Source organism: Fastidiosibacter lacustris (assembly GCF_003428155.1).
In the GTDB taxonomy this organism is placed as follows: domain Bacteria; phylum Pseudomonadota; class Gammaproteobacteria; order Francisellales; family Francisellaceae; genus Caedibacter; species Caedibacter lacustris.
This window is the reverse complement of sequence record NZ_QLIR01000003.1, coordinates 1-57,671: the sequence shown is the minus strand read 5'-3', so window position 1 is coordinate 57,671 and position 57,671 is coordinate 1. Positions and strand designations below refer to the sequence as shown.

Genomic DNA, 57,671 nt, shown 5'->3' with positions numbered 1-57,671 from the left:
CCGAACTATTTCATCTTGAAAACGGTGAGTTCAGATTAATTGAATTAAATCCAAGAATCAGTGGTGCTTCTGGCTTCTTAAATAAGATGACAAAAGCCCAGGGACTAAATACACAAGATATGATGCTTGTGCATTACTTAAGAGGAGATGAACCCAAGACCAGTGACTTGAATCTGTCTTGTCATTATGTACGCACGCTATGCTTATATACTCACAAAACAATAGATTTTTCACAGTTTGCGAGTTACCACAGTCATGTAACGTTCACGCAAGAGCCTCTCGATCTCTCCAGGACCCCTGATTTAACCGACATTCGTTCACTGGTACTTCTGGCACATTCTTCTTTTGATGTGCTAGAACATGAAACTTCAATCTTACTGGATATGGATATCTTATAAAATGAAATATTTTTTTACCATCGCCTTTATTATCATAAACGGCGCCTCAGTAAGCCTGATACACAACGTAGGAAACGAAATTCCAGTGGGCTTAATGATCACTCTAAGCAGTCTATATGCACTTGTCTTTTTTCATTTAGTATCTTATAAAACGCTTGTTTCACTTTACAAAAAACTATGGCAACATAAAAATCTCTACCTGCAAGTAATCTTTATTTTTCTACTCATGTGGTTAATGAGCTTTATAATTCCCGTATATTACAGCCCTGCATTACTTATGTTTTTTGCCACGGCTTTCCCCTCTGTTATCGGTTCTTACATGCTTTGGCGGAAAAAGAAAGACAAAAGCGATTTACTCTTTACACTATTGCTATTTCTGATTATCACCGCGTTTTATGTGACGCTCACCAATGTTTATTCATGGAATGAATTTGCATTTCTTCTGATCGGTACACTTATTGTTGGTGTTACTATGTATCTATATTCACACCTATCTTACCAGATGAATTTATTGTCTTTTTCTGCCAGCGAAATTCTAGCTTCACGCTACATCTTACTGTTTTTAATCCCATTTATTTGGAGTGCAACCCATGGTGAACTGACATTGATTGATGACAAAGTTTTATGGTTAACATTAGCGCTTAGCTTAATTAGTTTAATTATTCCTATTTACTGTTCACAAATATCCATCGCCAAAGTTGGACCAAATATTCATTCTATTGCTATGGGCTTTACACCACTTATGGCATTTATTTTTGAGCTTGTTTTCGCTGGTGATATTAGGGCAATCATGGTCGATGGTATCTTTGCAACTCTATTTGCTCTCATTTTGACACTTTCGATTATCTTTAAGCTTTACCGAAAAAGCATAAATGTATAATCCACAGGGTAACATTCTCTTTCAGCATTTATAACTGTAGATTATAGTATTCTAAAAAATGGACTAGAGGGAGCATTTGAACAAAATGGCTAAAATTGATGTTTGTTGCAAGGGATATCATTCGACTGTAAATGATTTGCAATGGCTCTCTGGATTCTCGCAAACTTTACGTTTACTATGTAACGCGTTTTAGGTATAAAAAAGAACACTGTTTCAATGCCTCATTATTAGGTTAATTTAGGAGTATGTAATACATGTCGAAAAATCATCATAAGCTTATTATTTTAGGTTCAGGTCCCGCAGGTTATACGGCTGCTATTTATGCAGCACGCGCTAATCTTAATCCTGTTATTATTACTGGCATGCAATTAGGTGGACAACTTACAACCACAACAGATGTCGATAACTGGCCAGGTGAAGAACATGGTATCCAAGGACCAGAACTTATGCAGAAATTGCAAACACAAGCAGAACGCTTTAATACACAAATAATTTATGACCACATTAAAGAAGTTGATTTACAAAGACGTCCGTTTACTTTGATCGGAGATAATGATCAATATCAATGTGACGCACTTATTATTGCAACAGGCGCCACTGCTAAATACCTCGGTTTACCCTCTGAGGAAAAATTTATGGGCAAGGGTGTTTCAGCTTGCGCTACCTGTGATGGTTTTTTCTATCGTGGTAAAGATGTCGCTGTAGTTGGTGGTGGAAATACGGCTGTTGAAGAAGCGCTTTACTTATCTAACATTGCTAAAAGTGTTACTTTGATTCATCGACGTGATGAGCTAAAAGCTGAAAAAATCCTAATCAATCAATTAATGAAAAAATCTCAAGACGGTAATATTTCTTTTGAATGGTTCCACACTCTTGAAGAAGTCCTGGGTGACGATATGGGTGTTACGGGCGTTAAGATTAAAGACGTTAAAGCAAATAACACAAAGACACTTAAACTTGATGGTGTATTTATCGCGATTGGGCATACACCCAACACTAGCATCTTCAATGGTCAGCTACAGATGCACAATGGTTATATAAAAGTCAAATCTGGTTTAGATGGTAACGCTACAGAGACTTCTATCGAGGGGGTTTATGCGGCAGGAGATGTGATGGATCATGTTTATAAACAAGCTGTCACTTCTGCTGGCACAGGATGTATGGCTGCATTAGATGCAGAAAAATATCTAGATCAGCTGAAAAAATAAGATCAGACAACTTTATGTCCTAATCTATTGATAAATTGTGGGCTGGTAATAATAACAAAAAATATGATCGCCAAAATAATCGTTAATATTACAGAACTTGCTACTAGCATCAGTAACCATAAAAAGATCACAAATGTTAATCCATACCAGTTAAATCCACCTTGCTTAAATTGCAATATTGCGTAAATCACCATCATCACGGTAATGGCTAGATTACTTAACCAAAAATCTTTTATCGACAAGGTTGTCAACAGTAAAGACAAAACAATAAATACAAATAAAGTCATCAGCCTAGTTGACGTTTTTTTACTTCCCAGTACCGCCAAGGAAATAGGTGCACCCATATAACCTAAGACATTAAAGGCAGTTGTAATCACCATCAGCGATGCCCAACTTGCTGAATTTAATAAAATGATAATCCCAATTATAAAATTGAGTAATAGCGAACGCTTTGATAAATGGTGAACGGGACATAATTTTGCGATCCAGTGTGGCATTTGTCCTTTTTCTGCCATAGCATAAAGCATTCTTGAACAAGAACCTAAGTAAGTTAAACCTGTTATCGATGGACTTACGATTGAATCAGCGATTAACAATACCGTTAAAAAATTTAGCCCTAGCAAAATGGTTAAATTGACAAGAGGGCTTGAGAAATTCAGTGACGTCCAGCCCTTTGCTGCCACATCATGTGGTAACGCTGTCATAAATGTAAATTGTAATAATATATACAACACTAAAGTTGCAGCAACAGAAATAATAATTGCCAATGGAATGTTACGCGTTGGGTTTTTAATTTCACTGGCAAACGATGCTACTACCTGAAAACCGTTAAAAGCATAAACAAGACCAGCTCCGATCAAAGCTGTTTTAATCGAGCTTGCAGCATAATCATTTACTGCTAAGGTTAAATTAGTGCTATCAAAATGAGCAACAAGCAATACAATAATCGTCAACGTCGGAATGCTAATTTTAAAAATAGTTGATACGTTATTTACATATGCTAATAACTTAATCCCAAAATAATTAACAATGAAATATATCCCTAAAATGATTACGGCAAAAATCTTACCTGACCAGGTCAGACTCTCACCTTGATATAAAGTAGTAAACTCAACAAATGGACTTAAATATTGTACAGTGGCTTGTGCTTCGGTTGGAATCATCGCTAACAAACCAAACCAAATTGCAAATGCAAACACCATACCAAAGTCTTTACCATGACTCAATGAAACACACTTAGCATTTAGTCCTCTCTCTGGATAAAGTGCGCATAACTTAGCAAAGCAAAGTCCAACGATAATTGCAATAAAAGCTGCAATTACCCATGCAATAAAAGCATAATTCCCAGCAAGCTGGGCGTTTAATTGTGCGCTAAAGAGCCAACCTGAACCAACCATTGATGTAACAGGAATTGCAATAGCTGAAAATAACCCCACCTTGTGAACTTTCATACATCATCTCCCATTTATTTTATTACTTAACCAAGTAATACTATTACAACTCACTAGCAGATTTCACTAAAAAATTATATTTTCTACAAAAATACCTTATAATTTTAATTTTTCTCCTTCATGCTAAACAGTATTTATATATCCATTACGAACCACTTTATTGTTTTCATTCACTTTCATTTTTTAATAACGTTTCCAGTGCGATAAGCTATTATAATTTGTCTATTGCAGTTGAAAGGATTACAATGGCGTTCATTAATTTACTGTATAGCTAAGGACATAAAATGATTCCAACGCCCCATATTGAAGTCACCGACAAAAACTTATTTGCTAAAACCGTTATCATGCCAGGTGATCCACTTCGAGCAAAACTTATTGCCGAAAACTATTTAGAAGATGCTAAGCTCATTAACACTGTACGCAATATGTTTGCCTATACAGGGACATACAAAGGCAAGAAAGTAAGTGTGATGGCACATGGCATGGGTATCCCTAGTGCCGGCATTTACACTGCTGAGCTGTTCAATCACTATGATGTTGATAATATTATTCGCATTGGTTCTTGCGGCTCATACGTTCCTGAAATTAATGTATATGATGTGGTTTTAGTAACAGAAGCTTATTGCGAATCTGATTATATTGAAATCGTGACAGGTCAAAAAACACGTAATATCAAACCTAATGAAATATTAACCAAACATATTTCAGAAACGGCTAAACAATTACAAATCCCTATCATCTCTGCTAAAGTACACTGTACTGATGTGTTTTATCGAAAAGAATTTAATGAGTATATAAAAATACACGCCGAACAAGGTTGTAAAGCAGTTGAAATGGAATCAGTCGCATTATTTGCTAATGCACAAGCTTATGGTAAAAAGGCTGCATGCTTACTCACGGTTTCAGATTCTTTTATTACAAAAGAAGTAACCACGAGCCAAGAACGTCAAATGGCATTAACCAAAATGATCGAAATTGCACTTGAAAGTAATACATCATTTGAGACTAATAAGTCCTTTGAGTTAATTTAATTTGCATTTTAGTACCATTTATCTTGCTGCACTATCAACAATTTTTTCAACCTTCTTAGAAAATACAAAACCATCGTTTTCGATATTGACCTGAATCGTATCACCTGTAACATATCTTCCTTCTAATAGATAAGTAGCAAGCGGATTCTCAATATAATGTTGAATTGCTCGCTTCAAAGGTCTTGCACCAAATACTGGATCAAAACCATGATCAGCCAACTCATCCATTGCATAAGGTGAAATATCAAGTTTAAGCTCGCGATCTTGCAAACGTTTACGCACACGGTTGATTTGAATTTCAGCAATTTCTTTAATCATTTCTTTATTCAATGGTTCAAACACAACTGTTTCATCAATACGATTGATAAATTCAGGTCTAAAGTGCTGTAAAACAATCTGTATGACTTGCTCTTTGACCTTATCATAACCTTCGATTTGTAGTTTTTCCTGAATCAAATGTGAACCTAAATTAGACGTCATAATAAGTACGGTATTTTTAAAATCAACTGTGCGCCCATGACTATCGGTTAAGCGTCCATCATCTAAAATTTGCAACAAAATATTAAATACATCTGGATGCGCTTTTTCAACCTCATCAAGTAAAATTACCGAATAAGGTTTACGACGAATATGCTCAGTTAAATAACCACCTTGCTCGTAACCCACATATCCTGGGGGTGCTCCAATTAGACGTGCAACCGAATGTTTCTCCATAAACTCTGACATATCGATTCGAAGCATAACATCTTCGCTGTCAAACATAAACTCAGAAAGCGCCTTAGTTAGCTCTGTTTTACCCACACCTGTTGGTCCTAAAAATAAAAATGATCCAGTTGGGCGATTAGGATCAGATAAACCAGAACGTGCACGTCTAATAGCATTAGACACTGCAACAATCGCTTCTTTTTGACCAATCACGCGTTTAGCTAAAAACTCCTCCATATGCAATAACTTTTCGCGCTCCCCTTCCATCATCTTACTCACAGGAATACCTGTTGATTTTGAAACCACTTCTGCAATTTCATTTTCAGTTACTTGAGTACGCACTAACTTCGTTTTAATTGGATCAGAACTGGCAAGGGACTTAATTTGTTCTTCTAACTGTGGAATAAGTCCATATTGCAACTCAGCCATTTTAGACAAATCACCAACACGTTTAGCTGCTTCCAATTCAATTTTAGACTGATCAAGCTGCTCTTTTAATTTTTGTGACCCTTGCATTTGTGCCTTTTCGGATTTCCAAATTTCTTCAAAGCCTGAATATTCTTTCTCTAATGCCTTGATTTCTTCCTCTAATACATCTAAGCGTTTTCTGGTTGCTTCGTCTTTTTCTTTCTTTAATTGCTCACGCTGCATTTTCAGTTGAATAATACGTCGATAGAGTTTTTCCATTTCCTCAGGTCGTGAATCAATCTCCATTCGAATTTGGCTGGCTGCTTCATCCATTAAATCAATTGCTTTATCTGGTAGTTGTCTATCACTAATATAACGATGTGATAAAGTGGCAGCTGCAACAATTGCAGGATCAGTGATATCCACACCATGATGGACTTCGTAACGTTCTTTCAAACCACGCAAAATAGCAATCGTGTCTTCTACCGTCGGTTCATCTACTAACACTTTTTGGAAACGACGCTCCAATGCAGGATCTTTCTCAACATGCTCACGATATTCATCAAGCGTTGTTGCACCCACACACTTTAATTCTCCACGAGCAAGTGCGGGTTTCAACATATTACCGGCATCCATTGAACCTTCTGCTTTACCTGCTCCAACCATAGTGTGTAGTTCATCAATAAACAAAATCACACTACCCTCTTGTTTGGCAAGTTCTTTAAGGACAGCCTTCAAACGCTCTTCAAAATCCCCTCTAAATTTAGCACCTGCTAACAAAGCACCTAAGTCCAAAGATAAAATGCGTTTATTGCGAATACCCTCAGGCACTTCATTGTTCACAATACGTTGCGCTAAGCCTTCTACAATTGCGGTTTTCCCCACACCAGGTCGCCCAATCAAAACCGGATTATTTTTAGTGCGTCGTTGTAATACTTGAATCGTACGCCGAATCTCATCATCTCGCCCAATCACAGGATCAATTTTCCCTTGACGCGCGCGTTCAGTTAAATCGATTGTATATTTTTTTAACGCACCTTGCATATCTTCGGCATTTTGACTTTCAACACGCGCACCACCTCTTACCCTATCAACAGCAGCCTCGATAGCCTCTTTTGTTAAATTAGCTGCCTTGAAAATTTTACTTAGTGTACTATCACTAAAACCTGCGATTAGAAATAAATCACTAGAAATAAATTCATCTTTCTTCTCAAGTGTCATTTTTTCCATTTGTTGTAATATTCTAATAAGGCTATTAGAGGCTCCGATTTGACTTGCGGCACCACTGCTGGCAAGGCTACCTAAGGCATTACGCAACTCACTATTAAGCGCACTTAAATTACCACCTGCTTGAGTAATAATAGAGGGAATCATTTCACCTTCCTGATCAAGCAATGCTTTTAAAACATGCACAGGTTCAAGCATAGTATGACTTTTACTAATCGCTAAACTTTGTGCTTCATTGAGCGCTTCTTGTAACTTATGGGTAAATTTTTCTGCTTTCATTTTTTACTCTCTTTTTTTATTACACTAATCATTTCAAAACATGGGAAGTCAACTTGAGCTATCCTTATTTTACTATAGATAGGCATCATGCTTATCACTTATAGACGTTATGAAATTTCAATGCCTAATCAAGTGTGGATTAGAAAATTTTTTTCAAGAAAATAGTGAATTTGTTTATACCTATTGTAAATTGATTTTTGCAATTTACTCCGAAAAAAGCCTCAATTATAGAAAGTAAATAATGATAAATTTGAATTACTTCTAACTTTATAAGATAAGACTATATTGTCTTATTTTCGAACAAAAATAATGCATAATAAGTTTTATATTTTCGACTCATTTGCTATACTTCGCCCGGATTGTAAATCCCCATAAAAATAGTGATTTTCAATCGTTTAAATATTAATAAATTGTAAACGCAAAGGATAAAACTATGCCTAATAGCAATGTTATTTGGGTTAACGATAAACCTCTTATTCTACCGAAAAATAAAGAGATTTATCTTAATAGTAGAGACCAAAATTCAAGGTATATAAGTTGTTCTGATAGTTTTTTTCAGCTCCTTGGGGTAGATGAATCCATTATTGGACAATCTGATGAGGTTTTACCAAATGGAATAAGCGAATACGGGGATCAATTTGCCTTTTTAGAACGCCTTATTGAAACAACCCAAAAACCGCTTGAAATGTTAGATGTACATTACTTCAACAATAGATTGACCGCAATATATAGCATTAATCTACCAAAATTAGATAATGGTAACGTTATTGGCACTAATTTTTACGGCTGGCAGCCAAACAATAGTCAACAGTTGATTGAACTCTCTATTAGATTATCTTTATTGCCACTTTGTTCACATAAAGGAAATTTGGGTCAAAACTCCCTAGCCATCGTCAACACATTCGATATACTCAGTGCACGTGAATTTGAAATAGTTTATTTATTATCACTTGGCTATACCTCTAAACAAGTCGGATTTTTTCTTCAACTTAGCTCCCGCACAATTGATGATGTTATTTATAATGTTAAAACGAAATACAACTTTCTCGGTAAAAAAAATAAATTACTTGAATATTTAGTTGTCGAAAAGCATATGCACATCTATATACCTAAAGCCTTCTTCAGCTATCTGCAATCGCTATTACAGCTGCTAAAGTAATGCCTTAAGCAATACAAAACAAGAACTTAAGCTCTTAGCTTAATAGAAATAACTGCACTATTTTATTTAAATATACCCACGACCGTCTTAGAAAGTTTTTCTAAAACAAGTTCACACCATTAAACTAGGAAAAGCATCAACTAAATAATCTATTAAAAAAGTTCTTCTCAGCTAGATCATTGCTAGCATAAAGCGCTATATCGGTAATAACGTGATCACCAGCAGTAACGTGGAGACTACCCACTTTTTGATTTTTTTGAATAGGTGCTTTCAATCCAGGTAGCAGAATAATTTTTTTGTTAATATGAGGCACAAATGACTTAGGAATAGTTTTTGTAATGGTTTCTTGCGTTTGAAGCTTTAGAACTTGATTATTTTTGGCATTAATAATATTTTTTGCATCAATTTCCATCGTATCGCCTGAAATAGCAACCGTGTAATTGGTATATTTGCTGAAACCAAAATTTAAAAGTTTTTGTGCTTCAGCTTCACGAATCGATGCACTGGGGGCCCCCATCACTACACCGATAAGTCTTTGTTGATCACGTTTGGCCGATACAACGATATTATAAGCGGCTTTATTGGTATAACCTGTCTTAACTCCATCCGTGCCTTCATAGTTTTTTAACAAACGATTACGGTTTGGTTGAGTGATGTTATTATACGAAAAGGAGGTTTCTGAATACAACTTGTAAATCGCAGGGTAATTATAGATAAATGCTCGAGTCAACACTGCCATATCAAATGCACTACTATGCTCATTTTCAGCCGGCAAACCATCAGGATTAACAAAATTGGTATTTTTCAACCCTAGAGCTTTTGCCACTTTATTCATGATGAAAGCAAAGTTCTCACTCGACCCTGCTACAAACTCGGCTAATGCAACACTGGCATCATTCCCTGACTGAATCATCATTCCACGTAACAAGTTTTCAACCGTAATCTGCTCCCCATCTCTAATAAACATTTTAGAGCCGCCCTTTTGTGAAGCATGTTTGCTGATTATGATTTTTTGATCCAGCTTTAAAGCATCTTGTTGAATTTCACTTGCAATCACATAAGCCGTCATAATTTTAGTTAAGCTTGCTGGAGCACGTTGTTCATTCATATTAAATTCACTGATAATTTCACCTGTTTCAAAGTCCATTAACACCCAACTTTTTGCATTCAGCTGTATCGGTTGAGGTACAACAATAACGGTTGGAATAGCACTCAACGATGCCATGCTGGTATTGAAAGGTAAAATAAGAAAAATACAAAACATCATTTGCATGGTAGTTTTCATTTTTATTTTTAGTTTTGACACTTTTAAAATCTCCTTTCTCTGCTGTTATTATTTTTGTTTTAATCATTCACAAACTTAAATTTGTAGCACTTATAACACACTTTTCCTAAGAAGCCAAAACCTTCATTTTTATACCTTTAATGGGATGTGTAACAATATCTAAAACTTCCAGGGACAGGGATCATATTTAGCATTGGAAACATTACAGGAAGCCATAAGGCAACATTTATATTCTTAAAATAGTCAGCTACTAAATTGCTATTATTAATTAAGTTGTTATCAATCAATAGTTCTAAAGCCTCGAATGGTTTGGTTAGCTTATCCAATGTCATCATATGAAAAACAGTGATTGTATTTGGAAATAGCTCTAATCCAGGCACTGGTGGTACTGGACTTAATACTGCTGGTGATGAATAAGTATTGACAGGCTTTATACTTGTATTTTCTACCATCGATAACGTCGCAGATGCACTAAAAGCCGTAGATAAATGCCGAATCGTACCTGAAAAAACCACAAACACCTTACCATTTGGTCCTGTTGGCAGCAATACTGGTAAAGTAATCGGAAAAGTAGGCATTTCTCTACAAACCGGTGTTGTTCCTTTAAAAAGTGCATGAAGATTCTCTCCTCCCATACTGCCTAGGTTGAGATCATAAACGTGAATATTCGTCTTTTTTTGATTTAAACCACGATGCTGATTGCCTAAATAGATATTATTAGAGGCATTGATTCGCATCGAGTTTTCAAGCGATGTTTTAGTTTTATCCCCGGTATAACCTGAAAAATAGGGTCCAAATTTATCTAATGATTCCTGTATTTTTTTATCAACTTCATTAAAATTTTCTACCCTTGCCACATTAACAATACCTCTTTTACTAAAAGTATGTTCTATTAGAGGATTGGGTTTGTTATAACTGATATCTGCCACCATAGAATTAGAACCATCAATCTGTAACCAAATACCATCAGTATTGGTAACAAGTGCTTCAACGACGATTTTTGCAGTCTCTTTATTATATTTAAAATCTGCAATACCATGATGAGTGGCTACATTTGCCGCAGAACGAATGCTTGGACCTGGGAGATGTGTGTCATTAATATTCGTCATATGGGTGCCAAGTCCATAGCGTGCCTTTGCCGTATTAAACACTACCGCACCCAAATGCGCTGAAAGATCTATACGATTAGTTTCATATATCTGAGGAATACTAATCATAATTTGCCTGCGCGCCGTTGGATTATTATTCAAGTGATCAACAAAATCAGTCAGAGTCACTGTAAAATCTAATTCGCTTTGATCACCTAATAAACGCGAGTTGATCTTATAACCACACGGCAAATAGCCACCATGCGGGTTACCGCTGCCATCGCTATTGCATGTAGCTGCCTTAAGCCAGCCAAACCCTGAATATATGATATTGGTATCAAGATTTCTATCTTGAGAAACACGGGCTATCACGGCAGACACATAATCAGCAATCTGGTTTCCTAACGTATTCGCTTCGATGCCCTTTTGATCATCTTGCACTTTCCAGTAATAGCCAGACAAAAGAATGCCCATAATCAAAACAGTAATAAGAAGTGAAAAGATTGAAAAGCCTTGCTGGCTTAACAAGCTAGTACGGTATCGAACAGTAATAAATATTTCCAATCGCTTTAAGTCCACCAATATGACTTCCCCCAGGAGTAGTAAACGTAATTCGCTCCGTACCTGAGCTATTTGGTATTCTAGTAGTAAAAAGGTCTTTATGATTTATTGTTATTCCTCCTTTATGAAAACCAGTAGGATAATTGATAACTGCTGCAATCACGATAACTCCACCATGCCATTCTGCAGATTCATTTGTTTGGTATGCAGTATAGTTATTAGTTGTTCTAACTTCAAGAAATGCAATATTGTTATAATCACCATCATGTCTTGCAGAGCCAAAAACTTCCACATATGACTTTCCACTAGGTCCAAACTTAACTTCCATATCCATGTAATAACTCGATCCTCTTGTAGTTATCACCTGACCATCGTTTATAAGCGTTTTACAAGTAGGGGCTTGATTTTTAAACATATCCCCTAAAGTTTGATTTTCAGAAATAGCGCCTAAATACATATCATAAATATGCACATTCGTGGTTTTCTCATGAAGCCCCTTTACCTGATTACCAATATAGATTTCTTTAGAAGCATTGATTCGCATTGAATCTTCTAGCTCATCTTTAGTTCCGATATAACCTGATACTGATGGACCTTGCTTATCAAGTGCCTCCTGCTCATTCGCATCCTCCTTATTAAAGTTTTCAATACGTGAAATATTAACAATACCTCGTTTTCTGAAAGTTTGTTCTATGTTACTTGCCGGTTTGTTATAACTAATGTCTGCCACCATAGAGTTGGTACCATCAATTTGCAGCCAAATACCATCTGTATTGGTAACAAAACTTTCGACCTCTATTTGTGCGGTGGCTTTGTTATACTTAAACTCAGCGATACCATGATAAACAGGCATATTCCCAATCGAAGGCTTACTGGCTCCTGGGTGCCCTGTTTCTTCAATATTGGTCATACTTGTTCCCACACCATAACGAGCTCTTGCTGTATTAAAAACAACCGAACCAAGGTAGGGTGAAATGGAAATGCCTCCACCATTTGGCTCGCGTACTGTAGGCAATGTAATAGTAATCTTTCTGCGTGCAGTAGGATTGTTGTTAAGAGATTCAGTGACTGGATCTACTATAACTTGAAAATTATTTTCAGTTTGATTGCCAAGTAATCTTGAATGAATTGAGAAAGTACAGGTCAAGTAGCCAGGAACCGTTGAAGGATCTAAAGGATCATTACAATTTGTTGCCTTAAGCCAATCAAATCCTGTGTAAGTATCATCTGCTAAAGCTCGATCTCCTGAAACTTTACCAATAACAGCCGATATATATTCTGCTATCTGATTACCAAGCATTTGTGCTTCAAATTTTTTATGATCATCTTGTACCTTCCAGTAATACATAATGGAAAGAATACCAACGACAGCCACTGCAATTAAGAGTGGCACAATCACAAAACCACTTTGTTGAGATATACGCTTTTTCATAATATTTTAACTGAATACCAGCACTAAAGTTCCATTACCATTATCATTACCATTACACTTTGCAGTTAACTCTGATACCTTAGTAACTTTTTCAGTCCCAACTAATACCTCATCTGCATAACCACCCAGATAATCTGCACCTATATCACGACACGCTTTAGCAGGGATGTCTGTTAAAGTAATTCCAAATTGGATATTGCTATTATATGGAGCAACCGTTATTTCAGAAGTAGAAATAGTCGATGTCCATGGCGTAATAATCGCTCTATTAGTACCAGTACCCCTTATTAGATTGCTTGGAACAAGGTCAAACGCATCGGCAGTAGAGATACCATCATACCTTCCAGCTGATCCTGGGGTTGTTGCAGCATATATTCCAACTAATTTAGAGGACATGGTACTTACCGCATCCTTAGTTTGTTTAACTTTTACATCTGACCATAGACCTGATGCATAAGTTAAAATCAATACGGCAATAATAGCAATCACCGAGATACCGATTAACAATTCCACCATGGTGATTCCACGCTGCTTTTTAAGATTGATATGCTGAGTTTGTTGTTGATTAATATATTTCATTGTTATTTCCTCCGTGGGTTAATATTTTCGTTTATCTAAATAAGCTGGTAACTGATAACATTGCACTTAAGAACCAGACAATAAAACCGCCTGTCATAAGCAAAAACATAAAATTAATGATACTAAATGATCTTTCAATACTCCCTAGTTGTTGTTCAAAATACTCATTACCCATCATGTGTAGTCCCCGCTCTAACTGATTTGATTTTGCGTACATTTCAATCAAAGTTGCCAACTCACGGTGGAATATATTTGATTTCACCAATATATCCCCTGCACTTAATCCATCGGCAAGATATTGCTTCTGTCTTTCCAGGTAAATGTTGAGATACCTGTTGGCATTGCTTTGAATTTTGCGTAATGCTAAAGATAATGGCTTTGCTTGTGTCCCACCACTTGTACCCAGCAAGCGAGATAAGGAAATCATAAAACGAATGCTGCATATTTTTTTGTATAACGTAAATGGCGGAATATAGTCAAGCACCTTAAAACGTATTAAACCGATTAAATTGGGTAAACTAACAAAAATAGCAACAAACAAAGCCAATAAGGTTGCCACTATCCATAAGAAATAGTTGACAAACCATTCACTTATGATTAATAGTGCTTTTGTCGAGCTACTTATTTTGCTTGCATCCGCAGATTCGATAACCGGAACTAAACCAATCTGAACAATAAACATCATGCCAAATATTCCAAAGATATAAATAATTGGATAGATCATCTTGGACCAAATTTTTTGTGTTAATGTATTTAAACTCTTTGAGATTGCTATCACATTTTGCAATACTTCTGACGTAATCTGGTCACTTGAGCTTAATATAATTTGCTCACTCTTTGGAATATAAAGTGACAAAGCCTCTACCGCACTGAGTCCCAATGAAGCGTGGCGATATTGGACATCTTTTAAAACATCTATAATCACTTGCTTGGGTTCTAGAAATGCTCTGGCATGTTTGGTATAAGAGCTGATAATTTGCTCTAAGGCATTGTTAAAACTACCAACTTTAATCAACATTTCAAGTGTCTGATAAATCTCAATACGCTTAGTTGACGATAGCTGTATTTTTAAGAAATAAACTTTTGTTTTGGGATATAAAGAATCATTACTGACATCTATAGCTTGATATCCCGTTTGAAGCCGTTGAGTTAATTTAGTTATTTTAGACAACATTATATGACTCCTTAATATCAGCATCATATAAAATTGTTTTTATAAACTGACTATCTAATAAATCAAGCATTTGCGTATCATCTATAGCACCTAGTCTTTGTTCCAAAGAAGTCGGACACACAAGACCCTTCAACACTTTTAGAATCGCATCTTCTTTCAATGTTCTTTCCCCTGAATGCCGCCAACATAAATAAGCATCAATGAATTTATTGTCGTTAAGAAGTGTCAGTAATTTACCCGTAGGCATAACCATCTCGGCAACAACGGTTAATCCAGCTACCCCTTTATGGCAGTGCTCACAACCGTTACCATTTCTAAATTTTAGGTTTTCAAGAGATGATTCATGTAATCCATATATTTCACACATCTTGTGTAGTCTACCAAGAATAGCTTGAAAATTATCAAGTTGTATTGCATCTTTATAACTCATAGCACAGTGTTTGCAGACTATAGCAACAAGTGATTGATGAATAAGTAACCTGATAAAACCGGGAGAGCATAAAATCTCGCGATCAAGATTCAAAGAAACCAACCTATTGATAATATGTAGTGCACTTTGGGCGTGTATGGTTGATATAAATAAGTGGCCACTTTGCACCGCACTTTGGGTAAAAATGGCTGTATCTTTGTTTCTAATCTCATTAATACAGAATATTTCAGCATCTGATCTCAAAAACTGTGCCATTGCACGGCTATACGCCAATGTCATCTCAGCCTCACTCATTTCAACCGTTGTGTGAATTGGGTGTTGTATAATACCTTCAATACTATACTCAATTGGTGAACCGACTTCGACAATGTTCTTGCTTGGAAAAAGTGCACGTATTTTTTTCAGCATCGCCGCTTGCATAGTCGATTTACCTGAGTTCACCTCACCAGCCGTTAAAATCAAACCAGAATCGGCTATCATTGCATGTTCAAGTCTTTCTATCTGCTTGTTACTATAGCCAAGTTCTTTTAAGCTTTTAATGCTCTGCTGTTCTGTTGGTAATATTCTCATCGCAATAAAGTAAGATGAGCGAACCTGATTATCACCGACAACTCCTTCAGATGATTCAATATTAAGCGAAGCGAAACGAATACGATATCTTTTGTGATCAATATACCGCTCGATAACAGTCTGTTGTATCGCCTCAGGTTTAAATTCTGTATCCTTTGATCTCTCTTCTCCTTTAGCGTTATAAATTGCACTCACTAAAGAGTGCATATACTCTGGATCATAAGTGTGATATACATATAATTCACGAAATTGTCTGAATTTAACATATCCTTTTAACGGTGTAACGATGATGTGAATATCTGTCACGCCACGTTGAATCGCAGCTTGTAAAATATGATCAAAGTCACGAACAAGCTTCTGGCTTGAATAAACGCGTTCATCAATAGATTTTTTATTTGCCTCAGCAAGAATACTTTCTGTAACGGTGATCGTTATAGACTTATCCAAATTCTCACTCTTCATTGCCTTTAATCGCAATTCTGATATATGCTCTAACAGACTTTGATCATGCCTGTGATCTTTATTGATCAGAACTAATAATTTATTCTGGTTTGTTGTATATATGCCAAACTTACGTTTATTTGTCTCAGATATTATTTCTGAGAACAACATATGTTTGGGTTTTACAGCCAAGTCATTATACTCTTGAATAATCATAATTGATTACCTGGTTTAGACTGCCGTTCTAAATAAATTATTTTTTCCTCTTCCGCATTACCAACGCTCAGCACTACGTATCCCGGTTGTATTTTTTTAATTTTTACCGAGCCTATAATATCTCCTTCTTTAACAGGAACTATTCTGTCATGAAACTCCACTAATGCGACCATGTTACCATCTAGACCATAAATTTTTTGTACTGAATACAGATTTTTTTCTTCTTTCTTGAATGGATCTATGGTTGTTGATGCACTTTTTAACTGTGATGATACTTGCTCTTGTTTTAATTTTTGGCTAAAAAGCTCAGTTTTTGCTTTAGCAAGCTGAGTTTCAAGATTGTATCGCCCAATAGTTTGAATAACTTGATTTTGAATATCAAAATCTATATCTTCTTGCGTTGAACTTGCATTGCCTAAAATGACTGTAGATAGCAATAAGATACTAGCAACAGGTTTTTTCTTAAACATAAATAACTCCTTGGAAAGTAAATGAATTAATTACTGAAATTTCATTTGGATTGAACTCAATTTTAATACCATCAAACATAACGAAGTACTTCGATGACAATATTTGTCGTAGCTTTAATAAGTCAAGTTTGGAGTTGCCTGTAACATTAAATAGCAATGCTTCTTTATAATAACGGTTTTGTTCTTTTTGCTTAGTTGGTGAAATACTAAAGCTAAGTTTGGAAATTTGGATTTGTGTTATGAGATCATTTAAATGAATTTGTCGCTCAGTAACGTTTTCAAACATTTCTTTTGTTAGGTTGTAACTCTCTACTTTATTCTGCACAAGTATGTCCAATAGAATTTGACTATTATCTGGTGATTGTGTCCTATTTATTGCACCTAACGCCTCAGAAAGTTTGATACCATAATCTAATCCTGAATAATCTTCTCTATTATACAATAATGAATATGTTTTGAAATTTGGTTTCTTTAAAACAACACTACTTAAGTACCATCCTGCAGACAAGTATACAAATTTTGGTAAACTTTCTATCAGAGTCGAAAGATTATAATAAGCAATATCTTTATTCAGATGTTCTATAAAAAGATTGTATTGCCTTATCTGCTCTTTTGCTTCTTGCTCTTTTTTCAAAACTAAAAGTTTTTGTCTTTCAATCTCAGCTAAGCGCTCATTTTCATATTTTACATATAATGTATACACATAATATGAAACAGCTAAAAAAGTAATCGGTAATACGAACTTTACAAACTTAGACTTTTCTTGTTTTATAAGATGCGATGTGTATTTATTTTTACTTGAAGACTTCCACTGATTTATATCATTCAAGAGTTTACTCATAGATAAATTAGAAGTTAAATCATCATTACTCACACCCAGTTGTGCTAATTTTTGAGGATCTCGTATATCTATAACAGTTTTAAAATTAGATATTTCTAGGCTCTTTATATAATGTATAATGTGAGGTAAGAAATCAGATATGGAATCAGGTTCCATAAAGAAATCGCCAGAACATTCAATATCATCCGCATCAATACTCTTATTTGATGAGGGAATACTTGACCCTATTGACAATACTTTACCTGCGATGATAAGGCATATCCAAATTGATTCTTGATCATTCTCTATGTCAGGTACTTGGTCACTCACAATCAGTAAATGCTTATAATGTGAAGCCAATAAGGCCGTCATAATAATTTTTCCACCTTTAGGTGCAACAACAAACTGCTGTTGCTTTTTTAAATATAATCCTGATTGACCTTTATACTTGTTTTTAAGATAAGTTAATACTTTACGGTTATTGCAAGGATAATACTTACAACCAAATACATATTCATTCGTAATCATATTAATTACTTCCAATGATATAAGGCGTTACTATAATTACGGTCATAGTATGTGCTTTTTGAGTCCCTTTACTTCCACCTAATGCCCACACATCTTCGCCTGCAAGCGAATTTGTACGGTATTGATTCGCTTCATCTTTAAACCCAGCCAATATAAATGACTGACCTGAGACAAGTGGCAGTGCTTGCATAAATGTCTTTGATTCAACCGACGGCAGTTCAATTGAGCTGTCACCTGCAGATGCACGACGAATTTCTATCAAGGAAGACATGTCTACTGTAAAATCAAGCAGAACCTCATTACCTTTAATTATTTTAGGATTAAATGTAAGGTAAAAACCTGTATTAATTGTCCCTGGCGTTAGGGATACTTCAGTAGTACCTGTGTTTGAGGTTGATGTAACCTTTCTTTCTTTAACATATCCAACAGATTGACCTATATTAAGCGCTGTAGGATTACCATTGACTGTATAAGCAGTTTGTCCCTTGACATAAGTCGTTTTGCCAACTTGTTGTAAAGCTGACAGAATTGCTTTTGTCCCTTTAAAAGGACCTGAACCAATACTGCCTGTTACAGTGCCAAGCTTAATATCGCTATTTCCCAAAGCAATTGGAATCCCTGTTGTATCCCAATTTAACGAGCCCTTTGTTGTTTCATAGACCACATCCCAATTCAATCCATAATTGGAGTCTGCTTTTTGTTGCACATCATAAATATCTACTTTAATTGCAATTCTTTGACGCGCTTTACGGTTCAATTCTTCAATATATTCCTCAACGAATCTCATAAGCCTTGGAGTAGTTTTTACTGTGATGTAACCATTGGAAGAGGATAACTCAGCACTTCCATCTGAACCAATAATAACTTGAATCGCTTTAATAGCACTATCCCAACGATTTTCCTCCCCAGAATCGTAAGTTACCTCAACACTTTGTGGCATTAAATTATCAGTTTGACTCGTGTTTTTAATTGTCTTTTTTGTACGTCCATATCCAAGCAACATATCCATCGTGAAAGTCTTAGATTCATAACGATAAATATTGATTGTATTGTCCTTTGAATTATATACCCACCAAAGTCCAAAATATGAAGAAATTCTATTTAATAACTCTTTAAACTCCCCAGTGAAATAAAAGCTTGGCGTCTTCATGAGTTTATTTTTAGATACAACAGGTATTCCAGATCCATATGGCATGGACTGAAGATTAGTTTGATTACCTTCCAAATCTTTACCTCTTTCAGTCATATATTTGATAGCATCATCAGATATTCTGATCGTCAAATTTGTTTGTTCCATAATATCATTAACAATGACATCTAAGGTTAACGGAAGATTTGAGCTAAAAACGAAATTTTGATTAAAAATATCGGGTAAATTCATAGTTTCAGGGACTATTTTATAGCCCTGATCTGCAATAAAAATTTTATCGTTGTATTGGATAAAAGGATTGGTAGTTTGTAAATTGCTTGCATCTGATAACGTTTGTGTCTTTTTAAAGTTTTGATTAGCAATCTCAGTTGTTTCTTGCATATTTGCACAACCTGCTGCTAAAACACCAAATGATAAAAGAGTTAATTTTTTTCCACCATTTATCGATTTACTTAAAATATTCATAAACAACATTTAACTTTCCTTCTACGCGTGTGGTATTAATAAGCTAGGGGAATAATGTGATGACTTCACAACCAACACTTTGTTTGACATTACCTCTACTTGTAGAGGATGTGATGATTTACTTAAAGACTCAAGCACTTGCTCTAAAGCACCACCTTTTTCTAAAAAGTTGGCATAGATCTCGGTTGTTTGGCTAATTGTGAAATCAATATCTGTTTGATATACAACTGTGTAACCATTCATTTCTGCCCAACGATTCAAAGCCTGGCGCAAAGTTTCACCTTTATGTAAGACGTAAAGCTCTGCTTCTTTTGTTGCTAATTTTTGAATTTGTTCATCCTTACCATATACTATTAAGTTTTGCTCAGGATTCACTATCGTATAAACCTGAGTGACATCGTGCACATTTTTACGCTTTATCTCCTCACTTAAAGAAGGCGAAAATTGAACAGTCAATTCGCCCTGCGCAAAACTTATTTTTAAAGATGCTAATAAAAGCATAGAAACACTAATATGTTTAATCACCTTGATACTCCCGTATGCTAAAAACTTTATTAAATAAAAGACCAATTGAATTCAAAACGTTTACATCCACAATGCCACTACCATATACTTCATTTTCATGAACAGTTTGATTCAAGAATTTTTCAGGGATATCAACTAATTTAAGCTTAACCTTGGTTTGCTCACTCCATCTCCTCAGCACAGTGTTTATTTTTTCATTTTCTAATGTATACAAAACAATATATTCACTTGCAATTTTTTGAGCGAGATCTTTTGTTTCAGCTACCCCTAATTTCAGCGTATTGGAATTACGAGCAACTTCAAAGCCATGTTGGTTCATTTCATTTATAAATGCCAAACTTAAGCCACGTTGATCATATACAGTCCTTATCATGCTGTTTGACTCCCTAGAGGCAAAAGGTGAAATGGCAAGTGTATAATTTTCGATACCTACTATAGCATCATCTTTTGTTTCTCTTGGTAATTCAGCTGTTTTATTCGCTACTTTATAAACTAAAACCAACTTCTCGATTTGGTCGACGGGCAGTTTTGTAGAGACAATATAGTCATCACTAAGAGCGCTCAAGCTTTCGTTTTTTAATGTATACAAAACAATATTTTCACTTGAAATTTTTTGAGCGATACCCTTTGTTTCAGCAATCCCTAATTTCAATGTATTCGGATTAGTATAAATCTCGAGTCCGCGTTGTTTCATTTCATCTATAAAAGATAAACTTAAACCAAGTTGATCGTATATAATTGTTACTGTATTACTCAACTCATCAGAGAGAAAAGGTGAAATTACAAGTGTATAATTTACAATATTTACTACAGAGATATTAGTCGTTTCTCTTGTAATCTCTTGTGACTGGTCATTAAGCTTAGTATCAATGGCTTGCTCTGTGCTTATCTGATTAGAGAAAGAATAATCTTCCTGTAGCAACAAATCAGCTTGTGTTTCAATAACACAATTCGAATTGTCATTGCCAAAATCATTCAAGCATTTTGAAATTTGTTCGCTTTTATGTAGCTCACTATTATTTTTATTGACGTCTTTATTGTCAACTATTGCACAACCGCTAAGTATTAAACCTAGCAAGGAGACCGATGTGATTACCTTATACATATTCATTTACCCTTAAATTTGACCCTGATATTTGTATTAACAAATTAATATCCCCCTTCTACCCCATGTTATTCAGCTTTTCAAACCACATTTGAACTGTTTTATGCCTTTAGACAGACTAAATAAATAACAATCATAACAACACGTTACTTAATGTCATAGATTGCCAATTATAAATACAATTTAATTTTTTTATAACCGTATAAATATCAAAAAAAGTACGGTCTTTTAATTAAAAACTTATTTTAACGATATTTTAAGGTTTATTTTTAAACAAAAAACAAAGCATAAACTAAGGTAAAAATTAGGTAGTTATTTAATGTTTAGACGTTCAAACCAAGAATCAGTCAAAATATTATTGATCACAAGCCCGCATAAGTTAAACTGAAATCGAAAGCTATCATTTTAATGGATGTCGTATTTCTGCTTATCATACGACCTGTTATAAATAAATGCTACTTGAATTAGCTACACTACTTATTGACCATATCAGACATAGCAGAAAACGACAAACATCCTCCCCCTACAAACCTTTATTTTGGACCAAAAGTTATCACTCTACTCACAGGAATAATTCTGCCTTTATAGATCTCAACGACTCTATTGTTATACGTTTACAGGTTGATCTGCTTGTATATTTTCAAACAATTTACCCATTCCACTTCTTACAAAATCATCCCAAATAAAGAAAATTTGTTTGACGTTTATAGGTTCAAAAGCGTTCAGTTTTTAATTGACTAAGAACTCGTCTTCAACTTTTAGTTTTCTTTGAAAGCTCCCATCATGCCAACCTTGAGCAACCATATAAAATTCAACTTTATAACTTCCTTTTGGTAACTCAATATTATCGTTTATATCAAAGTAAATTTTTGCAGCTCCATACCCTGACTGCAAACCTTCGTTTAATTTTTTATCAAACTTTCCATAATAGTGTTTTTTATTCCCACGCAATGTGACATGATAAAAATTGCCATCACTTTTATTAAATGCTTTAACAATAATTTTTGTATACCCATTACCAATATTCCATCCCCCATCCTCTTTCACTGCTGACTCTGAATACAAAACGTTTATGCGATCCACCGGAATGTAAAAATAGACGCTACTATTAGACGCTTCATGAGAAAAATTTTTAGTCTCCACCCCAAGCTTAACTACTATATCATCAACAATTATAAGGCTATTATCACTTGTACCTAAATATCGCCAAGCATCAGACTGGGCGTTTGGATAAGGTAAAATACCAGATTTTAAAGATTGATAATAACGATTATTATGACCTTTATATAAACGACCAGCCTCAATATATTCTTCACCAACATAGGAATGTAACTGACCATAAATATTTTCTAATTTCCATTCAAACTCTTCTAGATCATAGAACTTATCATTTTTAAAATAATCATCAATATCTTTTAACTTTAATGCGGCTTTTGCATATCCTCCCATATCACTAATTACCACAGGATCTGGTAAATTTGGTTTAGACTCTGTGATTACTTTGCTAAGAACATATTCACTTACGCCATCCTTACATTCTAGATCAACCCTTTTATAGTCAATCTCACTTGATATATTTATATGAAATTTATTCATTTCTTTTACACTTCGCCTTTTATCATATAACGGGTAGGATATAACCTCACCTTTCTCAGTGGTCAGATTTAAAGAACAATTTGTTTTCTTAGCACTAGGCTTGAATACGTTTCCCCAATTACCATACATAGGTGGATAAATATAACCTTGTATTTTTCCCTCCGGATCATAATAACCAACAAGCGTCATAACAGCTACACCAATTTTTTCTGGTTTTACATAGATCGAATGTGGTGCTTGTTCCATCATCCTGGTTTCTTTGTTCCATAATAGGTAAACAGATGGACTATTTTCATCTAGAACATGTCTTTTTTGTAACTCGCCCTGGATAATCTTTGCCGAATAAGGCGTATATTGAGTAAATAAGGAAATACCACCAGAAATATCTCCACCTGCCATTGCGTCTGTATTAAATTGATACAATCCTTCAAAAGGTAATGTACATGGTTGATAATTTGGAATACAAGCTGATCCTTTGCTAGTCCAAATCAAATTTGTCAACATTTTCTTTCTGAAAGAATCATAACCCCAGCCTGCTTCAGTGCTTTGTATAGATTGAAGACCACCTGGATAATGGCCTAGTCCATAATCGTGCCCTAGCTCATGAGTAAATTGATTACCAACAGTAGAATCAAGGGTAAGCTGTCCTCCTCCACCTGATAAACCATGTACTACCACACCATTTTGATACTTGCCAACACTTGTATGAACAACTGTTTGTTTAAATCTAGAAGACGATTCTTGAGAGCTCCCAGCTGTATCATTAATCCCAATATTTGCCATTCGTATACCTGTTGAGATCAGTGATTTACCAATATTTTCTCTTAAATCTCCACTATACACACCACCAGTATCATTACTCTGCTCAGTATATATTTTCCCATCTGGCATGGTTATTTTTTTCCAAAAGACAGGTTCGTACTCGGAAATAGTCAGTTTTGATATTAGCGTTTTTTGAAAAAAATCAATTCCCATTCTGGCTGGATCTTGGATCCATGTATTTATTTTTTTAGGAGGCGTCAACATACCAATTTCAATATTGATTAATACCTGCTCCATTGGTGCAGAGATATCCAGAGTTTGTGTTTGCGCTTCCTTAGCATCACTTCTAACAATGCGTACTTTTGGAAAACCATGTATATATTCAGCAGGGATATAAATTGACCAAGTTGAATTGCTATAGATTAAATTTGGTCCATTCATATACAGAGGCTGATCCGTTGTATAAAACTCATCCGGTGTGTTTAACTTTGCTTCAAATCCATTAATAAAGACCTTATAAGTATAATTTCGATTTTGATCAACTGGTCGGAACATTAACAATGCTCCCCTATTTGCAATTAGAATAGGTCTATCAAATTTTGTTGCCTGTGGATAGACTAAATGTGATTGATTAAAACTTACCTCCCCTGCAAAATCACCTTCCAAATTTTGTATTGGCGCAATCGAATCATGAAAAATCATCTTCTTTTTTAATGTTGTATCAATAACATCAATACTAAGGCGATCACTACTGAGCTCAACAACAAAGTTATCTCCTATGTTTTCAAACGTAAAAAAATATTGACCCGACCTGATATCGGTACTGATATCTGCCCTAACTTCACACAACACATTTTGTTGATTCAAATTTAGGCTACATTGTCCTTGATCACCTAACACTATTTTATCTGTGCTTGCAAATACCTGATAAGTTTGAATAAAACTAACACTACTATCATTTAACCACTCAGCAAACGGATAAGAAAACTGAATACGTACAGAATCTCCTGGATTAACAGCTTTTACTTCGTTTCCAACTTCATTAATAAGTTTTACAATTACACGTTCTTTTGATGCAGGGCTTATTACTTTATATTTAAGCGTTTTTAATCCAGCCGCCTCAAACTGTAACTCATGCACACAATTTGTGTTAGAAGGAAAAATCTCAAATACTTTCTTCTGTTGAGAACCAACTACAAGATCCAAGACATTAGGATTAATCGTGAGTTTTTGTTCACAATTAGATACATCCCTTATTTCAACAGTTCGAGTATTGTTCTCATTACTACCAATTCTCAAACCACCAATACTACTTAGAGAAATTGCAAACTGTTTCGCCTCAGTTAACCAAATATATTCAGGGATATCTATATTTGCAGCAATATTATATATTGGCTCTGACCCTTCATTTGCGGCATTACCTGAGTTACCACCACAAGCAGTTAAAAAAAGTGAACCACAACTGAACAAACAAATTAATGGTAATACTTTTCTTTTATAATTTTGACGCATTGTCTTTCCTTTATTATAAATTAACACCAGTCTTAAAACCCTACTGCCACGCCATCTTTATCAGCAGTATCGCTGTCACATTTCCCTGCAATGGTGATCAATCTGTCTTTGTCTCCAGAAATCACTTTTCTGATAACCCCACTATTCATATCCGTTATAAACACTCTGCCATCGCCTGCACTCACTATACCAGTGGGTCGATTCAAAGTAGCAATTTGCTGACTTTCAGAATTATTTGAACCAAAACCGTCTATGCAACCTGGCTGAGATGATCCCTGACCTATAGCACTAGTCACCTCATTGACAGAATTAGCTTGATCAGCTTCTTTGTTCTGATTGATATTTGTTATTTTCCGCAATTTATGGTTACCACTATCTGTAACCCATAAATGATTAGTATCATCATCCCACGACAATTGAGTAGGATAACTAAATGCCGTTGCTGTTGATTCATCTCCATCACAATCGCCAGAGCCATTAAAATTACGCGTGCAATTATTATTTGCTCCTTTGCCTGCAATTGTTTTCACCATTACACTCTCGTCTTTTGTTGTGATTAAACGGATTGCATGATTATTGGTATCAGCAATAAAAATATTACCACTATAATCAACAGCAATACCTGATGGCTGGTTAAACCTTGCAGTCAGTGCATCACCGTCCACAAACCCTGAACGATGACCACTGTCCGCTCCCCCCCCCTGCAATTACAGACATCTGCCATATACCTTCATCATTTTGTGATAATTTCGCAATACGATTATTCATGGTGTCTGCTAGATATAAATGACCATCTTGATCAAAAGTGATCTGACCAAAAGCACGACTAAAGACGTATCTTAAAGCTTTCTCATCTTTACGTTTTATCATTGCGCTATGAATTCTAATATCCAAGTCACTTTTCCATGAATTCCCACTCGAGCCAATCCCAATATGAACACCTGTATTATTATAGGCTTGGATAGTAGGGTTATTTAAAGCAACCGTTGGGATAGTTGCAAATGGGGGACCACCAGCACCAGCTGCCAAATTTAAGATAGCCCTTGAACTCCACCAATTTTGAGTTAATACATTACTGATGGTTGCTGACCATGGAATAATGCGACCGATGAATGAATTTACGTTGTTATAAGGTTCATATACTAAATATGTGTAATAAGGGAAGGATGTTTCAATTTTTAATCCCGGTCGATATTGAGTGGCATTGTTACCTGTTAAACTTGAACTTAACACATCATACGAATATGACGCATCTTCAAGGGTGCTAAGCAAGGTAGCTGAAAATAAACTATTATCACCAGGTAATTGAAAATTCAGCCTGGCTTTTTGATCACCTTGTTCAGTAATAGACAAAGCCACACCATCGATCGTATAGCCTGTTTTTGCTGGACGATTATGTGGATTATATTCTACGCGCGCATTAGAGTGTTTGGGGTCCTCAAATATATTTTCTACTAATATTGTTTCATCTTGCTCTTGCCAAACCGTACGAACAATCCATTGGCTTGAGTCATTTTTATTCACTTTTGAAAGTTCCACAATATTACGGTTAGACTCAGCAATAAAAACATTGCCGGTTTTTGGGTGAACCGTAATGCCAGTCGGGCGAACAAGTTTATATCCTACCAACGATCCATCACGATTGACAGATTTCAGATCAGCTGTCGTAACAACTCCTTTGCCATCAATAATACGCAAATTACCTGATTTAATATCTGTTACGAATAATCTGTTATAAACAGAATCATACGCAATACCATAAGGCATTGAAAAACTAGAATCCACTTTAGGATTAAGTTTAATTTCAAAGGTATAAGCATCTGCTGACGCAATGTTACGCTGGTCTAAAAGACCTACTTTATCAGTTGATTTTTTATGGAATACTGTCACTTTTGCAATTGTATCTGTATCTGAAACGCCAAATTCAGGTGGCGTATATCTAATCGCCATCCCATAATGCGTATTGTTGATGGCATTAGGGCTAAATCTATCAATCATAGCTAAGCTACCCGGACCTTCTAATGTCCACAAAAGATCATACGGTAAAATATGACTTGGATTTGTTCTTAATATTAGTGGCTGACCACCTGAAACCGTTGTTAATAATACACTTTTGCTTGGGTTAATTTCTGCCTTGATTGGTGCACTGCTTGTATCGCTTCTACCACCACAAGCAGTTAAAATTGCTGTACAAATAACTAAACGAATTCCTTTATGACCAGCTTTCAAATATGAATAATTTATCATCCCCCACCTTATACAATTTAAGCTTTTTTAACTTGTATTTCGACCTGTTATATATCCTCAAACAGACTATAACAAGCGTTAACGCAAACTCCCCAATATCCTACGAGTTAAATTATAAATGAAACTTCCTTTTTATATAACCGTATTAAATTTTAAAAAAATACGGTGTTTATAGCCTTTTTAAAATTAAATGGTCAAATTAAAGATGCTTTTAGATATTTTTTTAAAAATATAAATTATAAAAAAGTGAAAAAATATTTTCTGGCTACACAAAATACATTATTTGCCTAAATTAATCCTATACTCTGATTAGAATTAGCTTAATTCAATCTAACAAGGAGAGTAAAATATGAAACCTGTTAACTTAATACTCTTAGGTATATTTATGACTATAAACCCACACTTTGCAGAACAACAAAGCACTCAAATCAGGATTACTGCAACTGTATACATTCCGACAGTAACAACAGAAGCTCAATTTGTTTCAAAACAAAACTTTCATATAATGAATAAAAATCAACAGCGTGATGGGATGTATTTGACAAGTGAAGAAGATTTCTGGAAATTACAATTAAAAGATCCTGCCAAGCTACGCTTAAAAGCAGAACCAAGCTTAATAAAACTATCCTCGCATAAAAATAGTCCTGAATCACCTCCTACATTACCACTTATCGTGACCGCGGATGGTAAAGATATATCTCAACTGGGCACTGAGCTTACCCAAAATACACTTCACACCATACAAATCAAGACTAAAAGTACTACTCAATCTCTTAAAGGCGTTTATCGCGCACGCATTAAAATGATACTGGAAGGGTTATGGTAATAAAGCTTCTAATTTTTCAAACTGTTTTACCAATTTAGCCTGAGTGCTTTGGTATTCAAAAAGCTTTGTTTTCTCTTTTTCAACAACATCAAGTGGAGCATTGGCAACAAATTTTTCATTGCTTAATTTAGCTCTCAAGCGAATAATTTCTTTTTCTAATTTTTCTTGCTCTTTTTTTAGGCGCATTTGCTCGGCTGTAACGTCTATCAAACCTGCCAATGGAATATGTAATTCCATATTATCAACCAAAGTTGTTGCCGACATCGGTACGTCGTTATTTACTATAATATCAGACACTTTAGCCATTGACTGAATGAGTGATTTCATTACCTGTAATTTGACCAGTTCATCTGTAGTTGCATTTTTGATATAAAGTAAAATGTTTAAGCTTGGCTTAACGTTCATTTCTGAACGAATAGTTCTTATTGCTACAATGATTCTTTTAACCCACTCTATCTCATTTGAAGCTTTTTCATTGACAAGGTTTTGATCAAATACAGGGAAGTTGCTAGTCATAATTGATGTTATGCTATCCAGGGTAAACACTTTCACTTGACTAAAAATTTCCTCAGTAATAAATGGTATGATCGGGTGAGCTAAGCGCAAAATTTTATCTAGTACGGTAATTAAGGTATATTGAACGCCTTGCTTTTGTTCTGGAGTAACGTTTTCATCGTTTAAGCTTGCTTTGGCAAATTCAACGTACCAATCACAATATTGATTCCAAACAAATTCATATATCGTTTGCGCCAATAGATCAAAACGATATTGAGCAATGTGTTTATGTACTTCAACAATTGTTTGATTAAGCTTATGCCAAATCCAATGCTCAGCAATCCCGATTTTATATTGATTATCGTTGGCATCGTAGTCTTCAAGGTTCATCATCACAAAGCGCGAAGCGTTCCATAGCTTGTTACAAAAATTACGATAACCTTCCATGCGCGCCACATCAAAACAAATATCACGCGAAGTTGAAGCAAGGGCAGTAAAGGTAAAGCGCAGCGCATCGGTGCCATATGCCTCAATTCCGTTAGGAAAATGTTTATGGGTTTGCTTTTCGACTTTTGTTTTCATTTGTGGCTGCATCAAAGCTTGAGTGCGTTTTGAAATTAAGTCCTCCAAGGAAATACCATCAATCAAATCAACTGGGTCCAATACATTTCCTTTTGATTTTGACATCTTTTGCCCTTCTGCATCGCGAATGAGTCCTGTGATGTAGATATCCCTAAATGGCACATCTTTCATAAAATAAAGACCAAACATCATCATTCTGGCCACCCAAAAAAAGATAATATCAAAACCCGTTACCAATACGCTTGTAGGGTAATACTTTTTAAGTTCAGGTGTATTTTCAGGCCAACCTAAAGTTGAAAATGGCCAAAGTGCTGCTGAAAACCAGGTATCAAATACATCTTCATCTTGCTGTAAGATTAACTCAAGTGATAAACCATATTTAGTCCGTACATCCTCTTCAGAACTACCAACGTATACCTTGCCATTTAGATCGTACCAGGCGGGGATTCGATGCCCCCACCACAATTGACGTGAAATACACCAATCTTGCAAATCATTCATCCACGAATAATACGTATTTTTCCAATTATCTGGTACAAAGCGCACACTACCATTTTCAACTGCTTCAAGTGCTGGTTTTCCTAATTCACCTGCTTTAACAAACCACTGTTTAGTTAAATAGGGTTCAAGTATCGCACCTGTCCTATCACCTTTAGGCACTTTTAAAACATGTGGTTCAACTTTAACTAAAAAGCCTTGCGCTTCCATATCAATCACGATCTTTTTACGTGCTTCAAAACGGTCTAAACCCTGATAGACTTTGGGAACATTTGTGTTTAATTTGGCATCGTTTGCTAAGATGTTAATTATTGGTAAATGGTGGCGTTTACCAATTTCATAATCATTAAAGTCATGTGCAGGTGTAATTTTAACGCAACCTGTCCCAAACTCAACATCAACGTATTCATCCGCAATTATAGGAATTTCTCGCTCTGTTAAAGGTAGCTTAACTAGCTTACCAATTAAATGCTTATAACGTTCATCTTCTGGATTAACTGCTACTGCCACATCTCCTAACATCGTTTCAGGACGAGTTGTTGCAATTTCAATACTACCACTGTCATCTACTAATGGATAACGAAAATGCCAAAGTGAACCATTTTCTTCTTCTTGAACCACCTCTAAATCAGAAACAGCTGTTAATAGTACTGGATCCCAATTGACTAAGCGCTCACCACGATAAGCTAAACCATCTTCATACAATTTAATAAAGCATGTTTGTACGGCTTTAGATAAACCATCATCCATAGTAAAACGCTCACGAGACCAATCACAAGATGCCCCTAAGCGACGCATTTGCTTAGCAATTGTACCACCTGAATACTCCTTCCACTGCCAAATCCTCTCTATGAACTTTTCCCGTCCTAAATCATGGCGCGAAACCCCTTCTGCGTTTAAATTACGCTCAACTACCATTTGTGTTGCAATACCTGCATGATCGGTTCCAGGCTGCCATAAAGCATTATCGCCCATCATCCGATGATAACGTATTAATAAATCCATTAAGGTTTGCTGAAAACCATGCCCCATGTGTAAAGTTCCGGTCACATTAGGTGGAGGAAGCATGATAGTAAAAGGCACACCCTTAGTTTGACCACATCTAAATAAACCTTTTTTTTCCCACGTTTCATAACATTTTTGTTCTAGTAATTTTGGATCATAATTTTTTTGTATTTCTGACATCTTAATTGTCCTGTTTGTTAGCTTATATCCATCACAAACTACTTTGCAAAAACTTATGCAAAATAACTAATGATAGGAGTAGATCAAAAATTCAGGCTGGTATTCTATCACATAGACTTGGCAAAAAAAGCTTTAAAATATATCCATATTAATGTCATAACACATCTGACAGTACAGTTTATTTGAGTGGAAAATCAGCTTTAAAACATAAATACTCGAATTAATATTACACCTAAAACAGCCCCAGTTAGTGGTGCTAAAATAGGCACCCAGGCATAACCCCAGTCACTTGAGCCTTTGCCTTTGATAGGTAAGATCATATGTGCAATTCTAGGACCTAAGTCCCTAGCTGGATTAATTGCATAACCTGTGGGTCCGCCTAAAGATAGACCAATTCCCCACACCGCAAAGCCAAATACATAAGGTAAGCTGCCATTAGCAAAAGGGAGTTTATTGCCATAATTGATCAACGCTCCAACAAAAATAATTAAAAGTGTTGTCGCAATAAGCTCAGTCAAAAAATTACTACCTTTATGGCGCATAGCAGGATGAGTAGAAAATATCATCAGCTTAAAATGAGAATTTTTAGTATATTGCCAATGGGGGTAATAGCTAAGCCATACCAAAACACCTCCTAAAAAACAGCCAAGTAACTGAGCAAACCATAATGAAATTACTTGCCACATGGAGTTATAAATTCCTCCTAATAAATATTTAGCCAAGGTAACTGCCGGATTAATATCTGCTTGATCTGAGCCTGCTGCTTGTGCGACAAAAACAGCCATCATTACCGCAAATCCCCAGCCAGCTGTAATCACCATCCAACCGCTATTTTCAGCTTTAGACTGCTTTAATAGCACCCCTGCAACAACACCTCCACCAAGTAAAATCAATACTATACAACCTAATAATTCCCCAAAAAAGCACTATGTAACATATATCCCCCTACACTTAAGGATGTAGTTGTGAGTTTGCGCTAGAGAGTATATCACACATGCTTATTATTCCAGTTACAATTTGTGGGGAAAATTGGGAGATTTCATCGGATGATAGCTGATAAACGAAGTGATTTTTTACAGCTTTAAGATACGTCCATTGTTGCCACATACTATTTGGCTGTTTTTGCCATGCTGTCTTCATCGTACCAAGCATGATAATCAATTGTGGATTTTCTTTTAATATCGCACTGACATCGGTTTCAAAACTGACTTTCTTTATGCTTTTAAAAACGTTTTCTCCGCCACAACGCGTGATAATGTCATTTAAAATACCACTGCCACCAGCTACAAAAATGGGCTTTTCTGCTAATTGAAAAAGTAAAGTTATGCTACGTTTTGGTTTGTTTTTGTTTTGGGTGGCTTGATTGATTTTATGCATAAAATCAAGCTGCAACTTAGTTGCAGCTTGATTGAGATTAATAGCTGTTCCTATTTCAACAAATGTCTTACCTAGTTCTTCTAAATTATCTGCATTAAATATCTTAACTTTAATACCAAAACGCTCTAACAATGTGATGGTTTGAGGTTGTGTTTGCCCTTGCCAAGTAATTACAATATCTGGTTTAAGCATCAATATTTTTGTAACGTTTAATGCTTGGAATGAACCGATATTTTCATATTGCTGATAATATTCTGGCTGACCTGGATAGTAAATTGTGGCAATGAGTTTGGCATTATCCTCTTCTGAAGTTTTTTGAGCGAACATAATAACGTTACGAATAATTGCTGTGGTATTGGGTGATAACGAAATGACTTTGGTCGTATTGGCACCTGCAATATAAGGTAATATATGAAGTAAAAGCACAACCAACATAACTTTGCAGTTTAAATGCGTTTTTTTACCTTTTTTACTTTGTATTAAAGATTGCATGATATTTCTTCGTCATGTTTCTAAATCATCGTTTATAGATAAATTACTCTATCTACATAGGTTAACAATTTACGGCTATGCGTGATTAAAATAACCGTTTTATTGTCCATAACCGTTTTTAATGCTTTTATTACCCGATCTTCCGTCACTTTATCCAGACCTTCTGTTGGTTCATCTAAGACTAATATTGGATTGTGTGACAGTACTGCTTGTGCCAACGACAAGCGTCGTTTTTGCCCCTTTGATAAATGTTTACCATGCTCACCAACCCATGTGTCTAAGCCATTTGCAAGGGTTGCGACAAATATCTTTAAATCAACGACATCAAGCGCATCCCAAAGCATATCGTCTGTTGCACCTTCATTTGCTAACAACAAATTATTACGAATACTGCCATTGAAAATATGTGGCTGCTGCGTAATAATCGTCATTTGTTGACGTAACTGATTTTCACTTAATTTACTAATATCTACTCCACCGATCAAAATACAACCTTTTTGTGGTACAAAAAATCGAGCTAATAAATTCACCAAAGTTGATTTACCACAACCTGTTGTACCAAAAAGTACTACTTTCTCATTGGGTTTTAACGCAAGATTAAAACGATGGTAAATCTTTGTCCGATTTTGATAACAAAAATCAATATCCTCAAAATGAATGCTATTATCAACTGGTTTTTTATCACTACTTCCCTCTGGAAAACTAACTGTAGGCTTTTGATCAATAATTTGTAGTAAACGTTTAGCTGAGGTCAATGTACCTCCTAAATACTGATACGCCACAGGTAACGGCATTATCGCTTCAAAAAGTCCCATAATTGCCAATGCAATTAAGGCAATAAATGCACCATTTAGATGTCCACTATGCACAAGTCCCACAGCAATCCAAACGCCAAACCATAAAGTTAAACCTAAAAATAAAGTCATTAATGCTGCACTTAATCCAGTATAACAACTCATCTTTTGCTGACTTTGAATCAGTGACATATTTTGTATTTGGATTAACTTATTATGCTTATCTTCAGCTGCAAAAACTTTAAGCTCTGCTAAAGATTGAATATGTTCAGTAATAGCTGTTTTAAGTTCCGCACTCTCTTGTGCTAAATTTGCCGCATACTTTGCCGATAGTGTTCCAACACCAACTGGAATAAAAAAACCTGCAACACAAGCCAAGAGCATCGTAGTGATCGCAAGCCCTATGCTAAAGAAACTAAAGAAAATACCAATAACCAAAATTGATAAAAAAAGCACACAACTTGGTGAAATAATTCGAATGTATAAATTATCAAGCGCATTGACATCATTCACTAAGCGATTTAATAAGTCTCCACTTTTGTATTGTGTCAAATGTACAGGGGCTAATGGAGTAAGTTTTTGGTATACCCATACACGCACATCTGTCAAAATTTTAAACGTTGCTTCATGGGTAAATACCCGCTCACCATAACGTGTGACAATTCGAAATAAAGAAAAAGTGCGAACCCCCGCAGCTGGGTAAAAATAGTTAAACTCCTGCATAACAGCATAACTTGAAATTGCAACAAAACCAGTGGCTGAAATAAACCATCCTGACAAGGATAACAAACCGATACTAGCTAAAATCGCCAGAAATGCTAAACCCGTGCCAATAAACATCCATTTTGCTTGATTTTTAAAAAGGCTTAAAAAAGGAATTAACTCGCGCATTAATGCACCTCTCTATCAATATGATACGCATATAATGCATTAAAAAAACCTGACTTTTCTGCTAATAAGCTTTCTAAGCTGCCTTGCTGGACGATCTTACCTTCATTCATGACCACAATGTGATCCATTTTAGACAAAAAAGCCAAACGATGGGTGAGCATGATCACCGTTTTATCCGTCCAATTTCGAATTAGACTTTCCATGATAAGTGTTTCGTTTTTTTCATCTAAACTTGCTGTTGGCTCATCTAATAACAGTAATTCACATGGTTTAAGGTAAGCTCGTGCTAATGCTAAACGCTGGGCTTGACCACCTGATAAACCTAAGTTTTGTTCACCTAGCTCCGTATCCAATCCATCAGCAAATGTTTTGACTTCCTTATCTAAAGCTGCCAACGTCAACGCATGCCATAATTCATCATCTGTTGCATGTTCTTTAGCAAGCAATAAGTTATACCTTATACTACCTTTAAATAAACCTGCATGTTGACCAAGCCAACTGATTTTCTTAAGCCAATCTTTTTCGTTTATGTCATTTAAAGGCGTATATCCATTAATAAGGAGTTTATTATTTTTTTCATGTATAAATTTCATCAATAAATTAAGCACAGTTGTTTTACCCGCACCACTTGCACCTATAACTGCTATCTTTTGTCCTTTTGTTATTGTTAATGAAATATTATTTAATGCCGATTGGCTTTTACCATGATAACTATAGCTTAATTGATTAAATGAAATGGATTGAATGTTTTCAGTAAAAGGAAGTTGAACGCCTCCTTTATCCTCCTGTAAATCAAATATTTTTTGCAACTCAAGAGCAGCACCTACTGCTTCGGCTTTAGCATGGTAATGTGTACTTAACTCACGCAATGGTAGGAAAAACTCAGGTGCTAATAGCAAAATAAACAGTCCACCTTGTAAAGTCATATTATCAAACACCCACCAAATGGTATGTGTATTTGCACTATTGATAAATCCCATGCCCAAATAAATCGCAACAAGTGCAATAGATGCAGCTGAGAAAACCTCTAGTACTGCCGAAGATAAAAAAGCCATTCTTAGTACTTTCATTGTTTTTATACAATATTCATCTGAGTAATTAAAGATGACTTTAGCATGCTGCTTACTCCGGTTAAACAACCTAATCGTTGCCAAGCCTTGTAATGTATCTAAAAAAACTGAGCTTATCCGTCCTAAAGTTTTAAAATGTTTCTGATTTTCGCTCTCAGCACCCAATCCCACCAACATCATAAACAAAGGAATAAGTGGCGCACAAATAAGTAAAATCAATCCACAAACAATGCTTTGTGGAAAGACGAATATTAAAATTGCAAAAGGCATAAGTCCAGCTAGTGTCACCTGTGGTAAAAAATGAGTTAAGAAATTATTCATTCCCTCTACTTGTTCCATTGCCGAGCTTACGAGCTCACCACTACTCATTGTAGATGCCTTTATGGGTCCCAAGCGATTAATATGCAAGATGATATCTTCTCTTAATTGCTGTTTAACACATGCTGCTGCCTGAAAGCTTACTATTTCTTTTAACCATGATAAGCCTGCCCGAATCAATACGATCATGGCAATTCCAATAAAATAAGTAATAAGTTGAGTTTGCGATAAGTGCTCGATAAAAGCGGCATAGCAAATGTGTGCTAATAAATACAACTGACCAATTAACAATAAACCACTTGTAAAACTCACAAAAACAGTCAATTGGATCCATCGCTTTGCTGGTTTTGCTTTTGATTTTAACCACAAGCGCGCACTTTTACGCTCAAGCGCAGTATTTGACATCTATTCAATCTATAAAGCGTACAATTCATGGCGGCATTATATCAACATGTAAAAACCATGTAAGCCCAAATAGTCAGGAACTCAAATTTTGTTTTCATGGTGTTTTATAGTACGATTTGATAACAGTCGATAATAGGTCAATGTTTTTTAGTAGGAAATGCTAAATAACGCTTACTGGAATTTTTACATTAAACCTTGTCAAGCCAATCCAAAGGTATAGATAAGTAAAAAAGCTTAACCAGCCAGCGAATGAACCAAAGCGATACAACCAACCAATTTGGCTTAATAATCCGTTAATGTCTACATTTGCTTGTTGCATGAGAGTCTGTTGCATATAAGGAATCAAAATGCTACTAACAAAAACAGCTAAGCTAAACATTACCAGCAAAACAGCGGCTATAATTAAACTTTTTTGTATATTAGGTCTTGTAAGTTCAATAACCTTTTTTGGCAAAAAATAAAGTAAAACAGCTAACTCTGTGGCATATGACAAACTCATCAGCACAAAGCGATACCATAAATCAGCATTGATTTCAGGAATTCTGACAATAAACCAACTAAGTACTGAAACTGCTAAAAAAGTGATGGCAATTTTATTTTTGAGAAATAAGCCAAGATAAGTGCAAAAGGCAAGATAGAAAAAAGCGTAAAGCATTGTCTAACCACACTTAGAGTAGCCACAATTTAGACAAGTCAAACAGTTATCCATATTTATCATTGCCTTAGTATTGCACTTAGTACACAGTTGAGATTCAGGTGGAAAATTAGTTGTTGCATCATTACTTGGCTGCTGTCGCTTATCCAATTCCTCACGTTTAGCGGCAATAAAAAGCTTTTGACTTTCATCCAAATCACCCGCTGGTAACATGTTAATTTTCTTTAAATGTTTTTCAATGACATCGCCAATTTCTGATACTAGGGACGGAATATATTTACCACCACGCTTTAAATATCCACCATTTGGATCAAATACCGAGCGTAATTCCTCAACTAGGAAAGTAATGTCGCCCCCTTTTCGAAAGACAGCTGAAATAATCAGTGTCAACGCAATAGTCCATTGAAAATGCTCTATATTCTTAGAACTTAGGAAAATCTCAAAAGGTCTGCGTACTTCATGTTCAGTACCTTCATTCAATATAATATCATTGATTGTGACATATAAGGCATGTTCTGCATTAGGTGGTTTGATCTTATAAGTTTCCCCTATCAATGATTCAGGGCGTTTGATATTTTCACTCATCTGCTGATGTAATTTTTCTTTTTTTAATGACTTTACTGTAACATTTGTTAGTTTTTCCTCAGGTTTCACGATTTTAAATTCAATAATTTTCTTTTCTATTTTCATGACCATTTTATGCTCCAAAAGTTATTTTGACACCTGTGAATGATTGGCATAGGTCTCCCAATCAGGGCTGTAATTTTCTACTTGATTTCCCCAGGCATGCCAATTCTCTCGGCTCCCTCTGGCAAATAACTCTAAATAAGGACCTGCACTGCAGGACTCAATCAAATCATATTGTTCATCAGGTTTCCTGCTATGCTCGCGTTTTCTTGATAACACAATATTTTCCTGACTTCTCCCAGGAGGCAAAGTCCGTGTATTTTTTCCACGCGTACCAAACAATATTACTTCCGTGACATTTCTAAAATAAAAACCGACGCCCCTACGATCAGGACCACCATCTTTGCGCACCTTATACCACACCAAATTAGTTTTATAAGTAAATCCCCAGGCTTGCATGACTTCAAGTCCCTCAGCCAGCAACGCATTGGGTACCCATAGATACAAATGTGCAGTCTCATCCGCGATCTCTACGACAGGAAGTTTCTTAATTTCATCCAAAACCAAAGTCGGATAGCGAGTTAATCTTTTATGCTCTGGCGCCACCTTACCTGTTCGATTGTGAAACTGCCAGGGAGGGTCGGCTAAAATGGTTTTAAACTTTCGCCCCTTGAGTTCGTTCATAAAATCTTCTTTAACACCCACCTAAATATCCTCTTCAAACAAATTGCTTTTCAACCCACCCCATGGCGTACAAATAGTTGTCAATATACTCAGCAACCTTTGACTTACGCCCTCCAGATTGAATAATCCAGCTCTTCTTTAACCTAAAGGCTTCTAGCAACGAAACTATATCTGCCCACTCATTTGGGAAGTCCTCTTTGAGAATCGTACAAGCATGTTTATATTCATAGATTTCGTAGTACCTGCGAACATATTCAGGTAATAGATTAATACCCACTTTTGTGCTCCCTAGAATTTCCCATAATATCCCTCCTTCAAAGCATCATAGAGATTTGCAGCGCTGTGCTGTTCGCCATCGTATTCAATCATTTCATTACCTTTTAACTCAAGCACAGAGCCATCCTCGAGGGTAAAGCGATACATAGTTTTTTCCAAATCCTCATCTTTAACCAGCACGCCTTGGAAAACTTCAGGGTTAAATCTGAACGTCGTACAGCCTTTAAGCCCCTGATGATAGGCATAAAGGTAGATATCTTTAAAATCAGCAAATGGAAAGTCTGTTGGCACATTTGCTGTTTTAGAAATACTCGAATCTACCCATTTTTGAGCTGCCGCTTGAATATCAACATGTTGTTTAGGCGTCACATTATCCGCTGCAATAAAGTAATCTGGTAACTTATTGACCTCATCTTTAGCATGCGGTATTGCATTCTGATTGACAAAATGACGATAAGCTAATAGCTCATATGAAAATACATCCACTTTTTCTTTTGATTTTTTACCTGCTCTTATCACATTACGCGAATAGTGGTGCGCAAAACTTGGTTCAATGCCATTGCTGACATTATTGGCAAGTGATAACGAGATTGTACCTGTTGGAGCAATTGAGGTGTGGTGAGTAAATCGACAACCATGCTCACAAATTGCATCAATGATTGAAATATCTTCTTTAGCAATGCGCTGCATATAACGACTGTATCTTGCATGTAAAACTCGTCCTTTTACCAAATCACCCACTTTGATTCCATCAGCAGTTATTTCGGGACGTAAACGTAAAAATTCTTCCGTTATGATATAATCTTTCTCTAAAACAGGGGCACTCCCTTTTTCTTTAGCCAATGCTACACCTTCACGCCAACCTTCTAGCGCCATCTGCCTTGCAACTTCTTCTGTAAAGTCAATTGAAGCTTTTTCGCCATATTTCATCTTAAGCATACTCAACGTTGAGCCTAGACCTAAAAATCCCATGCCATGACGACGTTTTGATTCAATTTCATTACGCTGTTCTTGCAATGGTAAGCCATTAATCTCAACCACGTTATCAAGCATACGTGTGAAGATACGCACCACTTTACGATACCTTTCCCAACTAAAACTTGCTTGATTGGTAAATGGATGCTCGACAAATTTAGTCAAATTAATTGAACCTAAAAGGCATGAACCATAAGGTGGCAGTGGTTGTTCGCCACATGGATTAGTAGCACGAATCGTTTCACAGAACCAGTTATTATTTTCTTCGTTGACCTTATCAATCAAAATAAATCCAGGTTCAGCATAGTCATAGGTGGAAGACATAATCATATCCCATAATCTACGAGCCTTGACAGTATTATAAATTTTACATGCCACAAGCCCTGAATCATCGGTAATATAGTCATCCCTAATCGACCACTCACGCCACAACACTTTTGTTGAATCATTTAAGTCAATTTGATGTGCTTTTCGCTCAGCCTCAGTCATTGGAAATGCCAAATGCCACACCTGATCGTTTTCAACCGCATACATGAAATCTCTGGTAATCAGCAAAGATAAATTAAATTGACGCAAACGTCCGTTTTCACGCTTAGCACGTATAAAGTCAAATATATCTGGATGTCCCACATCAAATGTTCCCATTTGTGCACCACGCCTACCACCTGCTGAGGCTATGGTAAAACACATTTTGTCATAGATATCCATAAAAGATAACGGACCTGACGTATGAGCACCTGCTCCTGCAACAAACCCACCTTTAGGACGTAGTGTTGAAAACTCATAACCAATGCCACAGCCTGCTTTCAAGGTTAAGCCAGACTCATGTACTTTCTGTAAAATATCATCCATAGAATCATGAATAGTGCCTGATACTGTACAATTGATCGTTGAAGTTGCAGGTTTATGTTCAAGTGCACCTGCATTTGAGATGATTCTACCTGCTGGAATTGCTCCATTTCTTAGTGCCCAAAGAAATTCCTCATAATGCTTTTGTTGAAGCGTTGATGTTTTCTCAACTTCTGATAATGCCTTAGCTACACGCTGATAAGTATCATCAATGTCTTTGTCAACTGGTTGACCTAAACGTGTTTTAAGGCGATATTTACTATCCCAAATATCTAGTGACGCTACTTGTAATTCAATTTCTGGTACTGCTTCTGTCAAAGACACAACCATCTCCTTTATTATTAAAAACAATAAAATATTTGGTTATTTTACCCATTTTTTAAATTAAATGTGGTGCTTTTTTCTCCTATATTTTTGTACAAAGACTTGACTTAAACACAAGCCTTTTTTATTTGACATTACAGTTACTTAAAAAACTTTAGGTTATACTTAAAATTTCTATACACACCAAATCGCAAATCATTTTGCAGTTATAGCTTAATAGCCTTTTCAGTTATAAAACTTATATAACTGCCTATGCACCAGAATCAATAATAAACAAGCCAATGTACTCGAACCCATTCAAAGTCATGGATACGTTTTTGTCGGACATTTGGAGTATAGGTAACTTATTATCTGCTCAAGTTTTTCTTTATCCATTAAACTTGTATCGATTGCTTTAAGCTGATAAGGCCAATTGCGAATCCATGTAAGCTGACGTTTAGCAAGTTGTCTTGTTGCTGCAATGCCTTTATCAATAAAAGCTTGATAATCATACTGCCCTTCTAAATATTGCCATGCTTGCCTATAACCCACACTGCGCATAGCAGGCAAATTCTCGTTTATTTTTGGGTTTTCTTTTAACTGTTTTACTTCGTGCAAAAAACCCGCATCAAGCATTTTGTGGAAACGTTTATCAATATCATCATGTAGCTTTTTTCTATCTTGTGGAACTAAAGCGCATATGGTGAGTCTCTGTCCTAAGCCACCTTGTTTTTTGTTTTGCTGTATGACTATAGAATAAGGCTTATTTGTTAGCAAAATAATTTCTACTGCTCGTTCTATACGCTGGCGATCAGCTGGATTTAAACGTACCGCTGTTACAGGATCTGCATGTTGTAAAAAATCATACCAGTAGGTTAAGGTTTTTTCTTTTAGCTGTGCACGAGTTGCCTCATTTGCTTCTGGCAAAATAGAAATTCCTTCTTCTAAAGCTTTAAAATACATCATTGTCCCACCCACCAACAATACATTTTTATTTCGTGCCTGAATATCAATAATCAAAGATTGTACATCGATTAAAAAATCATTGACTGAATAACTTAACCAAGGATCAATAATATCAATCAAATGATGGTAAATACCTTGCATCTCTTTAATTGTCGGCTTTGCGGAACCTATATCTAATCCCTTATAAACAAGCGTTGAATCAACGCTAATGATCTCTGCATCAATTTCTTTTGCAAGTTTGATCGCAAGATTTGTTTTTCCAGAAGCAGTGGGACCAGCCAAAGCAAAGACTTGTTTTTGTAATAAAGACATATTTATTCAATCAGCTGATGATTAATCTCAACTGGATATTGATTTTTAAGTGCAGTAAGGTAGTCATTTAACTCAATGGTTACATAATTATTTTGTACCATTTGAATTGATAACTCATTATCACCTGGAATGACTTTGGTGACTTCATATACCCAATAGGCATCACCATTTTGGATAGTTTTATATTGATTTAACTCATCACTGAAGATTGCTGTTTTCAATGCCTGATCTAAACCAAAATCGTTACGTGAAATTTTCTCTATTTTTGCTTTTTCTTTACTACTATCTATTTTCTCTTTATTAAGTATTTGTGAAAAAGCTTCCGCCTTTTGCTGTGCCAGCTTTAATGCTTGCTGATCAATATAGGCTTTTTTGACTTTGTCTTTGACTTCAGCAAAGCTCAAAGTACGTTGAGGCGTGATTTTATCAACTTTATATAGTATTCCTTCGGTTTGACCTTGACTAATAAAACCTTGGGTTTTGTTATACCCTAGAACAGCTTCTTGTAATTTAGCATTCCCTTCCACTTGATTACCTGTTGTTTGCAGATTAAATGGCTTCGTTGTACTAACCTTTAAGTTATTTGTTTTAACCACTTGTTCAAAGCTGTTGTTATTGATACTCGTTAAAACCTCATTGAATTTTTGAAGTGCTGCTCGATTGGTTAAAATCCTTTTGATAATAGGTGTAGCTTGTTCTAAAGTCATTTCTTTAGGTATATCAATATTTGTAAGCTTGACAAACTCATTATCTGAAGTTTCTTTCACAGATGAACTCATCGTTAAATTAAATAATGCAAATTGCGCATAAGTGGAAGCTTGATCTTGAGACAATGGCTTAATAGCTTCAATTGTCACGTCTTTCTGCTGATCTGCCGTTAAAAGCATATTTGTTTTCAATGCTTGAGCAACGATTTCTTTATTTTTTGCATCTTTTTTAATGGTTATGATTTCACCTGATCTTAATTCCTGAGTAAAGAGTGCATCTTTGTTTGCTTCATAATAAGATGCAATTTCCTCTGTAGTAATCGGTTCATTACTTATAAAGTCCTTTGATGTAAGCTCCACATATGAAACGATGGCTTCTTTTGACTTTTGGTAAGCTGTACTATTCTCATGGTAATAAGCCTGTAATGCTTCATCACTTATTTGGACGTCTTTACTAAAATCTTTAGCTGCAAAACTATAATATTTTATTTCTCGCTTTTGTCCCATTAACGCACTCACTGCTTGAATTTCATCTTTCAGCACAAACTGGGTTTGCATAATTGGACTTACTATACTTGACGTCAAAAGGCTATTAGCAATCATTGATTTGATAGGCACAGCTCCACCATAAAGCTTAGCGATCTCATCAAACCGTTTAGCTGAGTATTGACCATTCTCAATAAATGCTGGGTTTTGAAAAATAGCAGCTGAAATAGCAGACTCGGTTACCATAATATGTGAAGCAGTTGCATCTTGTTGTAAAAGCGCTTGATCCACTAGCTGTTGTAGCGTTTTTTGCTGCAATGCTTTCGAATTAGCTGAAGGTTCAGATTGCATGTTCTGTGTAAGCATTTGCTGGTAAGTATTTTGTGAAACCTGAATATCACCTACTTTAGCAACAGCTTGAGGAGATACTCCACTTGAGACAAAAAAATAACTAATCCCCGTTAATATAAAAACTGCACTAACGACAACAATAATAATCCATGTCACCCAACCTTTAAACTTATCGTTAATCAATTGCAACATATGAAAAAACTACCCTATTTTCATTTAGCTTAAATAACAATTGGCGACATCTTAACATGTTAAAACGAAAAAGGCATGCGCTTTAGCATGCCTTTATGATACTGAGAGGAAAGCTTTGTAAACAGTTTTTAAAGCTACCTTTACTAGCCATATATCCTAATATAAAACTGTAATTAATTTACTGCATCTTTTAATAATTTACCCGCTTTAAACGTAGGTGATTTAGAAGCTTTAATTTTCATTTTTTCACCTGTTTTAGGATTACGACCTTCACGCGCAGCTCTTTCACGTACTTGAAAAGAACCAAAACCAACCAAAGTTACTGTTTGACCTGATGTCAACGCCTCAGTCAACGCCTCAGTCGTTGCATCCAATGTGCGCTGCGCAACATCCTTGGTTACATCAGCTTTTTCTGCGATTGCTTTTACTAGTTCACTCTTATTCACGATATTTTCCTCTTTCGTTGTTGAATAACATTATGCTGGTAACTAGGCTTGCCTAGCCAACTCGACTAAGTTATAGCAAGCGTCACTTCACACGTCAACACGGTTTATTGCTATTTACACCTTTTTTTAAGTTTTTTGACCTTTTTTTAGCAAAAGTGCACGTTTTAACACTTCATCTATGGTTTTTACTGCGATAATCTCCAAACCTTCTTTGACGTTCTGTGGAATCTCTTGTAAGTCTTTTTTGTTATCAAATGGAATTAAAACAGTCTTAATTCCACCACGAAGTGCGGCTAGTAGTTTCTCCTTTAAACCACCAATTGCAAGCACATCTCCACGTAAAGTGATCTCACCTGTCATTGCAATATCTTTTCTTACTGGAATACCTGTTAATGCAGATAACATTGCTGTGCACATTGCAATACCTGCACTGGGTCCATCTTTAGGTGTAGCACCTTCTGGTACATGAATATGAAAATCACGCTTCTCATAGAAAGCTTCTTCTACATCATACTCTTGAGCTTTGGTCCTAACTACAGTAAAAGCAGCATGAACTGACTCTTGCATCACGTCACCAAGCTTACCTGTTATTTTCAACTTACCTTTACCCACGGTCGATACAGCTTCAATTGTCAATAAATCTCCACCAACCTCTGTCCAAGCCAAACCTGTTACTTGTCCAACTTTATTCTCTTTCTGTGCCAAACCAAAATCATAGCGGCGTACTCCAAGGTACTCATGTAGATTCTTACTGGTAATCGATACCTTTTTACCATCTTTTGTTGACAAAATATGTTTGACCGCTTTGCGACACAGCTTACTGATTTCTTGCTGCAAACGCCGCACACCTGCCTCACGCGTATAATAGCGAATAATATCCTCAATAACCTGTGCCGATACACTAAGTTCATTCTGCTTTAAACCATTATCTTTTATTGCTTTTGGTAGAAGATAGCGTGTAGCAATGTTTAGCTTCTCATCTTCGGTATAACCTGACAGATAGATGATTTCCATCCGATCACGCAGCGCATCTGGAATGTTAAGACTATTAGCCGTCGCTACAAACATTACATCAGATAAATCATAATCAATTTCTAAATAATGATCATTAAAAGTGTTGTTTTGTTCTGGATCTAACACTTCTAACATGGCAGAAGCAGGATCACCTCGAAAATCTGACGACATTTTATCTATTTCATCTAATAGAAATAATGGATTATTAACTTGAGCCTTATTGATTTTCTGCATAATCTGACCAGGTAATGCACCAATATAGGTGCGTCTATGTCCACGAATTTCGGCTTCATCTTTAACACCACCTAATGCCATACGCACATATCGTCTACCCGTTGCTTTAGCAATCGACTGACCAAGCGAAGTTTTACCCACACCAGGAGGACCTACTAAACACAGAATCGGTCCTTTTAACTTACGCATCCTTTGTTGGACTGCTAAATACTCTAAGATTCGTTCTTTGACTTTTTCTAAACCATAGTGATCCCTATTTAGAATTTCTTGTGCATGATTAAGATCTTTCTTGATTTTAGTGCGCTTCGACCAAGGCAGACTAACAAGAGTTTCTATATAATTACGTGATACTGAAGATTCAGCAGAAGCTTGCGGCATTGTTTTTAACTTTTTAATCTCAGACAATGCTTTTTCTGTAGCCTCTTTTGACATTTTTGCCGCTTCAATCCTCTCTTTAAGCTGATCAAATTCCTGCGCTTCATCCACATCACCCATTTCCTTATAAATGGCTTTAATCTGCTCATTAAGGTAATATTCACGCTGATTACGCTCAATCTGAGACTTCACGCGATCTTTGATACTACGCTCAAGCTCCAATATTTCTGTTTCAGCAACTAAAAGCTTCAGCAACAAAGAAGCTCTTAATTGCAAATTTGGAGCTTCCAATACTTCTTGCTTTTTAGCCACTGATGCTTGCACTTGTGCAAGAATCGTATCAATCACTCTTGGTAACTGATTATCCGACAAAATAGAGGAAAGTATTTCTTTTGGTACCTGTCCACCCATATCAGCAAGGGACTTGAAACTAGAAAGTAACGCTCGGACAAAACCACTTTCATCAGCTTCACTTAAATCATTTATGGTCTCTATTAATTGAATTTGTGCAGCAATAAAGGGTGTATCTTCGTAGTATTTTTCAACTTTAGCACGTCTTATGCCTTCTACTAATACCTTATAAGTACCATCTGGTAACTTCATAAGCTGTAAAACCTTGGCATAAGTACCAAGCATATATAAATCTTTAACATGTACGCTATCTACATCATCTATTTTTTGGGTGACAAGCAATACCTTTTGGCGCGTAGCATGTGCTTCACTAATTGCGGCAATCGATTTTTCCCGTCCAACAAAAAGTGGAACAGCCATATATGGACATACCACAATGTCACGCAGTGGAATAACAGGGACAAGCTCTGTGATATCCATTTTTTCATTAGAATATAAATTCATGAGTTTATCCGACCTTATTGACCTGATGCTAATCTAAAATGTGCTTGATCCTTTAAGATAATAAGCGGTTCATCAAAACCATTTATTACAGAATCATCAATCACGACTTTTTCAACGTTATCGATTGAAGGTGCTTCAAACATGATATTTAAAAGTGCATTTTCTAATATAGATCGTAATCCACGTGCACCTGTTTTACGTTTCACTGCATTGTGCGCTGTAGCCCTGATCGCTTCTGGTGTAAATTCAACGTTAACCTCTTCCATATCGAACAGCTTAGTATATTGTTTAATAAGCGCATTTTTAGGTTTAGTTAAAATTTGAACGAGTGCTTCTTCATCTAACTCCTCAAGAATTGCCATAACTGGTAACCGACCAATCAATTCTGGAATAATCCCAAATTTAACCAAATCTCCAGGTTCAACCTGTTTTAATAACCGATTGTGAGATACTTGATCATTACGTCCAAATACTTCTGCACCAAAACCAATTCCTGATTTTTCGGTACGTTGCTGAATAATTGATTCAATTCCAGCAAATGCACCACCACAAATAAATAAAATATTTGTTGTGTCAACTTGTTCTAAATCTTGATTTGGATGCTTGCGCCCACCTTTTAGTGGCACAGATGCAATCGTGCCTTCAATGAGTTTTAACAAGGCTTGCTGCACACCTTCGCCAGAGACATCTCGTGTAATTGATGGGTTTTCAGATTTACGTGCAATTTTGTCGATCTCATCAATATAAATGATTCCACACTCTGCTTTTTTGGTGTCATAATCTGCATTCTGTAACAGCTTTTGTATGACATTCTCAACATCTTCACCCACGTAACCTGCCTCAGTTAAGGTGGTTGCATCTGCAATTGCAAAAGGTACATTAAGCATTTTCGCAAGCGTTTGTGCTAATAACGTTTTACCTGATCCTGTAGGTCCTAATAGCAAAATGTTGCTTTTTGCTAATGTTACGTCTTCATCTTGAGATTGTTTGTTATAGATACGTTTATAATGATTATAAACAGCAACGGATAATATTTTTTTAGGCACATCTTGACCAATAATATATTCGTCAAGATGCTTTTTAATCTCAGCTGGTTTTGGTAGTTTCTTTTTTCCTTCAGGTGTTGAAAAATCATGCTCTGGACTATAACTAACGTCTTTACCAATAATATCTTCACATAATACAACACATTCATTACAAATATACACAGAAGGACCTGCAATCAGTTTACGCACTTCCTGCTGAGATTTTCCACAAAATGAACAATAAAGTGTACGCATACTGCTACCATCCCCATCGCCACGTCTTTTTCTTGGCATAAAAACCTCTCTTTAACACTTTAAAACCTCAAAGAAATGGGTTTAAGTAATATAAATTCAAGCTAATAAAATTTATTTTGTTCCAGGAATACTTAATCGTGATTCAATCACTTGATCAATTAAACCATACTCTTTGGATTCTTCTGCCATCATGAAGTTATCACGATCTGTATCTTTTACCATCTGCTCATAATCTTTACCTGTATGGCGAGCTAGTACTTGATTTAAGCGTTCTTTAATTCTAAGCATATTGCGAGCATGAATCTCAACATCGGAAGCTTGACCTCTAAACCCACCTAATGGTTGATGGATCATAATTTGGGAGTGAGGTAAACTATAACGCTTTCCTTTTTCGCCAGCAGCTAGTAATACGGCTCCCATACTTGCAGCAAGCCCAATACAAATCGTACTTACATTTGGTTTAATAAATTGCATAGTATCATATATTCCCATTCCAGCCGTGACCGAACCACCTGGTGAATTAATATAAAAATAAATATCTTTGTCTGGGTTTTCAGACTCTAAGAATAATAATTGTGCAATTACCAAATTTGCAGATACATCGTGAACCTCGCCATTTAAAAAGACAATACGCTCCTTTAATAAACGTGAGTATATGTCATATGAGCGCTCTCCACGCGCAGTTTGCTCTACAACAATTGGTACTAAATTATTTGTAATCATATTTTTCACCTTACATCCATATTTTACGTATTTTATCTATGGTACAAAGAAATTTGTACCACTCTAAAATACTAATAATAAAAAAGCCACAAACGTGGCCTTAGTTTAATTTTATTAAAACATTTTCACCAGTGTTTTACTGGCACAAAAATGAATGATTGAAGCCACATCACCTTTAGAACGTGAGTCCTTGAGGTAAAGCATTTCGAATTAAATCAAAAAAATCTTCTTCTTTTTCGATTGATTTACCTTGCTCAACGACCCAATCCACCAACTTGTTCTCGATCACAACGTTCTTGATATTATCAAATTCTTGTTTGTTATTTTTAACGTGATCACGGACTTCTTGCGCATCTTCATAAATAGATGCCATTTCTTCAATTAGTTCATCAATGCTTGCTTGATCCGCTTCAAACCGCTGTTCATGTACGATTGCTTGGAAAATTAAACCAAGCTTTACAGTGTGTTCAGCCCGATCTCTAAATAAATCATCCGATAAATTTTCAGCTTTAACTTGCGCTTTTTTGCCATCTATGCGCTTAATTAAGTCCTGCTTAGCACGATCAATTTCACGTTGAATCAAGGCTTTTGGTACTTCAAACTCAATAAGTTTAACCAATTGTTCAAACACTTGCTGCTTGATTGTCTTATGGATTGCATTTTTAAGTTCTCGTGCCATATTTTGTTTAATTTCAGCGTAAAATTCTTCAACGCCACCTTTAATACCAAACTGCTCAACAAATTTATCATTGATTTCTGGTAAAACCGCCTCTTTTATACTTTTAACAACGACGTTAAATTGTGCTGCTTTACTTTTAAGTTCATCGTTTTGATAGTCCTCAGGGAAAGTAACGTGAATTGTTTTATCTTCATCTTTTTTCATGCCAATAATGCCATCTTCAAATCCAGGAATCATTTGACCTGAACCAATAACTATCTCATAAGCATTTACAGAACCTCCTTCAAAGACTTGCCCATCAACCCGACCAACAAAATCAATGATTACTCGATCGTCTTTTTTAACTTCACGATCAACTTCATTCCAAACTGCAAGTTGTTTACGTAAGTTTTCAATCATCTTGTCCGTCTGTACTTCAGATAATTCAACGACTGGTTTTTTCACTTCAATTTTATCTAAATCTTTAATTATCACTTCAGGGAAAAGCTCAATATTAACATTAAATTTAAGTGCCTTACCTTCTTCGTTTTGAAGGATTTCAATTTCAACTCCAGCTGCTTCAAGTTTTTCATCTTTTAATGCCTTTGAATACTTGATGGGTAATAAATCACCTAAAACTTCAAAACGGACTTGTTCACCATATTTTTTCTTAATCATACCTGTTGGCACTTTACCTGGTCTAAAGCCATCAATTTTAGCTGTTCTTGCAATGCGCTGAATGCGCTTAGAGACTTCTTGTTCAATTTCACCAGCAGGCAACTCAATATTCAATACACAGTGAATGCCCTCTTTTCTCTCAACAGATACTTGCATTGTTTTTCCTTATTTAATTTATCATTTTCTTTCAAGGTTTTATTCAGCGTCAAAGTTTATAATTTGCACGCCTAATTGTCTAGCTGTTTAATGCTGAAACTTAAGCTCATATAGACTTTCCAAAAACTGTGACTGAAATACCAATGCCGTTTTTCTTTGATGATTTGTTAGATCTGAAATTAAAATAGAGAACACGTAACGCTTTCTATCTTTTGTACATAGGTAGCCAGATAATGCACTTACAGTTGTTCCTGTACCTGTTTTAGCAATAACCTTTCCTTTTAACCACTCATTTTTGCGATGAGCGGGAATTGCATTTTTAGTATAAACAGGTAATGCTTGTTCAAAAACATCAAACACTTTTTGTGTTTGCATCTTATACAATAGATCACTTAGAAAATCAGTACTCAAAAGGTTATTTGCTGACATTCCTGCACCATCTTCCAGTTGAATACTACTCACATCTAAGTCAAGTTTATCTTTAAGTATTTCAAGCATTGCATTTTTACCTGCTACAATACTCCCTACACCATAGTGATAATAACCAATTGTTCTAACTAGCGTCTGTGCATATAAATTATCTGAAGTCTGTAACATATGTTTTGTCAAAACCGAAAGCTTAGGTGAAAAATGTGTTGCAATTTGCTTAGCTTTTTCAGGCAAGCTTGTCGTTATTCTCACCTCACCTACTAAGCCTATTTCAAGTGCTTTGATCTTCTGTTTAACAAAGGTTTGCATCATCAATGTAGGATCTGGAATAGCAAGGCGAAATGTATACGGTGCTTTAGGTAAGCAACCTGCTAAAATAAGCACGTTATTTTGATCACTCTTGGCATTAAATTGACAAGTTTTAAGCATCTTATCGTTAGCCGCAACCACTTCATTTTGGTAGATAATAGACTCACCTTCGACTTGCTTAACATCAAAGCCATGCACTTTCGGGGTAAACGATAAAGCCACTGCATTTTCATTTAAATTATAAATTGACGATGGTGCACCATACCCAAATATAGAATCACTTTGACTTTGGTTAATTGGATAATCACGCCCTTGAAAGAAGCGATTAACTAGAAAGACGTCACCTTTTATATTTTTTATGTTAGCTCTTACTAACGCTTGCAGTAAGTTTGTCATAGATTTAGTTGTCAGACTTGGATCACCTGAGAAATCGATATAGAGATTATGAATTTCAGTTGAACTAACTTTACTATCATAATAAAGTTTGGTCTGATACTGATAATCCTGCCCAAGAACTAACAAGGCAGATACTGCAGTTACAAGCTTTGTGTTACTTGCAGGCATATGATTTTTATATTCATTGAGTGAAAACACATTTTCTCCTGTGCTTGCATCCAACACCTTAATTGCAATCGATGCTGAATTAAGCCCATTACTCTTAATCAGTTGGTTAACGTTCTCTGTTAGAGAAGTATATTGCTTAGCATATGCGCAAATCGATAAGGTAAAAGCAATACCTATATATAAAAAATACTTTTTCACATTCTTTTCCTTCGCTTTAATTTATCCATTTTAGTGAACAATAGAAGCTTGAATTATACTCATTAATTTATCATATACCGATTGTGTTGCTATTGATACTTCACAAGGTGCAAAAAGGTCCTTGGTAATCGGACACACTTTTTTCAAACAAGGTGAACATGTCAACGTAGATGATAGATGAATCACTTGCTTACCAAGTGCACCTGTTAATTTTGCTGAAGTTGAGCCATAAATACCAATGACTGGTGCACCACAAGCTGCTGCTAAATGAGCAAGACCAGTATCCACTGCAACAACCGCCTGACTTTGAGAAAATAATTCGGCCAATTGTGATAACTGCATTTTCTCAAGCACAATCGTATTAGAATTGTTGTGAGCAATCAAGTTGGCTTGTTTTCGCTCTTGCTCATTTCCCCACGGTAGTAATACTTTTATATCAGCTTTTGCTAATAATTTTGCAAGACTTTGCCAATGCGATAGCGCCCAATGCTTACTGGACCAAGTCGTTGCATGTAAAAAAACCACTTGCTTTTTAGCTTGAGTCACTGACCATTCATATTTGATACCATAGCCAACGTTAGACGACGATTCATAACCAAAAACTTTAGCAAATAAATACTTCACGCGTATAATAGCGTGCATTGCTTTTTCTACTTTTAACTTTTTATTATAAAAGAAACTTGCTGCTGGCTCTCTTGCTGATTCCTTGTCTAAACCATATTTTATGCCTTTAGCAGTTTTTGTAATCCAAGCGCTTTTTAACAAACCTTGTGCATCAATTACATAATCATAATGCTTAGCTTTAAGCCTTTTTTTAAATGCTCGAATCTCTGAAAAGTATTTAAAGATATTCTTACGCCATTTGCGAATCTCAATTTCTATCACTTCATCAACTGCTTCATGCCAACGCGGAATTTCTGCAAATGACTTTTCTATTACCCAATCAAATTTAAGATTAGGTTCATGTTGCTTTGCTTCAGTTAACGCAGGCAATGTATGCAAAATATCGCCTAAGGAAGAAGTTTTTACAATCAAACAGGTTTTCATAATGCTTTTTTAAAATCATACTTGTTATATTTTGACACCATCATTTTAATGTGTTTTTTTTCAAATGGCATTAGTTAATTTTTTATTAGCTCTTTCAATACCTGCTTTTGTAGATATTGACCTTTGAACAATGGATACATGATCAATAAAGCCAACACAATAATGAAATAAAACCATCGATTACTTGGTAAATGCGTAACATTATTGATGATGAAAAAACTCATATAGACACACATTACCATCATACCCGACAAACCATAACTCATCCCTTGAGCCTTACCTTGTAAAGTAATATCCGTATTTTTCTGTGCCAAAGTTACAACAATTGCCCAACATGAAATACACATCCCAATAAAAAAGTAAAGTATAAATGCTAAGGTAACACTATGAATCAAAGCTAACGCTAAATATAAGCATGATGACACAGCCAAAGCAACTATAATCGTACTTACTTCACCCTTTTTATCAGCAATCCATGGTAAAAACAAAGAACCAATGATAAAACCGACTGAGAATCCTGTTTCGATCAAGCCAAACTCCCATGAGCTTGCTTGTAATATATTCTTGGCATAAGGTGCAATAAAAATTGGCACTACCATAAACAAACAAGTAAATCCAATTTGGGCAGTATAAAACCAGAAAACAAAACGTCTAGCACATAAAAACCTATAAACTAATCGCCAATTTTCAATAAATCCACCTTCATTTTTTTCTACTTCTCGAGCAGGTTTCACACCTACGCTTGCAATAAGGGCAATGCTCGTTCCAGCTAAAAGAAAATATAAAATCTCGTGCATGTCAAAAATGGCAACCATTAAACCACCTAAAGACATACCAGCTACCATCCCAATCTCAAATATGCCATCCATAGTGCTATTGGCATATAATAACCTACTATCATCAATCAAAATTTCACGTATCATAATAAGCATCGCTGGCATATAAAATGCCAGGATAACCCCCCATAAACTGGTGAAAATATAAACTTCCATTAAACTGTCCAAACTTCCAAATAACAAGAAAATAGAAATTAATAACACACGTGCACTATTTGTGACAACTATGATTTTCTGACGTGGAAACTTATCGGCAAAATATCCTGTAATTGGTGAAAGCACTGCACCAAATACCCACCAACTAAACATAAAAATAATAATAGCATTAACACTATTATAAAGACTTAATAAATGCCAACTAAAAGACACATAAGCCACGCCAATAGCAATAGCTGAGAAAAACCCCATCACACACGCACAGGTAAACGATATATTTTTAAATAAAGCTGCACGTGCAGCTAAATACGATTTCACTTGTTATATTCTCCAATTATAAGCTCTTAAGATATTTAAAGTGTAACAGAGTTTTATTGAAAATTGACAGCAGGTAAAGGCATTAATCAATCAAATTATCTTTAAAATGCTTACGACATACCGACACATAGTGATCATTGCCACCAATTTGTAATTGATCACCTTCTTTCACTACTTGTCCATTCTCACCTAAACGTAATACATGGGTTGCTTTCTTACCACAATGGCAAATGGTTTTTATTTCAATTAGCTGATCAGCCCAAGTAAGCAAATATTTACTACCTTCAAAAGGTTCTGCCTGAAAATCGTTTCTTAAACCATATGCAAGCACAGGGATATTAAGCACATCAACAACATCGCTTAATTGCAACACTTGTGCTTTTGTCAAGAACTGTGCTTCATCAATTAACACACAATGGAGTGCATAATTTCTGACGTGTGCATATACATAAGCGTAAAGATCTGTATCTTTGTCATATAAAACCGCATCTGCTTGCAAACCTAAACGTGAAGTAATTTTACCCAAACCATAACGATCATCAAATTTTGGGGCAAACAATAAAGTATACATGCCTCGCTCACGGTAATTATAATCCGATTGCAACAAAGTTGTGCTTTTACCCGCATTCATTGTCGAATAATAAAAGTGAAGTTTTGCCATACTTAAAAATTGATCACTTATTTTAATATCGCCATAACTTAGCTCATCCTTGCCTAAGTTGAAATAAAAAAATCTCAAAAACTGTTCGCCTTCATCATAAAATCCGTTAGTCTGTAATATATTAAAGATTAAACTAAATAATTATTTTTTAATGAAAGTTAAGAAAAAACCCTTATTACTTATCCCTATTTTAGCTTTAGCTGGCTGTGTAACCGTTCCTCCTAAAAACATCAATAATGCTTGTACTATGGCACAACAATATCCTAATTGGTATTACGACTCGCTGAATTCATATAAAAAATGGGGTATCCCCATTAGTGTGCAATGGGCGATCATTCGTAATGAATCAAGCTTTATTGCCGATGCTAAAACACCTATGCAATATGCATTTGGTTTTATTCCAACCGGTCGCCAATCAACGGCTTACGGTTATGCTCAAGCCCTAAATGGTACATGGGATCATTACCAAAAATCTACTGGAAATAGTTGGGCAGATAGAACGAACTTTGCTGATGCTGTTGACTTTATAGGTTGGTATGGTAACTATGCACATAAAAAAGCGGGTATTTCTAAATCTAATGCCTATGAACTTTATCTTGCATATAATCAAGGCATTGGAGGTTATTTGCGTGGTAATTATCGTAATAATCAATTCCTACTCAACTATGCACGCAAAACACAAGATACCGCCTACAATTATGCTTATCAACTACGCCGTTGTAATATCCCTTCAAAAAGCTGGTTCTGGTAATTAAAATCCGCTATTCTAAGTTATATTTAAAAATAGAAACTTATAAAACATAATCCATGAGTGTAACTAATGACACCATTGCTGCCATCGCAACCGCCCCAGGTCGTGGAGGTGTTGGTATTATTCGCATCTCTGGCGAAAAAGCCTACGCTATTGCCTATAATGTGACAAAAACATGGCTTAAGCCACGTTATGCACATTTTCTTACATTTAAAAATCATCAAGATGAACTACTTGATCAAGGCATTGCGATCTATTTTAAAGCTCCCTACTCCTATACCGGTGAAGACGTGGTTGAATTACAGGCTCATGGCGGTCCTATACTCTTGAATCTTATTTTACAAACAACTCTGGAATATGGCGCGCGTCTTGCCAAACCTGGAGAGTTTACAGAGCGCGCCTATCTAAATGACAAAATTGATCTTGCTCAAGCAGAAGCAATTGCTGATATTATTGATGCTTCATCTGAGCAAGCTGCCAAGTCAGCCATGCGCTCCTTACAAGGTGAATTTTCTAAACACATTGACACATTAGTACACGCACTTATTCAACTGCGCGTACATGTTGAAGCAGCTATCGACTTTCCAGAAGAGGAAATTGATTTTTTAGCAGATCCATACATTGAGGCGCAACTTAATACCTTATATCAACAACTTAACTTCACTTTAGAAAACTCAAAACAAGGAGCACTTCTGCGTGAAGGTGTTGAAATTGTGATTGCAGGCAAACCCAATGCAGGTAAGTCAAGTTTGCTCAATGCTTTAGCAGGTAAAGAAACAGCGATTGTCACTGACATCGAAGGCACCACACGTGACACTTTACGTGAATATATCCAAATTAACGGTATACCTGTGCATATTATTGATACAGCAGGATTACGTATAAGTGACAATGTAGTTGAAAACGAAGGAATTAGACGTGCACTTGAAGCCATTAAGAAAGCCGATCATATTCTTCTTGTTGCTGATATTAGAGATACCATTGATAAAGAAATTACTGAGCTTGCGCCTGAATTTTTTAAACATATCCCTAACTACATTCCAATTACTTATATTTATAACAAGATTGATTTAAGAGATAATGATCCACAAAATCATGATAATTACCTATATATTTCTGCTAAACATGGTATTGGTATCAATAAACTACGTGATTACCTTTTAAGGGCTATTGGTTATACACAAACAAATGAAGGTGTTTTTACCGCAAGGAAACGTCATATCAATGCTCTAAATGCAGCCAAAGAACACCTTGAAATTGCTCAACTGCATTTACAACATAAAGATGGAGAATTATTAGCCGAAGAGCTTAACCTTGCTCAAGGGCAGCTTTCAAGTATTACTGGTGAATTCAACGCTGATGACCTCCTAGGAGAAATATTTAGTAATTTTTGTATTGGGAAATAACATGACTGACAAAGAACAAGAAATTAAACGCCAATCAAAGATGACGCATATGGAACTGTTCAAACTCAATGGTGCCAAAGCGGCTGTACGTTCATTAATTTTTATTCTTATTTTTGCCATTTTCCTTTATGCCATTACTGGTGATATTCTCTCACCTGAACTTGCAGTCATTTTCTTTTTAATCGATGCCAGCGTGAACACCTTTCGCTATAAATGGTTTAAATCTTTACGCAAATAAATATCAGTTATTGGGCTTACTCACTTTATTAGAGTTCTTTCCAAACCTCAATTAGTCAATTCAAAGTTGTAAATTCCCGTTATTAAATTAAATCGAAGTCCAAACCTTTTTCGTCTATTCCGATATTTGTCGGCAATAATTTTAAAACGTTTTAACATGCCTATTACGTTTTCATTTAGTACACGGAGACTGGGTAATTTTCTATTAGATTTTTTATCCTCTTTCGTGAAAGAATTTTTTTTAGTTCTTTTCTTTGGAAGTTGACTGTTAGCATGAATTTTCTGTATCCCCTGATAGCCCGTATCTGTTAAAACAGCCGTC

45 protein-coding genes and 2 pseudogenes (1 of these 47 running past the window's edge) are annotated in these 57,671 nt (G+C 35.7%); 9 read left to right on the top strand and 38 right to left on the bottom strand.

The window, feature by feature from the left end:
- The 3 genes from DNJ77_RS02645 to trxB all read left to right on the top strand — a co-directional run.
- Window positions 1-398: the 3' end of an ATP-grasp domain-containing protein gene (locus DNJ77_RS02645; RefSeq protein WP_116963455.1), read on the top strand. 790 nt of this gene lie to the left of the window's left edge; the window shows 398 of its 1,188 coding nt (coding positions 791-1,188); the start codon falls outside the window, past its left edge; it ends in the stop codon at window positions 396-398.
- Between the two features lies 1 nt (window position 399).
- Window positions 400-1,278, top strand: a complete 879-nt coding sequence (locus tag DNJ77_RS02640; RefSeq protein ID WP_116963454.1) for a hypothetical protein — start codon at window positions 400-402, stop codon at window positions 1,276-1,278.
- Between the two features lie 254 nt (window positions 1,279-1,532).
- Complete coding sequence (gene trxB, locus DNJ77_RS02635; protein WP_116963453.1) at window positions 1,533-2,486, top strand: thioredoxin-disulfide reductase; 954 nt, start codon at window positions 1,533-1,535, stop codon at window positions 2,484-2,486.
- Between the two features lie 2 nt (window positions 2,487-2,488).
- Here the strand turns inward: trxB and DNJ77_RS02630 are convergent, their stop codons facing one another.
- Window positions 2,489-3,937, bottom strand: a complete 1,449-nt coding sequence (locus DNJ77_RS02630; RefSeq protein ID WP_116963452.1) for an APC family permease — start codon at window positions 3,935-3,937, stop codon at window positions 2,489-2,491.
- Between the two features lie 284 nt (window positions 3,938-4,221).
- On the opposite strand from DNJ77_RS02630, the gene deoD reads away from it, so the two are divergent.
- Window positions 4,222-4,968, top strand: coding sequence for a purine-nucleoside phosphorylase (deoD, locus tag DNJ77_RS02625; protein ID WP_116963451.1), 747 nt, complete (start codon window positions 4,222-4,224; stop codon window positions 4,966-4,968).
- 18 nt (window positions 4,969-4,986) lie between these two features.
- On the opposite strand, the gene clpB is transcribed toward deoD, so the two are convergent.
- Entirely contained in the window at window positions 4,987-7,587 is a 2,601-nt protein-coding gene (gene clpB, locus DNJ77_RS02620) for an ATP-dependent chaperone ClpB (RefSeq protein ID WP_116963450.1), read from the bottom strand.
- Between the two features lie 433 nt (window positions 7,588-8,020).
- Here clpB and DNJ77_RS02615 point away from each other — a divergent pair, with 433 nt between their 5' ends.
- Window positions 8,021-8,746, top strand: a complete 726-nt coding sequence (locus DNJ77_RS02615) for a helix-turn-helix domain-containing protein (protein ID WP_116963449.1) — start codon at window positions 8,021-8,023, stop codon at window positions 8,744-8,746.
- 136 nt (window positions 8,747-8,882) lie between these two features.
- Here DNJ77_RS02615 and DNJ77_RS02610 read toward each other — a convergent pair whose 3' ends face one another.
- The 14 genes from DNJ77_RS02610 to DNJ77_RS02545 all read right to left on the bottom strand — a co-directional run bounded on the left by DNJ77_RS02610 (window position 8,883) and on the right by DNJ77_RS02545 (window position 27,702).
- On the bottom strand, window positions 8,883-10,052 hold the full coding sequence (locus DNJ77_RS02610) for a D-alanyl-D-alanine carboxypeptidase family protein (RefSeq protein ID WP_157966564.1): 1,170 nt from the start codon (window positions 10,050-10,052) through the stop codon (window positions 8,883-8,885).
- 116 nt (window positions 10,053-10,168) lie between these two features.
- Window positions 10,169-11,701: a hypothetical protein gene (locus tag DNJ77_RS02605; protein ID WP_157966563.1), complete on the bottom strand. Its 1,533-nt coding sequence runs from the start codon at window positions 11,699-11,701 to the stop codon at window positions 10,169-10,171.
- Entirely contained in the window at window positions 11,649-13,112 is a 1,464-nt protein-coding gene (locus DNJ77_RS02600; RefSeq protein ID WP_116963446.1) for a hypothetical protein, read from the bottom strand. The genes DNJ77_RS02605 and DNJ77_RS02600 overlap by 53 nt, the downstream gene beginning before the upstream one ends.
- A 6-nt stretch (window positions 13,113-13,118) precedes the next feature.
- On the bottom strand, window positions 13,119-13,691 hold the full coding sequence (locus tag DNJ77_RS02595; protein ID WP_116963532.1) for a type II secretion system protein: 573 nt from the start codon (window positions 13,689-13,691) through the stop codon (window positions 13,119-13,121).
- A gap of 31 nt (window positions 13,692-13,722) precedes the next feature.
- Complete coding sequence (locus tag DNJ77_RS02590) at window positions 13,723-14,865, bottom strand: type II secretion system F family protein (RefSeq protein WP_157966562.1); 1,143 nt, start codon at window positions 14,863-14,865, stop codon at window positions 13,723-13,725.
- On the bottom strand, window positions 14,855-16,522 hold the full coding sequence (locus DNJ77_RS02585; RefSeq protein WP_116963444.1) for a GspE/PulE family protein: 1,668 nt from the start codon (window positions 16,520-16,522) through the stop codon (window positions 14,855-14,857). The genes DNJ77_RS02590 and DNJ77_RS02585 overlap by 11 nt, the downstream gene beginning before the upstream one ends.
- Window positions 16,519-16,992 carry a type IV pilus biogenesis protein PilP gene (pilP, locus tag DNJ77_RS02580; protein ID WP_116963443.1) on the bottom strand — a complete coding sequence of 158 codons (474 nt, stop codon included), beginning with the start codon at window positions 16,990-16,992 and terminating at the stop codon, window positions 16,519-16,521. The genes DNJ77_RS02585 and pilP overlap by 4 nt, the downstream gene beginning before the upstream one ends.
- The gene (locus tag DNJ77_RS02575; RefSeq protein ID WP_116963442.1) at window positions 16,985-18,340 is read right to left on the bottom strand and encodes a hypothetical protein; all 1,356 of its coding nucleotides are present in this window, start codon (window positions 18,338-18,340) and stop codon (window positions 16,985-16,987) included. The genes pilP and DNJ77_RS02575 overlap by 8 nt, the downstream gene beginning before the upstream one ends.
- A 1-nt stretch (window position 18,341) precedes the next feature.
- Window positions 18,342-19,964, bottom strand: a complete 1,623-nt coding sequence (locus tag DNJ77_RS02570) for a hypothetical protein (protein ID WP_116963441.1) — start codon at window positions 19,962-19,964, stop codon at window positions 18,342-18,344.
- 12 nt (window positions 19,965-19,976) lie between these two features.
- The gene (locus DNJ77_RS02565) at window positions 19,977-20,480 is read right to left on the bottom strand and encodes a TcpQ domain-containing protein (RefSeq protein WP_157966561.1); all 504 of its coding nucleotides are present in this window, start codon (window positions 20,478-20,480) and stop codon (window positions 19,977-19,979) included.
- Window positions 20,473-21,585, bottom strand: coding sequence for a hypothetical protein (locus DNJ77_RS02560; protein WP_116963439.1), 1,113 nt, complete (start codon window positions 21,583-21,585; stop codon window positions 20,473-20,475). Before DNJ77_RS02560 ends, DNJ77_RS02565 begins: the two co-directional genes overlap by 8 nt.
- 729 nt (window positions 21,586-22,314) lie before the next feature.
- Window positions 22,315-25,455 (bottom strand): M66 family metalloprotease, encoded by a 3,141-nt coding sequence (locus DNJ77_RS02555; RefSeq protein WP_116963438.1) that lies wholly within the window; start codon window positions 25,453-25,455, stop codon window positions 22,315-22,317.
- Window positions 25,456-25,487: 32 nt separating this feature from the next.
- On the bottom strand, window positions 25,488-26,162 hold the full coding sequence (locus DNJ77_RS02550; protein ID WP_116963437.1) for an NHL repeat-containing protein: 675 nt from the start codon (window positions 26,160-26,162) through the stop codon (window positions 25,488-25,490).
- Complete coding sequence (locus DNJ77_RS02545) at window positions 26,110-27,702, bottom strand: NHL repeat-containing protein (RefSeq protein WP_116963436.1); 1,593 nt, start codon at window positions 27,700-27,702, stop codon at window positions 26,110-26,112. Before DNJ77_RS02545 ends, DNJ77_RS02550 begins: the two co-directional genes overlap by 53 nt.
- A gap of 349 nt (window positions 27,703-28,051) precedes the next feature.
- Between DNJ77_RS02545 and DNJ77_RS02540 the strand changes: the two genes are divergently transcribed.
- Window positions 28,052-28,528, top strand: a complete 477-nt coding sequence (locus DNJ77_RS02540) for a hypothetical protein (RefSeq protein ID WP_116963435.1) — start codon at window positions 28,052-28,054, stop codon at window positions 28,526-28,528.
- Here the strand turns inward: DNJ77_RS02540 and DNJ77_RS02535 are convergent.
- From DNJ77_RS02535 to DNJ77_RS02435, 21 genes and pseudogenes are all read right to left on the bottom strand, one after another.
- On the bottom strand, window positions 28,520-31,288 hold the full coding sequence (locus DNJ77_RS02535) for a valine--tRNA ligase (protein WP_116963434.1): 2,769 nt from the start codon (window positions 31,286-31,288) through the stop codon (window positions 28,520-28,522). The genes DNJ77_RS02540 and DNJ77_RS02535 overlap by 9 nt on opposite strands.
- Window positions 31,289-31,488: 200 nt before the next feature.
- Window positions 31,489-32,196, bottom strand: a pseudogene (locus tag DNJ77_RS02530) (MIP/aquaporin family protein); the annotation flags it as partial.
- 43 nt (window positions 32,197-32,239) lie between these two features.
- A complete protein-coding gene (locus DNJ77_RS02525) occupies window positions 32,240-33,157 on the bottom strand; it encodes an ABC transporter substrate-binding protein (protein WP_116963433.1) in 918 nt (305 codons plus the stop codon).
- A gap of 32 nt (window positions 33,158-33,189) precedes the next feature.
- Entirely contained in the window at window positions 33,190-34,842 is a 1,653-nt protein-coding gene (cydC, locus tag DNJ77_RS02520) for a thiol reductant ABC exporter subunit CydC (protein WP_116963432.1), read from the bottom strand.
- Complete coding sequence (gene cydD, locus DNJ77_RS02515) at window positions 34,842-36,635, bottom strand: thiol reductant ABC exporter subunit CydD (RefSeq protein ID WP_116963431.1); 1,794 nt, start codon at window positions 36,633-36,635, stop codon at window positions 34,842-34,844. The genes cydC and cydD overlap by 1 nt, the downstream gene beginning before the upstream one ends.
- A 160-nt stretch (window positions 36,636-36,795) precedes the next feature.
- Window positions 36,796-37,290 carry a hypothetical protein gene (locus DNJ77_RS02510; RefSeq protein WP_116963430.1) on the bottom strand — a complete coding sequence of 165 codons (495 nt, stop codon included), beginning with the start codon at window positions 37,288-37,290 and terminating at the stop codon, window positions 36,796-36,798.
- Between the two features lie 3 nt (window positions 37,291-37,293).
- A complete protein-coding gene (locus tag DNJ77_RS02505; RefSeq protein WP_116963429.1) occupies window positions 37,294-37,986 on the bottom strand; it encodes a TSCPD domain-containing protein in 693 nt (230 codons plus the stop codon).
- 15 nt (window positions 37,987-38,001) lie between these two features.
- Window positions 38,002-38,601 carry an MT-A70 family methyltransferase gene (locus DNJ77_RS02500; protein WP_116963531.1) on the bottom strand — a complete coding sequence of 200 codons (600 nt, stop codon included), beginning with the start codon at window positions 38,599-38,601 and terminating at the stop codon, window positions 38,002-38,004.
- Window positions 38,602-38,635: 34 nt separating this feature from the next.
- Window positions 38,636-38,878 (bottom strand): BglII/BstYI family type II restriction endonuclease, encoded by a 243-nt coding sequence (locus DNJ77_RS02495; protein WP_116963428.1) that lies wholly within the window; start codon window positions 38,876-38,878, stop codon window positions 38,636-38,638.
- An 11-nt stretch (window positions 38,879-38,889) separates the two neighbouring features.
- Window positions 38,890-41,025, bottom strand: a complete 2,136-nt coding sequence (locus DNJ77_RS02490) for an adenosylcobalamin-dependent ribonucleoside-diphosphate reductase (protein ID WP_420810607.1) — start codon at window positions 41,023-41,025, stop codon at window positions 38,890-38,892.
- Window positions 41,026-41,328: 303 nt separating this feature from the next.
- A complete protein-coding gene (gene miaA / locus DNJ77_RS02485; protein WP_116963426.1) occupies window positions 41,329-42,282 on the bottom strand; it encodes a tRNA (adenosine(37)-N6)-dimethylallyltransferase MiaA in 954 nt (317 codons plus the stop codon).
- A gap of 2 nt (window positions 42,283-42,284) precedes the next feature.
- Complete coding sequence (locus tag DNJ77_RS02480) at window positions 42,285-44,018, bottom strand: SurA N-terminal domain-containing protein (protein ID WP_116963425.1); 1,734 nt, start codon at window positions 44,016-44,018, stop codon at window positions 42,285-42,287.
- 173 nt (window positions 44,019-44,191) lie between these two features.
- Window positions 44,192-44,473 (bottom strand): annotated as a pseudogene (locus DNJ77_RS02475) (HU family DNA-binding protein); the annotation flags it as partial.
- Between the two features lie 117 nt (window positions 44,474-44,590).
- Window positions 44,591-46,918: an endopeptidase La gene (lon, locus tag DNJ77_RS02470; protein ID WP_239986737.1), complete on the bottom strand. Its 2,328-nt coding sequence runs from the start codon at window positions 46,916-46,918 to the stop codon at window positions 44,591-44,593.
- Between the two features lie 38 nt (window positions 46,919-46,956).
- Window positions 46,957-48,261: an ATP-dependent Clp protease ATP-binding subunit ClpX gene (clpX, locus tag DNJ77_RS02465; protein WP_116963422.1), complete on the bottom strand. Its 1,305-nt coding sequence runs from the start codon at window positions 48,259-48,261 to the stop codon at window positions 46,957-46,959.
- A gap of 72 nt (window positions 48,262-48,333) precedes the next feature.
- Window positions 48,334-48,945, bottom strand: coding sequence for an ATP-dependent Clp endopeptidase proteolytic subunit ClpP (clpP, locus tag DNJ77_RS02460; protein ID WP_116963421.1), 612 nt, complete (start codon window positions 48,943-48,945; stop codon window positions 48,334-48,336).
- A gap of 175 nt (window positions 48,946-49,120) precedes the next feature.
- Window positions 49,121-50,437: a trigger factor gene (gene tig, locus DNJ77_RS02455; RefSeq protein ID WP_116963420.1), complete on the bottom strand. Its 1,317-nt coding sequence runs from the start codon at window positions 50,435-50,437 to the stop codon at window positions 49,121-49,123.
- A gap of 87 nt (window positions 50,438-50,524) precedes the next feature.
- Window positions 50,525-51,937, bottom strand: a complete 1,413-nt coding sequence (dacB, locus tag DNJ77_RS02450; protein ID WP_157966560.1) for a D-alanyl-D-alanine carboxypeptidase/D-alanyl-D-alanine endopeptidase — start codon at window positions 51,935-51,937, stop codon at window positions 50,525-50,527.
- 30 nt (window positions 51,938-51,967) lie between these two features.
- On the bottom strand, window positions 51,968-52,984 hold the full coding sequence (waaC, locus tag DNJ77_RS02445) for a lipopolysaccharide heptosyltransferase I (RefSeq protein ID WP_116963418.1): 1,017 nt from the start codon (window positions 52,982-52,984) through the stop codon (window positions 51,968-51,970).
- Between the two features lie 74 nt (window positions 52,985-53,058).
- The gene (locus tag DNJ77_RS02440) at window positions 53,059-54,294 is read right to left on the bottom strand and encodes an MFS transporter (protein ID WP_192877926.1); all 1,236 of its coding nucleotides are present in this window, start codon (window positions 54,292-54,294) and stop codon (window positions 53,059-53,061) included.
- An 82-nt stretch (window positions 54,295-54,376) separates the two neighbouring features.
- Window positions 54,377-55,033, bottom strand: coding sequence for a thymidine kinase (locus DNJ77_RS02435; RefSeq protein ID WP_239986725.1), 657 nt, complete (start codon window positions 55,031-55,033; stop codon window positions 54,377-54,379).
- A gap of 73 nt (window positions 55,034-55,106) precedes the next feature.
- On the opposite strand from DNJ77_RS02435, the gene DNJ77_RS02430 reads away from it, so the two are divergent.
- From DNJ77_RS02430 to DNJ77_RS02420, 3 genes are read left to right on the top strand one after another with little or no spacing between them, the layout of a single operon-like run.
- Window positions 55,107-55,706: a transglycosylase SLT domain-containing protein gene (locus DNJ77_RS02430; RefSeq protein WP_116963417.1), complete on the top strand. Its 600-nt coding sequence runs from the start codon at window positions 55,107-55,109 to the stop codon at window positions 55,704-55,706.
- A 56-nt stretch (window positions 55,707-55,762) separates the two neighbouring features.
- On the top strand, window positions 55,763-57,112 hold the full coding sequence (gene mnmE / locus DNJ77_RS02425) for a tRNA uridine-5-carboxymethylaminomethyl(34) synthesis GTPase MnmE (RefSeq protein WP_116963416.1): 1,350 nt from the start codon (window positions 55,763-55,765) through the stop codon (window positions 57,110-57,112).
- 1 nt (window position 57,113) lies between these two features.
- On the top strand, window positions 57,114-57,350 hold the full coding sequence (locus DNJ77_RS02420; protein WP_116963415.1) for a hypothetical protein: 237 nt from the start codon (window positions 57,114-57,116) through the stop codon (window positions 57,348-57,350).
- A 47-nt stretch (window positions 57,351-57,397) separates the two neighbouring features.
- Here the strand turns inward: DNJ77_RS02420 and DNJ77_RS02415 are convergent.
- On the bottom strand, window positions 57,398-57,671 hold a 274-nt coding region (locus DNJ77_RS02415), incomplete at its 5' end, for a transposase family protein (protein ID WP_275667756.1).

What these genes read in the sequence shown, in the direction of transcription:
- DNJ77_RS02640 (WP_116963454.1), top strand. Translation starts at nt 400, where the DNA reads ATGAAATATTTTTTTACCATCGCCTTTATTATCATAAACGGCGCCTCA.
- trxB (WP_116963453.1), top strand. Translation starts at nt 1,533, where the DNA reads ATGTCGAAAAATCATCATAAGCTTATTATTTTAGGTTCAGGTCCCGCA.
- DNJ77_RS02630 (WP_116963452.1), bottom strand. Translation starts at nt 3,937, where the DNA reads ATGAAAGTTCACAAGGTGGGGTTATTTTCAGCTATTGCAATTCCTGTT.
- deoD (WP_116963451.1), top strand. Translation starts at nt 4,222, where the DNA reads ATGATTCCAACGCCCCATATTGAAGTCACCGACAAAAACTTATTTGCT.
- clpB (WP_116963450.1), bottom strand. Translation starts at nt 7,587, where the DNA reads ATGAAAGCAGAAAAATTTACCCATAAGTTACAAGAAGCGCTCAATGAA.
- DNJ77_RS02615 (WP_116963449.1), top strand. Translation starts at nt 8,021, where the DNA reads ATGCCTAATAGCAATGTTATTTGGGTTAACGATAAACCTCTTATTCTA.
- DNJ77_RS02600 (WP_116963446.1), bottom strand. Translation starts at nt 13,112, where the DNA reads ATGAAAAAGCGTATATCTCAACAAAGTGGTTTTGTGATTGTGCCACTC.
- DNJ77_RS02595 (WP_116963532.1), bottom strand. Translation starts at nt 13,691, where the DNA reads ATGAAATATATTAATCAACAACAAACTCAGCATATCAATCTTAAAAAG.
- DNJ77_RS02590 (WP_157966562.1), bottom strand. Translation starts at nt 14,865, where the DNA reads ATGTTGTCTAAAATAACTAAATTAACTCAACGGCTTCAAACGGGATAT.
- DNJ77_RS02585 (WP_116963444.1), bottom strand. Translation starts at nt 16,522, where the DNA reads ATGATTATTCAAGAGTATAATGACTTGGCTGTAAAACCCAAACATATG.
- pilP (WP_116963443.1), bottom strand. Translation starts at nt 16,992, where the DNA reads ATGTTTAAGAAAAAACCTGTTGCTAGTATCTTATTGCTATCTACAGTC.
- DNJ77_RS02575 (WP_116963442.1), bottom strand. Translation starts at nt 18,340, where the DNA reads ATGATTACGAATGAATATGTATTTGGTTGTAAGTATTATCCTTGCAAT.
- DNJ77_RS02570 (WP_116963441.1), bottom strand. Translation starts at nt 19,964, where the DNA reads ATGTTGTTTATGAATATTTTAAGTAAATCGATAAATGGTGGAAAAAAA.
- DNJ77_RS02560 (WP_116963439.1), bottom strand. Translation starts at nt 21,585, where the DNA reads ATGTATAAGGTAATCACATCGGTCTCCTTGCTAGGTTTAATACTTAGC.
- DNJ77_RS02555 (WP_116963438.1), bottom strand. Translation starts at nt 25,455, where the DNA reads ATGCGTCAAAATTATAAAAGAAAAGTATTACCATTAATTTGTTTGTTC.
- DNJ77_RS02545 (WP_116963436.1), bottom strand. Translation starts at nt 27,702, where the DNA reads ATGATAAATTATTCATATTTGAAAGCTGGTCATAAAGGAATTCGTTTA.
- DNJ77_RS02540 (WP_116963435.1), top strand. Translation starts at nt 28,052, where the DNA reads ATGAAACCTGTTAACTTAATACTCTTAGGTATATTTATGACTATAAAC.
- DNJ77_RS02535 (WP_116963434.1), bottom strand. Translation starts at nt 31,288, where the DNA reads ATGTCAGAAATACAAAAAAATTATGATCCAAAATTACTAGAACAAAAA.
- DNJ77_RS02525 (WP_116963433.1), bottom strand. Translation starts at nt 33,157, where the DNA reads ATGCAATCTTTAATACAAAGTAAAAAAGGTAAAAAAACGCATTTAAAC.
- cydC (WP_116963432.1), bottom strand. Translation starts at nt 34,842, where the DNA reads ATGCGCGAGTTAATTCCTTTTTTAAGCCTTTTTAAAAATCAAGCAAAA.
- cydD (WP_116963431.1), bottom strand. Translation starts at nt 36,635, where the DNA reads ATGTCAAATACTGCGCTTGAGCGTAAAAGTGCGCGCTTGTGGTTAAAA.
- DNJ77_RS02510 (WP_116963430.1), bottom strand. Translation starts at nt 37,290, where the DNA reads ATGCTTTACGCTTTTTTCTATCTTGCCTTTTGCACTTATCTTGGCTTA.
- DNJ77_RS02505 (WP_116963429.1), bottom strand. Translation starts at nt 37,986, where the DNA reads ATGGTCATGAAAATAGAAAAGAAAATTATTGAATTTAAAATCGTGAAA.
- DNJ77_RS02500 (WP_116963531.1), bottom strand. Translation starts at nt 38,601, where the DNA reads ATGAACGAACTCAAGGGGCGAAAGTTTAAAACCATTTTAGCCGACCCT.
- miaA (WP_116963426.1), bottom strand. Translation starts at nt 42,282, where the DNA reads ATGTCTTTATTACAAAAACAAGTCTTTGCTTTGGCTGGTCCCACTGCT.
- DNJ77_RS02480 (WP_116963425.1), bottom strand. Translation starts at nt 44,018, where the DNA reads ATGTTGCAATTGATTAACGATAAGTTTAAAGGTTGGGTGACATGGATT.
- lon (WP_239986737.1), bottom strand. Translation starts at nt 46,918, where the DNA reads ATGGATATCACAGAGCTTGTCCCTGTTATTCCACTGCGTGACATTGTG.
- clpX (WP_116963422.1), bottom strand. Translation starts at nt 48,261, where the DNA reads ATGCCAAGAAAAAGACGTGGCGATGGGGATGGTAGCAGTATGCGTACA.
- clpP (WP_116963421.1), bottom strand. Translation starts at nt 48,945, where the DNA reads ATGATTACAAATAATTTAGTACCAATTGTTGTAGAGCAAACTGCGCGT.
- tig (WP_116963420.1), bottom strand. Translation starts at nt 50,437, where the DNA reads ATGCAAGTATCTGTTGAGAGAAAAGAGGGCATTCACTGTGTATTGAAT.
- waaC (WP_116963418.1), bottom strand. Translation starts at nt 52,984, where the DNA reads ATGAAAACCTGTTTGATTGTAAAAACTTCTTCCTTAGGCGATATTTTG.
- DNJ77_RS02430 (WP_116963417.1), top strand. Translation starts at nt 55,107, where the DNA reads ATGAAAGTTAAGAAAAAACCCTTATTACTTATCCCTATTTTAGCTTTA.
- mnmE (WP_116963416.1), top strand. Translation starts at nt 55,763, where the DNA reads ATGAGTGTAACTAATGACACCATTGCTGCCATCGCAACCGCCCCAGGT.
- DNJ77_RS02420 (WP_116963415.1), top strand. Translation starts at nt 57,114, where the DNA reads ATGACTGACAAAGAACAAGAAATTAAACGCCAATCAAAGATGACGCAT.